General features: G+C 65.0%; 50 protein-coding genes, 1 tRNA gene and 3 pseudogenes (2 of these 54 only partly in view). 29 read left to right on the forward strand and 25 right to left on the reverse strand.

What is annotated here, in order from left to right:
* Positions 1–841: the 5' portion of a hypothetical protein gene (locus AC5Y5W_RS03740; RefSeq protein ID WP_500022147.1), read on the reverse strand. Its footprint begins 836 nt before the window's first position; 841 of the gene's 1,677 nt are visible here — the first part of the coding sequence; its start codon is at positions 839–841; its stop codon lies beyond the left edge, outside the window.
* A gap of 12 nt (positions 842–853) precedes the next feature.
* Positions 854–2,668, reverse strand: coding sequence for a putative bifunctional diguanylate cyclase/phosphodiesterase (locus tag AC5Y5W_RS03745; RefSeq protein ID WP_500022148.1), 1,815 nt, complete (start codon positions 2,666–2,668; stop codon positions 854–856).
* Positions 2,669–2,936: 268 nt separating this feature from the next.
* Here AC5Y5W_RS03745 and AC5Y5W_RS03750 point away from each other — a divergent pair, with 268 nt between their 5' ends.
* A complete protein-coding gene (locus tag AC5Y5W_RS03750) occupies positions 2,937–5,060 on the forward strand; it encodes an Rv1355c family protein (protein WP_500022149.1) in 2,124 nt (707 codons plus the stop codon).
* A gap of 22 nt (positions 5,061–5,082) precedes the next feature.
* Positions 5,083–6,918 carry a putative bifunctional diguanylate cyclase/phosphodiesterase gene (locus AC5Y5W_RS03755; RefSeq protein ID WP_500022095.1) on the forward strand — a complete coding sequence of 612 codons (1,836 nt, stop codon included), beginning with the start codon at positions 5,083–5,085 and terminating at the stop codon, positions 6,916–6,918.
* 45 nt (positions 6,919–6,963) lie between these two features.
* Here AC5Y5W_RS03755 and AC5Y5W_RS03760 read toward each other — a convergent pair whose 3' ends face one another.
* Positions 6,964–7,713: a hypothetical protein gene (locus AC5Y5W_RS03760; RefSeq protein WP_500022096.1), complete on the reverse strand. Its 750-nt coding sequence runs from the start codon at positions 7,711–7,713 to the stop codon at positions 6,964–6,966.
* 719 nt (positions 7,714–8,432) lie between these two features.
* On the opposite strand from AC5Y5W_RS03760, the gene AC5Y5W_RS03765 reads away from it, so the two are divergent.
* Genes AC5Y5W_RS03765 through AC5Y5W_RS03775 form a run of 3 tightly spaced genes read left to right on the forward strand, consistent with a single transcriptional unit; the run spans position 8,433 to position 11,757 of the window.
* Positions 8,433–9,587, forward strand: a complete 1,155-nt coding sequence (locus AC5Y5W_RS03765; protein ID WP_500022097.1) for an NAD(P)/FAD-dependent oxidoreductase — start codon at positions 8,433–8,435, stop codon at positions 9,585–9,587.
* Positions 9,581–10,489, forward strand: coding sequence for an RNA polymerase sigma-70 factor (locus tag AC5Y5W_RS03770; RefSeq protein WP_500022150.1), 909 nt, complete (start codon positions 9,581–9,583; stop codon positions 10,487–10,489). Before AC5Y5W_RS03765 ends, AC5Y5W_RS03770 begins: the two co-directional genes overlap by 7 nt.
* Before the next feature lie 20 nt (positions 10,490–10,509).
* Positions 10,510–11,757, forward strand: a complete 1,248-nt coding sequence (locus tag AC5Y5W_RS03775; RefSeq protein ID WP_500022098.1) for an aminodeoxychorismate synthase component I — start codon at positions 10,510–10,512, stop codon at positions 11,755–11,757.
* On the opposite strand, the gene rsmI is transcribed toward AC5Y5W_RS03775, so the two are convergent.
* A complete protein-coding gene (gene rsmI, locus AC5Y5W_RS03780; RefSeq protein ID WP_500022099.1) occupies positions 11,713–12,543 on the reverse strand; it encodes a 16S rRNA (cytidine(1402)-2'-O)-methyltransferase in 831 nt (276 codons plus the stop codon). The genes AC5Y5W_RS03775 and rsmI overlap by 45 nt on opposite strands.
* A gap of 96 nt (positions 12,544–12,639) precedes the next feature.
* On the opposite strand from rsmI, the gene AC5Y5W_RS03785 reads away from it, so the two are divergent.
* Positions 12,640–14,190 carry a dolichyl-phosphate-mannose--protein mannosyltransferase gene (locus AC5Y5W_RS03785; RefSeq protein WP_500022100.1) on the forward strand — a complete coding sequence of 517 codons (1,551 nt, stop codon included), beginning with the start codon at positions 12,640–12,642 and terminating at the stop codon, positions 14,188–14,190.
* A gap of 104 nt (positions 14,191–14,294) precedes the next feature.
* Positions 14,295–15,155 (forward strand): type IV toxin-antitoxin system AbiEi family antitoxin, encoded by an 861-nt coding sequence (locus AC5Y5W_RS03790; protein WP_500010150.1) that lies wholly within the window; start codon positions 14,295–14,297, stop codon positions 15,153–15,155.
* Between the two features lie 41 nt (positions 15,156–15,196).
* Here the strand turns inward: AC5Y5W_RS03790 and arcA are convergent, their stop codons facing one another.
* Complete coding sequence (arcA, locus tag AC5Y5W_RS03795) at positions 15,197–16,405, reverse strand: arginine deiminase (protein WP_500010149.1); 1,209 nt, start codon at positions 16,403–16,405, stop codon at positions 15,197–15,199.
* A gap of 47 nt (positions 16,406–16,452) precedes the next feature.
* Here arcA and soxR point away from each other — a divergent pair, with 47 nt between their 5' ends.
* Both soxR and AC5Y5W_RS03805 read left to right on the forward strand, forming a co-directional pair.
* On the forward strand, positions 16,453–16,887 hold the full coding sequence (soxR, locus tag AC5Y5W_RS03800; protein ID WP_500010148.1) for a redox-sensitive transcriptional activator SoxR: 435 nt from the start codon (positions 16,453–16,455) through the stop codon (positions 16,885–16,887).
* 32 nt (positions 16,888–16,919) lie between these two features.
* Complete coding sequence (locus AC5Y5W_RS03805) at positions 16,920–17,516, forward strand: alpha-ketoglutarate-dependent dioxygenase AlkB (protein WP_500010147.1); 597 nt, start codon at positions 16,920–16,922, stop codon at positions 17,514–17,516.
* Between the two features lies 1 nt (position 17,517).
* Here AC5Y5W_RS03805 and AC5Y5W_RS03810 read toward each other — a convergent pair whose 3' ends face one another.
* On the reverse strand, positions 17,518–18,168 hold the full coding sequence (locus tag AC5Y5W_RS03810; protein ID WP_500010171.1) for a DUF5642 family protein: 651 nt from the start codon (positions 18,166–18,168) through the stop codon (positions 17,518–17,520).
* A gap of 26 nt (positions 18,169–18,194) precedes the next feature.
* The gene (locus AC5Y5W_RS03815) at positions 18,195–18,851 is read right to left on the reverse strand and encodes a DUF5642 family protein (protein ID WP_500010146.1); all 657 of its coding nucleotides are present in this window, start codon (positions 18,849–18,851) and stop codon (positions 18,195–18,197) included.
* Between the two features lie 39 nt (positions 18,852–18,890).
* On the opposite strand from AC5Y5W_RS03815, the gene AC5Y5W_RS03820 reads away from it, so the two are divergent.
* Entirely contained in the window at positions 18,891–19,862 is a 972-nt protein-coding gene (locus AC5Y5W_RS03820) for a linear amide C-N hydrolase (RefSeq protein ID WP_500010145.1), read from the forward strand.
* A gap of 3 nt (positions 19,863–19,865) precedes the next feature.
* Here the strand turns inward: AC5Y5W_RS03820 and pat are convergent, their stop codons facing one another.
* Positions 19,866–20,864 carry an acetyltransferase Pat gene (gene pat / locus AC5Y5W_RS03825; protein ID WP_500010144.1) on the reverse strand — a complete coding sequence of 333 codons (999 nt, stop codon included), beginning with the start codon at positions 20,862–20,864 and terminating at the stop codon, positions 19,866–19,868.
* A gap of 114 nt (positions 20,865–20,978) precedes the next feature.
* Here pat and gdhA point away from each other — a divergent pair, with 114 nt between their 5' ends.
* Both gdhA and AC5Y5W_RS03835 read left to right on the forward strand, forming a co-directional pair.
* Entirely contained in the window at positions 20,979–22,322 is a 1,344-nt protein-coding gene (gdhA, locus tag AC5Y5W_RS03830) for an NADP-specific glutamate dehydrogenase (protein WP_500010143.1), read from the forward strand.
* Positions 22,322–23,068 (forward strand): class I SAM-dependent methyltransferase, encoded by a 747-nt coding sequence (locus AC5Y5W_RS03835; protein WP_500010142.1) that lies wholly within the window; start codon positions 22,322–22,324, stop codon positions 23,066–23,068. Before gdhA ends, AC5Y5W_RS03835 begins: the two co-directional genes overlap by 1 nt.
* A gap of 15 nt (positions 23,069–23,083) precedes the next feature.
* Here AC5Y5W_RS03835 and AC5Y5W_RS03840 read toward each other — a convergent pair whose 3' ends face one another.
* Positions 23,084–25,174, reverse strand: a complete 2,091-nt coding sequence (locus AC5Y5W_RS03840) for an alkyl/aryl-sulfatase (protein WP_500022101.1) — start codon at positions 25,172–25,174, stop codon at positions 23,084–23,086.
* 132 nt (positions 25,175–25,306) lie between these two features.
* Here AC5Y5W_RS03840 and AC5Y5W_RS03845 point away from each other — a divergent pair, with 132 nt between their 5' ends.
* The 3 genes from AC5Y5W_RS03845 (at position 25,307) to AC5Y5W_RS03855 (ending at position 27,423) form a co-directional block, all read left to right on the forward strand.
* Complete coding sequence (locus tag AC5Y5W_RS03845; RefSeq protein WP_500010140.1) at positions 25,307–25,771, forward strand: hypothetical protein; 465 nt, start codon at positions 25,307–25,309, stop codon at positions 25,769–25,771.
* Positions 25,772–25,975: 204 nt separating this feature from the next.
* Entirely contained in the window at positions 25,976–26,602 is a 627-nt protein-coding gene (locus AC5Y5W_RS03850; protein WP_500022102.1) for a TetR/AcrR family transcriptional regulator, read from the forward strand.
* Positions 26,599–27,423 carry a hypothetical protein gene (locus AC5Y5W_RS03855; RefSeq protein WP_500022103.1) on the forward strand — a complete coding sequence of 275 codons (825 nt, stop codon included), beginning with the start codon at positions 26,599–26,601 and terminating at the stop codon, positions 27,421–27,423. Before AC5Y5W_RS03850 ends, AC5Y5W_RS03855 begins: the two co-directional genes overlap by 4 nt.
* A gap of 15 nt (positions 27,424–27,438) precedes the next feature.
* On the opposite strand, the gene AC5Y5W_RS03860 is transcribed toward AC5Y5W_RS03855, so the two are convergent.
* Complete coding sequence (locus AC5Y5W_RS03860) at positions 27,439–28,659, reverse strand: cytochrome P450 (RefSeq protein ID WP_500010137.1); 1,221 nt, start codon at positions 28,657–28,659, stop codon at positions 27,439–27,441.
* A gap of 190 nt (positions 28,660–28,849) precedes the next feature.
* Between AC5Y5W_RS03860 and AC5Y5W_RS03865 the strand changes: the two genes are divergently transcribed.
* On the forward strand, positions 28,850–29,398 hold the full coding sequence (locus AC5Y5W_RS03865) for a TetR/AcrR family transcriptional regulator (RefSeq protein ID WP_500010136.1): 549 nt from the start codon (positions 28,850–28,852) through the stop codon (positions 29,396–29,398).
* Positions 29,399–30,141: 743 nt separating this feature from the next.
* A complete protein-coding gene (locus tag AC5Y5W_RS03870; RefSeq protein ID WP_500010135.1) occupies positions 30,142–30,429 on the forward strand; it encodes a hypothetical protein in 288 nt (95 codons plus the stop codon).
* A 122-nt stretch (positions 30,430–30,551) separates the two neighbouring features.
* Here AC5Y5W_RS03870 and AC5Y5W_RS03875 read toward each other — a convergent pair whose 3' ends face one another.
* The 6 genes from AC5Y5W_RS03875 to AC5Y5W_RS03900 all read right to left on the reverse strand — a co-directional run bounded on the left by AC5Y5W_RS03875 (position 30,552) and on the right by AC5Y5W_RS03900 (position 35,767).
* Positions 30,552–31,238, reverse strand: coding sequence for a hypothetical protein (locus AC5Y5W_RS03875; protein WP_500010134.1), 687 nt, complete (start codon positions 31,236–31,238; stop codon positions 30,552–30,554).
* Positions 31,239–31,636: 398 nt separating this feature from the next.
* A tRNA-Ala gene (locus AC5Y5W_RS03880) sits at positions 31,637–31,709 on the reverse strand.
* Between the two features lie 44 nt (positions 31,710–31,753).
* Positions 31,754–32,698, reverse strand: coding sequence for a divisome protein SepX/GlpR (sepX, locus tag AC5Y5W_RS03885; RefSeq protein ID WP_500010133.1), 945 nt, complete (start codon positions 32,696–32,698; stop codon positions 31,754–31,756).
* A 167-nt stretch (positions 32,699–32,865) separates the two neighbouring features.
* Positions 32,866–33,519: a GNAT family N-acetyltransferase gene (locus AC5Y5W_RS03890; RefSeq protein ID WP_499886823.1), complete on the reverse strand. Its 654-nt coding sequence runs from the start codon at positions 33,517–33,519 to the stop codon at positions 32,866–32,868.
* 19 nt (positions 33,520–33,538) lie between these two features.
* Positions 33,539–34,801 (reverse strand): molybdotransferase-like divisome protein Glp, encoded by a 1,263-nt coding sequence (gene glp / locus AC5Y5W_RS03895; protein WP_500022104.1) that lies wholly within the window; start codon positions 34,799–34,801, stop codon positions 33,539–33,541.
* Positions 34,802–34,858: 57 nt separating this feature from the next.
* Complete coding sequence (locus AC5Y5W_RS03900) at positions 34,859–35,767, reverse strand: UTP--glucose-1-phosphate uridylyltransferase (protein WP_500010131.1); 909 nt, start codon at positions 35,765–35,767, stop codon at positions 34,859–34,861.
* Positions 35,768–35,831: 64 nt separating this feature from the next.
* Here AC5Y5W_RS03900 and AC5Y5W_RS03905 point away from each other — a divergent pair, with 64 nt between their 5' ends.
* The 3 genes from AC5Y5W_RS03905 (at position 35,832) to AC5Y5W_RS03915 (ending at position 37,573) form a co-directional block, all read left to right on the forward strand.
* Entirely contained in the window at positions 35,832–36,467 is a 636-nt protein-coding gene (locus tag AC5Y5W_RS03905) for a 5-formyltetrahydrofolate cyclo-ligase (RefSeq protein ID WP_500022105.1), read from the forward strand.
* Between the two features lie 40 nt (positions 36,468–36,507).
* A complete protein-coding gene (locus AC5Y5W_RS03910) occupies positions 36,508–36,852 on the forward strand; it encodes an FmdB family zinc ribbon protein (RefSeq protein WP_500022106.1) in 345 nt (114 codons plus the stop codon).
* A gap of 64 nt (positions 36,853–36,916) precedes the next feature.
* A complete protein-coding gene (locus AC5Y5W_RS03915; protein ID WP_500010128.1) occupies positions 36,917–37,573 on the forward strand; it encodes an SAF domain-containing protein in 657 nt (218 codons plus the stop codon).
* Between the two features lie 14 nt (positions 37,574–37,587).
* Here the strand turns inward: AC5Y5W_RS03915 and AC5Y5W_RS03920 are convergent, their stop codons facing one another.
* From AC5Y5W_RS03920 to rpmF, 6 genes and pseudogenes are all read right to left on the reverse strand, one after another.
* Positions 37,588–38,013 (reverse strand): large conductance mechanosensitive channel protein MscL, encoded by a 426-nt coding sequence (locus tag AC5Y5W_RS03920; protein ID WP_065013357.1) that lies wholly within the window; start codon positions 38,011–38,013, stop codon positions 37,588–37,590.
* 234 nt (positions 38,014–38,247) lie between these two features.
* The gene (locus AC5Y5W_RS03925) at positions 38,248–38,793 is read right to left on the reverse strand and encodes a MogA/MoaB family molybdenum cofactor biosynthesis protein (RefSeq protein WP_499886837.1); all 546 of its coding nucleotides are present in this window, start codon (positions 38,791–38,793) and stop codon (positions 38,248–38,250) included.
* Positions 38,793–40,165: pseudogene (locus tag AC5Y5W_RS03930) on the reverse strand (S1C family serine protease); the annotation flags it as partial. The pseudogene AC5Y5W_RS03930 and the gene AC5Y5W_RS03925, both read right to left, overlap by 1 nt.
* A 30-nt stretch (positions 40,166–40,195) precedes the next feature.
* Positions 40,196–41,701 carry a HAMP domain-containing sensor histidine kinase gene (locus AC5Y5W_RS03935; protein WP_500010127.1) on the reverse strand — a complete coding sequence of 502 codons (1,506 nt, stop codon included), beginning with the start codon at positions 41,699–41,701 and terminating at the stop codon, positions 40,196–40,198.
* Positions 41,701–42,387 (reverse strand): response regulator transcription factor, encoded by a 687-nt coding sequence (locus AC5Y5W_RS03940; RefSeq protein ID WP_500010126.1) that lies wholly within the window; start codon positions 42,385–42,387, stop codon positions 41,701–41,703. Before AC5Y5W_RS03940 ends, AC5Y5W_RS03935 begins: the two co-directional genes overlap by 1 nt.
* Positions 42,388–42,480: 93 nt before the next feature.
* Positions 42,481–42,654: a 50S ribosomal protein L32 gene (gene rpmF, locus AC5Y5W_RS03945; RefSeq protein WP_500022107.1), complete on the reverse strand. Its 174-nt coding sequence runs from the start codon at positions 42,652–42,654 to the stop codon at positions 42,481–42,483.
* Between the two features lie 205 nt (positions 42,655–42,859).
* Here rpmF and AC5Y5W_RS03950 point away from each other — a divergent pair.
* From AC5Y5W_RS03950 to AC5Y5W_RS03985, 8 genes and pseudogenes are all read left to right on the forward strand, one after another.
* Positions 42,860–42,943, forward strand: a pseudogene (locus AC5Y5W_RS03950) (hypothetical protein); the annotation flags it as partial.
* Positions 42,940–44,634 carry an acyclic terpene utilization AtuA family protein gene (locus tag AC5Y5W_RS03955; RefSeq protein WP_500022108.1) on the forward strand — a complete coding sequence of 565 codons (1,695 nt, stop codon included), beginning with the start codon at positions 42,940–42,942 and terminating at the stop codon, positions 44,632–44,634. The pseudogene AC5Y5W_RS03950 and the gene AC5Y5W_RS03955, both read left to right, overlap by 4 nt.
* Positions 44,631–45,779: an acyl-CoA dehydrogenase family protein gene (locus tag AC5Y5W_RS03960; protein WP_500022109.1), complete on the forward strand. Its 1,149-nt coding sequence runs from the start codon at positions 44,631–44,633 to the stop codon at positions 45,777–45,779. Before AC5Y5W_RS03955 ends, AC5Y5W_RS03960 begins: the two co-directional genes overlap by 4 nt.
* Positions 45,780–45,867: 88 nt before the next feature.
* Positions 45,868–47,457 (forward strand): acyl-CoA carboxylase subunit beta, encoded by a 1,590-nt coding sequence (locus AC5Y5W_RS03965; protein WP_500010170.1) that lies wholly within the window; start codon positions 45,868–45,870, stop codon positions 47,455–47,457.
* 5 nt (positions 47,458–47,462) lie between these two features.
* Positions 47,463–49,445 carry an acetyl/propionyl/methylcrotonyl-CoA carboxylase subunit alpha gene (locus tag AC5Y5W_RS03970; RefSeq protein WP_500022110.1) on the forward strand — a complete coding sequence of 661 codons (1,983 nt, stop codon included), beginning with the start codon at positions 47,463–47,465 and terminating at the stop codon, positions 49,443–49,445.
* A complete protein-coding gene (locus AC5Y5W_RS03975; RefSeq protein ID WP_500022111.1) occupies positions 49,442–50,608 on the forward strand; it encodes an acyl-CoA dehydrogenase family protein in 1,167 nt (388 codons plus the stop codon). The genes AC5Y5W_RS03970 and AC5Y5W_RS03975 overlap by 4 nt, the downstream gene beginning before the upstream one ends.
* A pseudogene (locus AC5Y5W_RS03980) lies at positions 50,608–51,448 on the forward strand (enoyl-CoA hydratase family protein); the annotation flags it as partial. The gene AC5Y5W_RS03975 and the pseudogene AC5Y5W_RS03980, both read left to right, overlap by 1 nt.
* Before the next feature lie 75 nt (positions 51,449–51,523).
* A complete protein-coding gene (locus AC5Y5W_RS03985; protein WP_500010120.1) occupies positions 51,524–52,126 on the forward strand; it encodes a DUF1707 SHOCT-like domain-containing protein in 603 nt (200 codons plus the stop codon).
* Positions 52,127–52,138: 12 nt separating this feature from the next.
* Here AC5Y5W_RS03985 and AC5Y5W_RS03990 read toward each other — a convergent pair whose 3' ends face one another.
* A complete protein-coding gene (locus tag AC5Y5W_RS03990) occupies positions 52,139–54,166 on the reverse strand; it encodes a vWA domain-containing protein (RefSeq protein ID WP_500022112.1) in 2,028 nt (675 codons plus the stop codon).
* The gene (locus tag AC5Y5W_RS03995) at positions 54,159–55,544 is read right to left on the reverse strand and encodes a sigma 54-interacting transcriptional regulator (RefSeq protein WP_500022113.1); all 1,386 of its coding nucleotides are present in this window, start codon (positions 55,542–55,544) and stop codon (positions 54,159–54,161) included. The genes AC5Y5W_RS03990 and AC5Y5W_RS03995 overlap by 8 nt, the downstream gene beginning before the upstream one ends.
* 91 nt (positions 55,545–55,635) lie before the next feature.
* Between AC5Y5W_RS03995 and AC5Y5W_RS04000 the strand changes: the two genes are divergently transcribed.
* A complete protein-coding gene (locus tag AC5Y5W_RS04000; RefSeq protein WP_500010117.1) occupies positions 55,636–56,646 on the forward strand; it encodes an alpha/beta hydrolase in 1,011 nt (336 codons plus the stop codon).
* A gap of 73 nt (positions 56,647–56,719) precedes the next feature.
* Here AC5Y5W_RS04000 and purH read toward each other — a convergent pair whose 3' ends face one another.
* Positions 56,720–57,195, reverse strand: partial view of a bifunctional phosphoribosylaminoimidazolecarboxamide formyltransferase/IMP cyclohydrolase gene (gene purH, locus AC5Y5W_RS04005; protein ID WP_500022114.1) — the 3' portion only. 1,093 nt of this gene lie beyond the right edge of the window; only the last 476 of its 1,569 coding nucleotides appear in the window; the start codon falls outside the window, past its right edge; its stop codon occupies positions 56,720–56,722.

The raw sequence follows: 57,195 nt of genomic DNA on the forward strand, positions 1-57,195 counted from the left end.
CCAGTTGGGTATGCGGGAACGCGTCGACGTTGGCCGCAACCAGTCGCGCTATCGACGCCTTGGTGATGTTCTGATTTTCCCACTGGCTGAAATACCCGAGAACCGCTTCACTCTCTGCGGGCTCCGGACCCGGTGCGTCCAGCGTCGTACTCTGGTACGTGTTGTGGTTCTCGCTCCAGTCGCCGTACCCGGAGAACTCGAACATGCTGAGCCGCTCATCGCGGTCATAACGACGACCGAGCGCCGCGAGCAACTGCTCAAAAGCACCCAAGTATCCGTCGTCGTTCCAATTCGGTATCACCTGCGTCACACCGGAAGTAGACGACCCGACGGGCGGGCCCGGATAGTCGGTAGTGGCGCCGGGCATCGCACGCACCCAGTCGGGAATCTCTATGTTTGTGTCGTTGGGATAGAAGACGTTGCAGCAGGAACCGTAGGCGAGCACCCGAAGCGTCAGCCGCATATCGCGATCGGCAGCTTTTCCCAGCGCCTCATCGATCACACTGAAGTCGAACTTGTGCTCGTCAGAGACATCGGGTCCCAGCGTGCGCGGATCGCGAGGTTGCAACTGCCGCCAGGACACCCTCAAGGTGGCGTCGTATGTCCTCGGCCACGGCGAGTAACGCTGTTGCGCGGGATTGCTCTGCGGAAAGAGCGGTATCAACATGTCCTCGTACTGGCCGCGCAACGGGTTGGAAATCTCCTGCATCGGGGCCGCAATGGATGGAGAAGCAATGGCGCGCAGCGGTCCGCTTTGATGCGCTTCGCCACATCCGGCGATGGTGACCACGACGGCGCATGCGGTCAGTGCCCCGGTGATTTCACGGATCCGCGCAATCATCACTGGCCGGCGTTAGATCGCGCCCAGAGTCAACGCCTCACTGTCGGCGAGGAATGGCATCGGCATCCAGCCGGTGGACAGCAAAGACCTGGTGGCATCGGCGGGCAATGGGTGAGATAGCAAGAATCCTTGCGCCCGGTGACACCCGTGCTGCATCAAAGTCATAGCGGCAGCCGGGGTCTCGACGCCTTCGGCAACGACTTGGAGGTCGAACGCCTCGGCAAGTCCGATGATCGCGCGAACGATCGCCAGGTCGGTGGCACTCTCGCCTAGGTCACGCACGAACGCCCTATCAATTTTGAGAACATCGACTGGCAGGGACTTGAGGTGTGACAGGACGGCGTAGCCCGTGCCGAAGTCGTCGATCGCGATTTGAACTCCCACTTCCTTTAATTCTTGCAGGGTTCGTCGGGTGGTTTCAATGTCGCGCACCATGACTCGCTCGGTGATCTCGAGGCATACCGAACCTGTGTCGATGCCGAATTCTCCGATGATGTCCGCAACGCTGCGGACGAAGCCGCGGGTAACCAGTTGAGCGGGCGAGACATTGACCCGCAGTATGGCATTTTGGGCGAGACCACTTGACCGCCACCGGCTGAACTCGGCACAGGCCTTTCGCAACACCCAACGACCGAGTTCCTCGGTCAGGTTCATTGATTCGACCACGCCGATGAAAGAATCTGGCATCAGCAGACCGAATTCGGGGTTCCACCAGCGGACCAACGCCTCGACGGCTACTACGGCACCACTCCACAAATCGACCTCGGGCAAGTAGTGCAGTATGAGGGCTTCTCTGTCGATATCACCCTGGAGATGCCGACGGATATCGGTGCGGAGCGCCTCCTCAATCGACATGTGACTGCTCCTGGACACTACGACCTGATTGCCGCCGGCGCGTTTGGCGGCCATCACAGCTTCGTCAGCACGGCTGAGCAGACTGGCGCTGTCATCACGTCCAGCGATGCCGACTGCAACTCCGATACTGGCAGTGGAGGTGATGGTGTCGCCGCCGATCGTCAGGCGATCACACAGCATTGGCTGAAGCCGGAGTGCAAGTGCCTCCGCGGCATCGGTTGTCATCGTGCGGTCCGGAATGACGACGAATTCATCGCCACCGATACGGGCGATCACGCTATTACTGCCGACGCTTTCACGAAGCCTTTCAGCGAATACTTGGATGTACCAATCGCCGGCGGCATGTCCGAAGCTATCGTTGATGGACTTGAGCCGGTCGAGGTCAAGGTACATAATCCCGACAGGTCCGTCTCCTTCGTCGGCAAGCCTGCGGGAAAGGTGTGCCACCAGCGCGCGGCGGTTATGTAGGCCTGTCAGGTCGTCATGGTCGGCCAGATAGCGGACCTTTTCTTCGGCAGCGATGCGTGCGTGCAGGTGCGCAAACAAGGAAGCGACCGCTTCCAGAATGGCTATCTCTTCCGGCTTCCAGGTCTTGCGGCCGAATTTGACGAACCCGATCATCCCCGTGGACACCTGCCCGGAAATCAGCGACGTGCAGGCGGCCGTCGGAGCGCCGACGTGGCGGCTTGGCCTGATGTGATACGCCAAGGACCTATGGTCGAGCTCAGTTACGATCGGTTTGCTGCGATTTCTGCATATCGCGAAGAACGGGTCCTTACTGGTAAATGGAACGACGGCGAGCGGGTCAGCCGACTGCGGCACGTCCCGTGGCGGCCACTCGGCAAAGAGCACCGAGGCACGCCACTCGTCGTCGTTGTAGCGCACAAAGCTGGCATCCACGTCGAGTTGTCGAACGAGGTAAGCCAGCACGCGCTCGCCGACTTGTCCCGCGTTGGACGCAGTCGCCTTCATCAACCGGGCGGCGACTGTGGTGACCAAGGTGCGCTCCACCGGTGCCCTCCCTGAATGGCGCGCAGCCGTGGCCGTCGCTTTTGGCCGCCTGATGAAACATTCGACGCGTGTCTAATGAGGCATTCGGCATCCGTTGAGAACGCCCAAATACCAGTGCAGAAAAAAAGAAGTATATAAACATAACACCGGACCCACACAAGGGTTTCTGACGCCTGCACACGGGTAGACGCGGAGCGTGGAAGCCAGCCGTTCACGAAGGAGTTGGGCCATAGCTTTCTGCACTGCACACGTTCTGGACACCGCGGACCCTGCCGACAAAGCAGAATTGGAACGGCTACGCGCCGACCCCGCCATCGCGTTCATCGATCAGCGCAAAGCGCAAGTCGAGGAGTTGCGCAGCCTTCGACCGTCGCCTGATCCGGAGTTGGTCGCCGAACCCTGTCGGTGGGCCTACTATTCCTGGCGGTGCGCCGTCGTTGCGGTTCTGGGGCCCAGGGGGTTTCGTGCAGTGCGGTTGGATCGCAACCGCAACGCGATCACCGCCGAGGAACAAAGCCGGCTGGGTTCGCTGCGTATCGGCGTTGCCGGTCTGAGCGTGGGGCACATCATCGCGCACACGTTGGCGGCGGCAGGCATGTGCGGCGAGCTTCGGCTGGCGGATTTCGACCACCTCGAGCTGTCCAACCTCAACCGGGTGCCGGCGACCGTCCTCGATCTCGGGCTGAACAAGGCTCAGGTGGCCGCGCGCAGGATCGCCGAACTCGACCCGTATCTGCTCGTCCGAGTCGTTGATGCCGGGCTGACGCTCGACACCGTTGACGAGTTCCTGGACGGATTGGACATCGTTGTCGAGGAATGCGATTCACTACATATGAAGGCCGTCCTCCGCGAGCGCGCCCGCACCCGCCGGATTCCGGTGCTGATGGCGACCAGCGACCGAGGCCTCGTGGATGTGGAACGTTTCGATCTCGAGCCGCAGCGCCCGATTTTCCATGGCCTGCTGGGCGAGTTGGATGTCGAATTGCTTGCCGGAATGAGCGGCCAGGAAAACGTTCCACGCCTGCTCCGTCTCCTCGACGCCGAACAATTGTCGCCACGACTGCTGGCGTCGGTGGTCGAGATCGAACGCACTCTGGCGACATGGCCACAGGTGGCCGGCGAGGTCGTATTAGGCGCGACCACGCTGGCCGAAGCGGTGCGCAGAATCGGTCTGGGCGAAGAGCTGCAATCCGGCCGAACCCGCATTGACGTCAGCGATGCGCTCGATCGGCTTCATGAACCGGAGATGGCGATGGAACGCCCCGCGCTGCCAGCTGACTGTTCAGGCCCTGCGCTGCCCGGAGTGTGGGGCGCCGTTGCTGACGCCGCCATCCGCGCGCCCTCTGCCTCCAATGCGCAGCCCTGGCAGGTTGAGGCCGGACCGGAGGCGATCGCCATCCGGCTTGCGCCGGAACATAGCTCGACGCTGGACGTCGGGCTTCGGGGCAGTGCGGTGGCGCTCGGAGCGGCTCTGTTCAACGCACAAGTAGCCGCTGCCTTCCACGAGGTGCTGGGTCCGGTGAACTTACTCGAAGAGGTCGGCGGGGTACCGTTGCAAGCGACGCTGCAGCTGCGTGACGGCGCCGATTTCGATCTGGCCGAGCTGTACCAACCGATGCTGGCGCGGGAAACCAACCGCCGGATTGGAACGCCCGGACCGATAGCCGCAGATACGATCGAACTGCTACACACCGTCGCAGAACGACAGGGCGCGCGGCTGCATCTCTTGATTGAGCGAGACGATATCGCGAAGGCCGCAACGATTCTCGCCGCTGCTGACCGTATCCGCTACCTGACGCCGCGACTGCACGAGGAGATGATCTCCGAGTTGCGCTGGCCGGGTGATCCGTATCCCGACACGGGCATCGACGTGCGCAGCCTCGAGCTCGACCCCCCCAACCTAGCCGTGCTCGAGATATTGCGCCGCCCGGATGTGATGGCTCATCTGGCGCAGTGGAACCTTGGGACTGCCCTGGGCGAGGTCAGTGGCCGTCACGTGTCGGCAAGCTCTGCTCTGGCCGTCGTTTCGGTGCCCGGCGGCGCTCTGACCGACTATGCGCGCGGCGGTTCTGCGGCAGAGGCGGTATGGATCACCGCCCAGGTGCGCGGGTTGGCCGTCCAGCCCACCTCACCGGCCTTCTTGTACGTCCACGATGTCGACGAGCTCAACGCATTGTCGGCGTCGTTTGCCGACGAACTGAGTTGGCTGCAGCAGGAGTTCCGACAGCTTGTCCATCTGCCGGCGGACGCCGCGGCGGCTATTGTGCTGCGACTCGCCGACAGCAGCCGAGCATCAGTGCGGAGCCGGCGCAACTACGATCGTGTCGAATTTGTTAACACAGTCGTAACATAGGCAGCGCCTAATTATGAGTGCGATGGCCCGCAGTCTGGATGATTTGGTCACGGCGGCGGCCGCCGAGTTGATGGCGGCGACCGCAGTCAATCACGTTGCAATCAGCGAGCGAGTGCTCCGCGATCTGGTGAGCCACTTCGGCGTCGACTGGGGCTTTTTGCGCCACACCGACCACGCGATCCGCGCGACCGTACTCGTGGCATCGTGGCCGCCCCGCGAAAACGTTCCTGATCCTGACCCGCTCGGCATCGTGTATTTCGCCGATGCCGACCCGGTCTTCGCGATGATTGAACACCGCAACGTACCTCTGGTTTTGCGCCCCGAGCCGGCGAACGACGACTATCAGCGCAATATCGAGGAGGCTACCGGCGTTCCCGCCACCTCACTTGCAGCCGTGCCACTGATGTCTATGGACGTTGTCACAGGCACTCTGGGCTTCGTCAAATTCGGTGACCGTCAATGGGAGCCGGAGGAACTGAATGCATTGCAAGCGATCGCTACACTATTTGCCCAGGTTCAGGCCCGTATCGTCGCCGAGGAGCAGATCCGATATCTCGCTGAACACGACGACCTCACCGGCCTGCTGAACCGCAGAGCACTGATCGCCCAGCTAGATGACCGACTGACTGAAGGCCAACCCGGCCCGGTCGCATTGGTGGTCCTTAACCTGGACCGTTTCAAGGCGATCAACGACTACCTCGGTCATAAGGCCGGCGACCGGTTCATCGAAGCCTTCGCCCAGCTCTTGCGCGCCGCCGCTGATGGTTCGTCGGTGATCGCTCACTTCGGCGGCGACGAGTTTGTCATCGTGCCGGCCGTCCCCATGGATGCCGAAGTCGTCGAAACGTTGGCCCTGGGGTTCCAGGAGCGAGTTCACAAGCAGGTGGCTATTGACGGCGAGAAGATCACCCGCACCGTAAGTATCGGCGTCGCGGTGGGACTGCCTGGGCGCGACAACACATCGGATTTACTGCGCCGAGCCGATCAGGCTCTCATGTCGGCCAAGGGCATCGGCGGAAACGCGGTCGCAGCCTTCAAGCCAGAAATGTCGGAAAAGTACGCGATCCGCAACGACATCGAGTTGCACCTGGAAGGGATCATCGAAAGCGATACCGGCGCATTGGTCCTGCATTACCTCCCGGTGTTTGACTTGCGCACTGGCGAGGTCCTTGGAGCAGAGGCACTCATCCGTTGGCGCCACCCCACTCGAGGGCTGCTGATGCCTGATTCGTTTATGGGAGTGGTCGAATCCAACAATTTGGCTGGAAAACTCGGCCGCCTCGTAATGCGTTCAGCCTGCGCACAATTCAGTTACTGGCATAGATGTGGTCTCGTGCGCAATGTTGTGCTAGCCATCAATGTCTCTCCTGCGCAGCTCGTTACGGACGGTTTCGTCGCCATTGTCGCCGCAACGCTCGATGAGTTTCTTCTCGACGCCAGCCAAGTATGCTTGGAGATCACCGAAAACGTCGTACTCAAAGATATCGACACGACCCGTAAAACGCTGGCAGGGTTGAAGCAGGTCGGCGTGCGGATCGCGATAGACGATTTCGGCACCGGTTACAGTGCGTTGACATACCTGAAGTCGCTCCCAGTCGACACGCTCAAGATTGACAAAGAATTTGTCCGCGACCTCGGCGCTGACGCAGCAGACCTGGCGATCTTGCGACAGGTCACTGCCTTAGCCGACGCCTTCGAACTCCAACTCATCGCTGAAGGTGTCGAGACCGCAGCGGCAGCCAGGGCACTACTTGACTTGGGCTGCCCCCGGGCACAGGGTTTTCTGCTGTCCCGGCCGCTCGACAGCGCAGCGATGGAATCACTACTTGCCAGACACATTGTCCCGATGGACTTTTGAACTGCGCGATGCGCCGCCCGACCATTGACAAACGCTGATCCGCGATTACGACCCCCAGAGAAGGCGGGCGTCAGTTTCACCGCGTCGGTACATCTCTTGAGTCAGCAGCGTTGTCTCCGTGAGGATCTTGGCAATCTGCTCTGGCTCCGCGTGCTTGACGAAGTCGCGCCGGTGCCACCACATCATCTTGGTTTGGTATCGCTCGTCGGGGTACGGTGTCGCCGGAACGGTGGCCACTACTCCACCCGAGGTGCGCCACCGGTTCAGTACATACGCCGCCGCGGTGGCCATGCAAAAGTCACAGTCGATCAGCGCCATCATCTGGGAACCACTGCGCGCTAGCGCCGCAGTGAGGGAACGGTTACGGTCTTTATGATCGGTCACCCACGCCGACTTCATCTCCAGGACCCCGAACGGTACTCGGTCACTGATCATCTTCCGGACAGCATGTTCGCCGGGTTGTCCCGCCCACTCGACAACGGCATGCGAGTCGTCAGCCGATCGCAGCGGCCCCTTGGCACGCAGTCCGGCGACGATCCGTCCGGCGTCATCGATCGCCGTGAGGAACATGATGGTATCTGCTCCGGTGCGCAGCGCATCGAAGTCGAGGGCAGATTCGACACCGTGCTTACGGTAACTCCGCTGTGCGCCGGTCGCATACTCATCCCAGAGGTCGGGGTCAGTCGCCGGCTGTGAAATCACCAGCGTGCAGTCGGTGTCGGGATCATGCCAGCTCAAGCGTTGCCGGAGGTGAAACCCGTCCGCGATTAGGGGAGGCGCCCAAATGGCTGTCATTTATGTTTCCTGCCTGTCCGGAGCCGCCGGTCTTCGGTTTGTTCCGACGCGGCATTGATACTTATGGGATCGCGAGACGGGAATTTGAGAACTGCTTCCTTGTAAGCTCCCTTGCAAATATTCGATATGACCCTTTTGTCCAGGGGGATATTGAGGTATGCATTACCGGCGCGCAGCATGCGAAACAAGCATAGAGCAAACTTGCGGGGTTTGCCTGCCATTATTGTCTGTTCGCAGCTAGGCCGTGCGCTCCGATCAAATGTTGCCAATCGCCAAAGGGTTTGCCACTCGCAGGTAATAGCCAGATCGGACGAAAAGGATCAAGGCTGGGCTGTCCGGCCTGCTTGCGCGCAAAAGATATTGCCCCAGTTATTACAGCTTGCTGAAACAGGTTCCTTGGAACGACGGCTTTCTCACAGCATGTCGGCTGTCGATTCCGTCAACCCACTTCGACGCGAAGCCGGGGCAGGCAGTGGATTGAACATCATTTGCCGATTCAATACTTCTGCGAGAGTCTGCATCGAAATGCCTCCACCAAGTGAATGGCTCGCCTATGACGAGAATGTGGAGATTGCCCCTCGGAGGCACAGTCCACCGCCGACGCAAGGACGAGCGCAGCTCAGCCGGTAATCCCGTGCCGGAGTGATCTGAGTCACGCGATGTCACGTTCGCTGCCTCGGCGGTGTCTCAAGGGCACAACCCGCGAAAAGGAGACAGCTATGAGCCAGCAGCGCAGTCACGTCGTCGTCGTCGGTGGCGGATACGCCGGATCACTGGCGGCCAACCACCTGGGGATGCGAGCCGATGTCGACGTCACACTGGTCAATCCGCGCCCGATGTTCGTCGAGCGGATCAGACTGCACCAACTCGTCGCCGGCACGCATGCCGCCACCGTCGACTACAGCACCATGCTGGGCGAGAACATTCAACTGGTCGTTGACACCGCCGAGCGGATCGACACCGGCGATTCCACACTGGCGTTGGCCTCCGGCGCCACACTCGACTTCGATTACCTGATCTACGCCGTCGGCAGCACCGCCGCTGCTCCTGAATTCGCGTATGCGGTTGGTGAATTCGAGCATGCCGAGCGGTTACGCGGTGCCCTGGAAGTGCTGGGTCCGCAAGCCCCGGTCACCGTTGTCGGCGGTGGATTGACCGGCATCGAAACAGCTTCCGAGCTGACTGAACAGGGCCGGCGCGTGACGCTGGTCTGCGGCGGCGTATTGGGGCCGTCGTTGGCCCGCGTCGGCCGGCGCTCGGTAGCCAAGGCGCTGGCGCGATTCGGCGTCGACGTACTGGAGACGGCCGTCGTCGCCGAAGTACGGCCGAATGCGGTGGCGCTGACCGACGGTGCCGTTTTGCCCAGTGCAGTCACGGTATGGACAGCCGGCTTCGGAGTGCCAAACCTGGCCGCCCGCAGCGGACTTCGCACCGACGGATTGGGCCGCTTGCTCACCGACGAGACGCTGACCAGCATCGACGACATCCGCATCGTGGCGGCCGGGGACTCCGCGGCGCCGTCGGGTGCGCCGCTGCGGATGAGCTGCCAGGCCGCGATCCCGCTCGGCGCCCAAGCGGCCAACACCGTCCTGAGCCGCATCGCCGGCACCGAGCCCGCGCCCGTGAATCAGGCGTTCACCGGGCAATGCATCAGCCTCGGCCGGTCGTATGCCACTGTCCAACTGGCCCGCCGCGACGACACCACGATCAACGTCGCGATCGGCGGGCGGTTCGGCGCGCCGATCAAAGAAGCGGTCTGCAAGGGAACGGTCTGGGGCATCCGGCGCGAGGCCGCAAAGCCCGGCTGGTACCGCTGGCTCAAGGGCGGCAAGCGCCCGCAGCGGATCGCGGATGCGGCGGTCACGGTATCGTGACCGCCGCGCCCAGCGAACACGCCGAACGGTTCACCCTGCTGCGGCCGTTGCTGTTCACCATCGCCTACGAAATCCTCGGCAGTGCAACCGAATCCGACGATGTTCTACAGGACAGCTATTTGCGATGGGCCGATGTCGACTTGTCGACCGTGCGCGACACGAAGTCCTATCTGGCTCGGCTGGTCACCCGGCAGGCGCTCAATGCGCTGCGGGCCGGTGCCCGGCGCCGCGAGGATTACGTCGGCCCGTGGCTGCCCGAGCCGCTGTTGCTCGACGAACAGGATCCATCGGCCGACGTGGTGCTGGCCGAGTCGGTGTCGATGGCGATGCTGGTGCTGCTGGAGACACTGACACCCGACGAACGCGCGGTGTTCGTGCTGCGGGAGGTGTTCGGCTTCGACTACGCCGAAATCGCCGACGCGGTCGGTAAACCCACGCCGACCGTGCGACAGATCGCGCACCGGGCCCGCGAACACGTGCAGGCTCGGCGCCGGCGCTTCACTCCGGTCGATCCGGAGCAGAATGCACGCATCACCGCGGAGTTCATGGCGGCGGCTTCCACCGGTGATGTCACAGCCGTGATGTCGATGCTGGCGCCCGATGTGACCTGGACCGCTGACAGTGGAGGCAAAGCCAGCGCGGCGCGCCGCCCGGTGGTCGGCGCCGAGAAGGTGGCCAGGGCGGTCGTCGGGTTGGTGGGCCGGGGCATGCAGGTTCCCGATGTCCGGGTGGAAACGGTGGTGTGCAACGCCGCGCCTGCGGTGCTGCTCTACCGCGCGGGCCAGCTGGAGGGCGTGTTCACCGTCGAAATCATCGACGGCAAGATCACCAACTTCTACGCGATGCGCAACCCCGACAAGCTGACCAGGCTGACGACCCCACAGGAGATCAGCCGCGGCTGAGCGTCTGCAAAGCTGGGTTGGTGCGAATCGACCGGCTCGGCGATCTCGGCGGCGCCGCCGCTGTGCTGCGTGCCGTCGGTGCGGCCGCGCGGCGGCGCGGTCTTCCGCCGCCGGCCGCGCTGACCGGCGACTGGTTCGGCGCCCAGGCAGTCATCGCGCCCAGCGTGTCTGTCCAACTGGTCGACGCCGCCGACGCGTTCGCCGTCCGGCCGGGTTCCGGCACCGGCGCGGTGGGCGGGGGCTGGATCGGCTACCTGTCCTACCCCGATCCCGGCGCCGACGGGCGGCCGCCCCGAGTCCCCGAAGCGGCCGGCGGGTGGACCGACTGCGTGTTGCGCTACGACCGTGGCGGGCGGTGGTGGTACGAGAGCCTGTCGGGTGCGGCGATGCCGGGATGGTTGGCGGAGGCACTGGCCACGCCGGCGCCGGCACGGACTTGCCGGATCGATTGGGACGCCGGCGACCGGACCGCCCACCGCGCCGGAGTGCTGGCCTGCTTGGAGGCCATCCGCGCCGGGGAGGTTTACCAGGCGTGTGTGTGCACGCAGTTCACCGGCGCCGTCAGCGCGGAGCCGCTGGACTTTTTCGTCAACGCCGTCGAGCAGATGGACCCGGCCCGGGCAGCCTATCTCGCCGGGCCGTGGGGCGCCGTGGCGTCGCTGTCACCGGAGTTATTCCTATGCCGGCGCGGTGCCGTCGTGACCTCCAGTCCGATCAAGGGCACGTTGCCATTGGACGCGCGTCCGTCGGCGCTGCGGGCTTCGGTCAAGGACGTGGCCGAAAACATCATGATCGTCGATCTGGTTCGCAACGACCTGGGCCGGGTGGCGGTCACCGGAACGGTCACGGTGCCCGAGCTGCTGGTGGTGCGGCCCGCCCCGGGCGTCTGGCATCTGGTGTCCACGGTCTCGGCATTGGTGCCCGTCGACCTGCCGACATCGGCACTGCTGGACGCCGCCTTCCCGCCCGCCTCAGTCACCGGGACTCCGAAACTGCGGGCCCGTCAGCTGATTTCGCAGTGGGAATCATCGCGACGGGGAGTCTATTGCGGCACAGTCGGTTTGGCATCACCGGTCGCCGGTTGTGAGCTCAACGTAGCCATCCGGACCGTCGAGTTCGATGCCTTCGGCAACGCGGTGTTGGGGTCGGGCGGTGGCATCACCGCTGATTCCGACGCCGACGGGGAATGGGACGAGTGCCTGCACAAAGCGGCGCCGATCCTGTCAGCTTCTCGACCGCAGGACCGCGTCGTAGAGCTCACGCCGTGACACCGACGTATCGCCGATTACCTGCGCACACGCATCTTTGACGCGAATCCCTTGGCGCGTCAGGTTTTCCACCTCAGCCACTAGCGCTGTCATGTCTGCCCGTGGTTGTGCACCGGCCAGCACTACGGTGATCTCGCCCAGCACACCGTCGGCCGCCCAGGTCGCCAGCTCCGCCAGCGTCCCGCGCACTACTTCCTCGTGCACCTTGGTCAGCTCGCGGCACACCGCCGCGCGACGTGTCTCGCCGAGCTGTTCCACGGCGTCGTGCAGGCAGGCGGCCAGTCGGCGCGGCGACTCGAAGAACACGCAGGTGCGCCGCTCCTGCCCCAGCGACGCCAACCAGGATCGGCGCGCCGACTGCTTACGCGGAGCGAACCCTTCGAAGCAGAACTTGTCCGACGGCAGCCCCGACACCGCCAGCGCGGTGGTCACCGCCGACGGCCCGGGCAGACACGTCACCTCCAGGCGGGCGTGCACACACGCCGCCACCAACCGGTAGCCCGGGTCGCTGATCACCGGCATCCCCGCGTCGCTGACCACCAGCACCGTCGCGCCGGCGGTGATCTCGTCGACCAGCGCGGGCACCCGGGTGTCCTCGTTCTGGTCGTAGAGGCTGACCACCTTGCCGGCGATGCGGACCTCGAGCGCGCTGGCCAGCGTCCGCACCCGCCGGGTGTCCTCGGCGGCCACCACGTCGGCGGAACCCAGGGCGGCGATCAGCCGCGGTGAGGCATCCGACGGCTGGCCCAGCGGGGTGGCGCCCAGCAATAGTCGGCCAGTGGTCATGGGCCACAGCCTACGATCGGTGCTTGTGACGACCGCCCCGCCCGTCGACGTCGCCGCCGACGATGCAGAGCGAAGCGATGAGGAGGAGCGGCGCTCATGACGACCGCCCCGCCCGTCGACGTCGCCGCCGAGCGGACAGTTCCCGTCATCAGCCCCGGCCCGCTGATGCCGGTGGCCGATTTCGGGCCCGTCGACCGCCTGTACGGCTGGGCGGTGACGGGCGCGATCACCGCGCTGGCGGCGGTGACGCGTTTTGTGAACCTGGGCTCACCGACCGATGCCGGCACCCCGATCTTCGACGAGAAGCACTACGCGCCGCAGGCCTGGCAGATGCTGCACAACCACGGCGTCGAGGACAACCCTGGGTTTGGCTTGGTCGTTCATCCGCCGGTCGGCAAGCAACTGATTGCGCTCGGTGAGGCCGTCTTCGGCTACAACGGGGTGGGTTGGCGGTTCACCGGGGCCTTGCTCGGCGTGATTCTGGTGGCGTTGGTGGTGCGGATCGTGCGGCGGATCAGCCGTTCGACGTTGGTCGGCGGAATCGCCGGCATGCTGCTCATCGCCGATGGTGTCAGCTTCGTGGCGTCTCGGACCGCACTGCTGGACGGCTTTCTGGCGTTCTTCGTGGTCGCGGCCTTCGGCGCGTTGATCGTCGACCGTGACCAGGTCCGCGCACGCATGCACATCGTTTTACTCGAGGGCCGCAGCACCGAGACGATGTGGGGACCGCGGTTGGGCGTGCGGTGGTGGCGGTTCGGTGCCGGCGTGCTACTCGGATTGGCTTGTGCCACAAAATGGTCGGGCCTGTACTTTGTGATGTTCTTCGGGTTGATGTCGTTGGCGTTCGACGTCCCCGCACGCCGCGCCTATCGGGTGCCAAGGCCGTGGCTCGGGGTTTTGCGCCGCGACGTAGCTCCGACGGCGTATGCGCTGCTGGTCATTCCGTTCGCGGTGTACTTGGCTTCGTATGCGCCGTGGTTTGCCTCCGAGACCGCGATCAATCGCCACGAAGTCGGCCAGTCGATTGGCCCCGAGGCATCCTTCCCGATGCCGGATGCCATTCGTTCGCTGTGGCATTACACGTTCAAGGCCTACCAATTCCATTCCGGGCTGACGAATTCCGCTGGGAACTACCACCCGTGGGAATCCAAACCGTGGGCCTGGCCGATGTCGCTGCGACCGGTGCTCTACGCCATCGATCAACAGAACGTCCCCGGTTGCGGCACGCAGTCGTGTGTCAAGGCGGTGATGCTGGTCGGTACCCCCGCGATGTGGTGGCTTTCGGTGCCCGTGCTCTTTTATGCGGCGTGGCGAATGTTGGTGCGGCGAGACTGGCGCTATGCCGCGGTGCTGGTCGGCTACTGTGCGGGCTGGCTGCCGTGGTTCGCCGACATCGACCGGCAGATGTATTTCTTCTATGCGGCCACGATGGCGCCGTTTCTGGTCATGGCTATCGCGTTGGTGCTCGGCGACATCCTGTACAAACCTCGCCAAGGTGCCGAGCGACGGGTGCTCGGCCTGATCGTCGTATCGGCTTACGTGGCTTTGGTGCTCACCAACTTCGCGTGGCTATTTCCGGTGCTCACCGGTCAGCCGATTTCGCAGTCCACCTGGAACATGGAGATCTGGTTGCCCAGCTGGCGCTGATTCGTTCGCGTTGAGATTGCGCTCAGCGCTGTTGATCAGTGTTTATCCACAACACTGGATGCAATCTCAACGCACGAGACGGTCAAAGGTACCAGTATCGCGGGATGGCTGAAGTGTTCGTCGGCACCGAGATGCTCGCCCGCGGCGCGCTGACCAAAGGTCAGTTGCGCTGGAATTACAGCCCGATATTTCCCGACGTCTATGTACCGCGAGCGACAGCTCCTTCACTCCGATGCAATACCGTCGGCGCCTGGCTGTGGTCAGGCCGCAATGGGGTGATCGCAGGGCGCGCCGCGGCGGCGCTGCACGGCGCCTTGTGGGTTGGCGCCGCAACGCCAATCGAAATGATCTGGCGCAGTGGCCGTCCACCCTCAGGAATTGTGGTTCGCAATGAGCGGATCGAGGCGGACGAGATCGTCATCGTTGACCAGATGCCGGTGACCAGTCCCGCGAGGACAGCGCTGGATCTTGCCCGGCACCTGCCACGTAATGTCGCCGTGCGACACCTAGACGCGTTGGCCCGCGCGACGGACGTCGAGGCGTGCGATGCCCTGTCGTTAGCCGACCGCTATCGGCGAGCGCGCGGACGGCGTCGATCGGAGATCGCGCTCCAGCTGATGGACCCGGGCGCTCAATCACCCAAGGAGACATGGTTGCGGCTACTGCTGATCGACGCCGGACTCCCGCCGCCGAGAACGCAGATACGGGTAACCGACGGCTTCAATGAAGCATTCATTGACATGGGATACGACGAACCGATGGTCGGCCTCGATTATGACGGGTGGCACCACAACGCCGATCGCGGACGGTACGTGCATGACATCGGTCGCGCAGAGCTCATCGAGCGCGAAGGCTGGATCGACATTCATGTGGTGTCCGAACACAGCCGGCGATTCATTCTTCATCGAGTCGCGGATGCATTCGCTCGGCGCGGACATCCGTTCAGATTGCGCTCAGTGTCGTGATTTTCGGACAAAGCACAGCCCTGAGCGCAATCTCAACGACCTCAAAGCGGGTCGCGGGCGACGGGGCAGGACATACAGCGCGGCCCGCCGCGCCCGGTGCCCAACTCGGAGGCGGCGATAGTGAGCACCTCAATCCCCGCCTCCTCAAGGCGGTCATTGGTCCGCACGTTGCGTTCATAGGCGACGACGACACCGGGCGCGAGCGCCAACGTGTTGTTGCCGTCGTCCCATTGTTCGCGTTCGGCGATAACGGGGTCCAGGCCGGTGTCGATGACCCGCAGCTTGTCGATGCGCATCGCCGCAGCAGCAGCATCGACGAACGGGGCCTCGTCGGAGATCTTCACGCCGTCGGGTGTGCGGGCAATGGTGAAGGCCGACAACGTGTCGACGATGTTGGCATACATCACCATCGCATCGGTGTCGACCATGGTGCAGACCGTGTCGAGGTGCATCTGTGCACGCTTCTGCTCGATCGGTACCGCCAGCACGACCTCGGCGAGATCATCGTCGAACAGGCTGCGCGCCAACGCCTCCGCACCTGCCGGCGTGGTCCGCTCCCCTACTCCGACCGCGACGACACCCGGGGCCAACAGCAGTACGTCGCCGCCTTCGACGGGCGCGGTGTGCGATTCGTAGGCCCGCCGCACCCCGGTGAACCGCGGGTGGTGGGCATAGATCAGGTCCGTCAACGACGCCTCGCGGGCCCGCGCCGGTAGTGCCAACGACGGGATGACCACCCGCGGCCCGATGAAGATCGACGAATCGCGGGTGAACACCAGATTGGGCAACGGCTCGATGACGTAGTCGGCGCCGTGATGCATCAGGCGTACCAGCGACACATCCGACCGGGTGTCCGGCGGCAGCTCGGCAAAGGTCATACCGGCCATCAACACGTGGGCCAGCGCCGCCGGCGGCAGTCCGCGTAGATACGCCGAAAGCTCTTGCACCAGCGGCAATCCCAGCCGTCGAGCGTCAACGGCAGCGGCGATCCCCTGCATCCGGGCAGCACCACTTTGCAGAGCTTCGGTGAGCAGATCGGACAGCAGCACCACTTCGACGCCCCGCGACCGCAGCAGCTCGGCGAACGCGTCGTGCTCTTCTTGTGCACGTGCGACCCAGGGCAGCCCGTCGAACAGCAGCCTGTCGTTGTTGCCCGGTGTGAGCCGACGCAGTTCGGCGCCCGGCCGGTGCAGGATGACCGTCTGCAGCGTCCCTGTCTCCGAATTGCAGCCCAGCTGGCCGGCACTCACAGTTAGCACCGTAACGCCTGACCCCACCTCAAGTATTGTTTAGGTATATGGACGCCCACGAGCTGCTCCCCGGCGAACTGGCCGCCCGGGCCGGCGTCGCAATCTCGGCTCTGCACTTCTACGAGCGGCAGGGACTGATCACCAGCCGTCGCACCGCGGGCAATCAGCGCCGCTACAGCCGGGAGACCCTGCGGCGCGTCGCATTCATCCGGATGTCGCAACGACTGGGCATCCCGCTGGCCCGGGTGCGCGAGGCACTGGCCACGCTGCCCACCGATCGCGTGCCCACCAGCAAGGACTGGGCGCGACTGTCGGCCGGGTGGCGCGCCGACCTCGACGATCGGATCCTGCATCTGCAGCGGTTGCGCGACAATCTCGCCGACTGCATCGGATGCGGTTGCCTGAGCCTGCGCAGTTGTGCACTGTCCAACCCGGGCGACGTGCTCGCCGAACAAGGTCCGGGCCCGGTCCGCCTGCAGTAGGCTTCGAACGTGCGTGCGATAAACTGGTGGCCGTGGCGATACCGGTACAGGAGTCGCTGTTCGACTGCAACGAGCGCAGAGCGCTCGGTGATGGCGCCTGGATCGACATTCGGTCCGGCTGGCTAACCGATGCCGACGACCTGTTCGACGAGCTGATGCGCGCTGTGCCGTGGCGTGCCGAACGGCGCCGGATGTACGACCACGTGCTCGACGTGCCGCGACTGGTCAGCTTTCATGACCTGGCCGTCGAGGATCCGCCGCATCCGTCATTGGCGAGGCTGCGGCGCCGGCTCAACGACATCTACGCCGGCGAGTTGGGCGAGCCGTTCACCACGGTCGGACTATGTCTGTACCGCGACGGGTCCGACAGCGTTGCCTGGCACGGCGACACCATCGGGCGCAGCAGCGCAGAAGACACAATGGTAGCGATCGTCAGCCTCGGCGCGATCCGCACATTCGCGTTGCGGCCACGTGGCGGCGGGCCGTCACTGCGGTTTCCGCAGGGCCATGGCGATCTGCTGGTCATGGGCGGATCATGCCAACGGACCTGGGAGCACTCGGTGCCCAAGACGTCGGGGGGCGTGGGCCCGCGAATCAGTATCCAGTTTCGGCCCCGCGACGTGCGTTAGGTCAACTCCGGACGGCGGCAACCGCTTTGACCAGCAGGTCACGGGCTCGCGTGGTGTCGACGGGAGCGACCGGCTTGTCCGGCACCACCAACGGGTTGGCTGTCACGATGACCTGGTAGTCGCCGAAATGCGCCGAGTAGTTATACAGCTCGCCGGTGCGCGCCTGGCCGTCGGCCATGGTTTGGACCTTGCGGTGCACCCCCAGGGTGCGTGTCCCGTCGATCTGCGGCACGTCGACGACCTCGACGAAACCGTGCACCGGGCCTCCGAAGAATTCGACCTTCGTGCAGTTTCTTCCCGGGTCGTTGAACGGCAGAGCTTGAGATGTCTGTAAGGCGATAGTGATGAACCGGTTGCCGTTGCCCTCGGCCGACACCGCCGCCATGTTGCCCTGCACCCCCGACGGCATCTGTTGGCCTACCACAAATTTCGCGCAGTCCGCAGGTTTGAACTGCAGTCCCTCAGGCAGCTTGTGCGAGGACAGCATCTTGGGGTCGATCCCCGTCTTGGGAATATCTTTGACACGGAAATCAGGGCCGAAGCTCGACTTCACTTCGGATACCTTGGTGATGTCGGCGGCGGTGGTGGCAGGCTCGCCGAATCCACAGGCAGCCAGCCAGCACACGCATCCGATTGCAATCGCCCAGCGCATCACCGTGGCAATCTAACTCACCGCGATCAGCTGCGTAACGCGGACACCGTCTTCACCAGCAGCTCGGCAGCTGTCTGCGGTGTCAGCGATGGATGCGGCGAGCCCGGGTCGGTGACCACCGCGGCGAATGCGTAGTAGTCCCCGAGATACGCGGTGAAGGTCGTTGTCCCGGAGCTGATTTCATTGCCACCTTCGACCGATGTCGTGGTCTCGGTAGCCATGCCGAGGGTCGCGGCGCCGTCGATGTCAGGCGCCGCGATGAGGTGTACTCGCGCGGTGGCGCGCCGGTTAGCCATGGTCCATTGCGGGCAGTCGGCCATCAGCGCGCGATCCAGCTGCACCGGTGCGGCGGTGACCACCGCGTAGATGATCCCGCCGGCGCCGGAACCCGACACACCTTGCGAGGATTTGAAGTGACCGTCGACCGGGTCTGCCAGCGCGGCGCAGCCCGGCGGATCGGCAGTCGACTCGCCGGCCAGGCCCCAGATGGCCGGCGGTGCGGCGATATCCGAAACGCCACGCACTTCGTAGCCGGGCGGCAGCTCCCGGCCCACCCGTTTGACGTTGGCGGGATGGATCGGCCGGGTCGACGTGCTCGCCGGCGGTGCCGGCCCGGGTCCTGGCGAGTGGGCGCAGGCGGCGGTCAATGCGGCCGCCGCCGCAGCGATCCACACTCGCCGCATGCGACGTTGATACCAGAGCCGAAAAGATATGGTTCGGCCATGTGCACCCGTGTCTTATGGAACACCAACGACTTGGCCGTGTTGACCGGACGCAGTATGGATTGGCCGGAGTCAACCCAGCCGCTGATCGTGGCGTTCCCCCGCGGGCGGCAGCGAGACGGCGGCGCGCTGGCCGGCAGGACGATCGTCGACGAGAACGCGCTGCGCTGGACCAGCCGCTACGGCAGTGTGGTCAGCACGGTCTATGGCATCGGCAGTATCGACGGCGTCAACGAGCGTGGGCTCGGTGCTCATGGGCTGTATCTGAAGTCGACCAGCTTCGGCGGTCGGGATACGTCCCGACCGGGGTTGCAGACCGGCTTGTGGGTGCAGTATCTACTCGACCAGGCCGCCACCGTCGTCGAGGCGCTTAGCTTGATGGATGGTGTTCAACTGGTCATGGTCGGCGCCCACGGCCGCGACGCCACCATCCACCTCGCCATCGAGGACGCGTCGGGCGACTCGGCGATCATCGAGTTCGCCGACGGTAAGCAGGTCGTGCACCACGGCCGGCAGTACACGTTGATGACCAATGACCCAAGTTACGACGAGCAGCTGGAGCTCCTTGGCAAGCAGGACTTTTCCCATCCCAGTCGGGATATGCCGCTGCCCGGCAACGTCAACCCGGTCGACCGCTTTCAGCGTGCCGCCTATTACTCGGCGCTGTTACCCGCACCGGAAAGCCAACGCCAGGCAGTGGCGTCGGTGATGGCGATCATGCGTAACGTCTCCGTGCCCTTCGGCGCGCCCTATGGCGAGTTCGGCGTCTACAACACCGAATACCGCACGGTCACCGATCACACCCACAGAGTGTATGTCTTCGAACTGTCCACCAGCCCTAACACCATCTGGATCGAACTGGACGGGCTTGACTTGACCGCCGATGCCGAGCCGCAAGCGATTGATCCCTACGACCACTCGCTGATCGGCAACGTCACTGCGCAGTTCACCCCGCACCAGATACCGTTTTGATTGTCAGCCGACAGCCCGGATCACCTGTCGGGCAACGCGTTTGAGGTGACGGATCATGTCGCATTCAAGTGGCAGGTCGCTCGGGTCGGGTACATCGATGACGGTGGTGACGACGCCGACGTCGTCGCGTTCCCACAATGCGCCGTAGCGGTCGATGATGCTCCGCATCGGTAGGTTGTCGGAAAGCACTCGCGCGGTGAATTTCTCGATTCCAGCGAGGTGCGCGGCAACCGATAATGCCGCGATCAAAAATGTGCCGATGCCGCGCCCCTGGTAAGCGTCGGCCACGGTGAACGCGATCTCCGCGACGACGGAATCGTGGCTGTCACGGACGAAGCGGGCGTCGGCGACGGGATGGCCCTCGGCATCGGTGATCACCCACACAAAATGGTCGACGTAGTCGACCTCGGCCAGGTAGTCCATCAGCCCCGGGCTGGGAATCCGAGGCGACATGAACCTTCGGTACAGCGTCTCGCTGGAGAACCGCACGTGCCCCTGCATGGTTCTTTCACTGTCCCCGGGCAGCACGGGTCGAAGCAGAAGTTCCGTGCCGTCCGGGACCTGGATTCGCAGCGGCGTGATGAATGCGGCCAGCCGCTGGCGCACCGTGCGGACGAGCCGCTCCATGACGCCGGGAATGTGCACCATTCGGACAAACGCATCGTTGTCGCCGATCCAACCGGTCAGCGGTTCGGTTGCGGTCACGGTGGCCGTACGGGGGATGTCACGCAACAGGGCGATTTCGCCGACGATCATGCCGGCGGAGACCTTCTCGACGGTGGTGACACCGTCATCCCCGACATGCTTGACCTCAACGGCACCGGTGGAGATCAGCAGAAACGAGACCGCCTGCTCTCCTTGCTGCATGAGCACCTGGTTGGCGGCGGCGTGCAGGGGCTGCAGGCTGGCGGCCAACGGCATCAAGTCCTCGGCCGGGCAACCGGCGAAGACCTCCATGGCCGCGAGTTCGTCGGCGCGCAACGCCGTCACCTCGGTCGCCATGAACACTCGCCCCCTGTCCGGTGCACCAGGTTCGCACACCCCTGGTCGCGGCGCGATTGTTGCCCAGGTTATGGCGCGGGTTCGGGCCGCGGCAAGGACCGATAACCTTTAACGGTGCTGGACGAAAAGCTGCACGACGTCTACGACGAAGTGCTACGCCGTGACGCGGGCGAGACGGAATTTCACCAGGCTGTCTACGAGATCCTCAGCAGCCTGGGGCCGGTGGTGGCCAAGCACCCGCAGTACGCCGACGCTGCCGTCATCCGGCGGATGTGCGAGCCGGAACGGCAGATCATCTTCCGCGTTCCCTGGGCCGACGATGCCGGCGTCGTGCAGATCAACCGCGGCTTTCGGGTCGAGTTCAACTCCGCGCTCGGCCCCTACAAGGGCGGTTTGCGCTTCCATCCGTCGGTCTACCTGGGGATCATCAAATTCCTCGGTTTCGAGCAGACCTTCAAAAACGCACTGACCGGCATGCCGATCGGCGGCGGTAAGGGCGGGTCGGACTTCGACCCCAAGGGCCGCTCGGATGCGGAAATCATGCGCTTTTGCCAATCGTTCATGACCGAGCTCTACCGTCACATCGGCGAATACACCGACGTCCCGGCGGGTGACATCGGGGTCGGCGGCCGCGAACTCGGTTACTTGTTCGGCCAGTACAAGCGCATCACCAACCGCTACGAATCCGGCACCTTCACCGGTAAAGGGGTGACCTGGGGCGGTTCGCAGGTCCGCACCGAGGCCACCGGCTACGGCACCGCATTTTTCATCGACGAGGTGCTCAAAGCGGCCAATCAGTCCTTCGATGGCAAGCAGGTGGTGGTGTCGGGGTCGGGCAACGTCGCAATCTATGGGATCGAGAAGATCCATCAACTCGGCGGCAATGTGATCGCCTGCGGGGATTCCTCCGGGTACATCGTCGACCCCAAGGGCATCGACCTCGAGTTGCTCAAGGACGTCAAGGAAGTGCGCCGGGAGCGGATCAGTGCCTATGCCGAGTCCCGCGGCGGCGAGTCACGCTTCATCGGCGGCGGTTCGGTGTGGGAGGTGCCGTGCGACATCGCCGTGCCCAGCGCCACCCAGAACGAGCTCAACGGCTCGGATGCCGCCCGGCTGATCAAGGGCGGCTGCCGCATCGTCGCCGAAGGTGCCAACATGCCCTGCACTCCCGACGCGGCCAAACTCTTCGCCGAAGCCGGGGTGGTTTTCGCGCCCGGAAAGGCGGCCAATGCCGGCGGGGTGGCCACCAGCGCGCTGGAGATGCAGCAGAACGCGTCGCGCGACTCGTGGACGTTCGAAGACACCGAACAACGCCTGGCCGAGATCATGCGCCGCATCCACGACCGTTGCCTGGCTACCGCCGATGAATACGGCAAGCCCGGCGACTATGTGGCCGGAGCCAACATCGCCGGCTTCACCCAGGTTGCCGACGCCATGTTGGCGCTCGGCCTGATCTGATGGACGTCAGCGACGATCCGCTCGGGGCGACCCGCGATCTGCTGACTCTGCCCGCGTCGGAGCGCCATGGTTTCCTCGACGTGTTGGGGGAATCGACGGCCGCCCCGGTGCCCACGTTTGCCCAGCGGGCGATGAACAGCCCCTTCGTCGCGACGGTGTACGAACGACTGTGGCGGCCGGTGTCGTTCTATGTCGCCAGCGGGATCAGCACCGGCGCCGAGCAGTGCCGCGCGGCCGCGGCGTTGCAGTTGTCTTCGGCGCATAGGCTGCTCGACGTTGCCTGCGGCCCAGGCAATTTCACCGGTGACCTGGCGAGGCGACTGCCCGCCGGTGGCCTTGCCGTGGGTTTCGACATCTCCGAGCCGATGCTGAGCCGCGCGGTCCTCGACAACCACGGTCCGCACACCTGCTATGTCCGCGGCGATGCCCGCGCGTTGCCGTTCGCTGACGAAACATTCGACGCTGTCTGTTGTTTCGGTGCGCTGTACCTGATGCCCGAACCGTTTCGAGTCGCCGAGGAGATGCTGCGAGTGTTGCGGCCGGGCGGACGGGTCGCGATCCTCACCAGCTATGCCGGGCAAGCGGCACCGCTGCGGAATGCCTTGGGGGCCGGGGCCCGCGTGATCGGGGTGCGCATGTTCGACCGCGACGAGTTCGTCGACTTCTTCGCCGCGGCTGGGTTGGTCGACGTCGAGCAGCAGACTCAGCGGGCGCTGCAATTTGTGACCGCTAGCAAACCCGTGTGAAGGAAGCCTTTTTGGTTATGGCGTCACGATGTTGAACCAGAAGGGGAAGGTGTCGAGCAGACCGAGGAACTCGTTGAACGACGCTTCCTGGCCGTCGATGGCGAGTTTGTTTTGAACTCTGGCATCGTCGATTGTGATGTTGCCGAGCTGAATATCGTCGAGTGTCGCCTTGGTCAGGGTGAGCTTTGCGTTGGCGTTGGGTACCGGCTGCGGGGCATAGTGCAGCACTGCGTTTTCCACCGTCAACGCGTATTCCTTGTCGAGATCGGTGAATTCGATATTGAGGGTGATGTTTTTGCCGGCGGCCTTCGGCCCGTCCAGGCGCACGCCGAGGTAATCGAACAGCATCTCCGGCGGCATCGCCTTGATGGTGTCTGGGCTAGCGGTGTCGGTTCCGCCCGCCTTGGGCACGCCGTTGCGTAATTCGTAAGCTCCCTGCAGGTAGACCGAACGCCAGGGCCCGGATTCCGCCTGGTAGCCGAGTTGCTCATAGCTGTCGGCGAGAAGATTTTTGCCGTCGACGCTGTCCGGGTTGGCAAAGACCACCTGCTTGAGCACCATCGCGGTCCAGCGATAGTTCCCGTTGTCGAAATCGTCCTTCGCTTTTTTCAGGATCGCGTCCTCGCCTCCCATGTACTCGACGTACTTCTTGGCTGCCTCGGCCGGCGGCAGATCATCGAGATCTGACGGGTTGCCGTCATACCACCCCATGTAGCGCTGGTAGACCGCTCGGGAATTGTGCTTCAACGTGCCGTAGTAACCGCGGTCCGGCCAGAAGTTGTTCAGCTCTGGCGGAAGCTGGATTTCTTCGGCGATCTCCGAGCCGACCAGACCCTGATTCATCAGCCGCACCGACTGGTCATGCATGTACTTGTACATGTCACGTTGCTTTTTCCAGTAGTCGATGATCCTGGCGTTTCCCCACATCGGCCAGTGATGACTCTGGAACTTCACCTCGGTCTGCGGACCATAGACCTGAATGGTCTCGTCGAGAAATTGCGCCCACTTCAACGCATCACGCACCTGGGCACCGCGAAGAGTGAGCAGATTGTGCATGGTGTTGGTGGTGTTTTCCGCCATCCACATGGCCTTGAACTGCGGAAAATGGGTGTTCATTTCAGTGGGAGCTTCGGTGCCCGGCGTCATCTGGAACACCATGTCAACACCGTCGACGGTCATCTTGGTGCCCGTTGTTGTGATGATGTCGGTCGGAATGATCAACGTGGGCAGACCGGTCGACACCGTCATGCCCAGGCCGCCGTTGACGCCACCTTGCGGATTCCGTGGGAGAAGCGCGCCGTACATGTACACCGCGCGACGACCCATCGCATTCCCCGCGATGACGTTCTCGCTAACCGCGTCCTCGACGAACGCCTGCGGTGCGATGATCTTGACTTTCCCGGAGTCCACGTCCTGTTGCGACACAATGCCCCGCACACCGCCGTAATGGTCGACATGCGAATGGCTGTGCACCACAGCAACAATCGGCTTGTTTCCGAGGTTCTGCGTTACCAGATCGTAGGCAGCCTTCGCAGTCTCCGGTGAGATCAGCGTGTCCATGACGATCCATCCGGTATCGCCCTGCACGAAGGTGATGTTGGACAGGTCGTAGCCGCGCACTTGGTAGATGCGATCGGTCACCTTGTACAGGCCATACTGCATGCACAACTGCGCATTGCGCCACAGGCTGGGATTAACGCTATCCGGAGCCGGCTTGTCCGGGCCGATGTACGTCTTGTACTCCTCCAAGTCCCACACCACGGTGCCGTTGGCATCCTTGATCGTCAGCTTGTCCGGCCGGGCGATCAGATTCCGCGCAGCATCGTCGAAGTCATCATGGTTGTTAAACGGCAGTGAGTTGAGGACCTTTTGGTTGGCTGTCTTGGTTGCTTCTGTGGCTTGCTTTACCGAGTTGTCGGTTGTGACGGCACGGCCGGAAGATGATTTGCGTGAGTCACTTTCGCATCCCGGTATGACTGTCGAGGCAGCTATTGCGCCGACGCCGACGACGGCGAAACGACTCATCGCCGTCCGCCGGGTTATCCGGCCGCGGGCCTGTGCAGGTTGTCCAGTTTCAGATGGCTTTTTCGGTGGCGTCGGATGCATGCATTCGAATTATGCCGAATACAAGCAGTTCTCACCCTGCGAAACGAGAAGTGCCCAAATATGGCTCGACTACTGTCGGTGGTGGGCAGCGTAACAGCAAGTGCGATGACTCGGACCGAGTAAGGAGATCTCATGCCCGGAATCACCGCAATGGCTCTGGCCGGCGCTCCCGTGGTGGGGGGTGCGCTGCTCGGTCTGGTGGCCGGCAACCTGCGCCCACCCGATCTTCGGGCCAGCATTAAGAGCGATCTGGAATTGCTCAAACTCCTGCCGCCGGAGGAGGACGAGCGGCGTGCCGAGTTGCAACGCGTCATCAACATGCGCATTGACGATCTGGTCACCGGGGTCGACCGCAACCGCGAGCTCCGGGATCTGGCAACGTCGTACCAGGGCAATTGGCGCGACATCGTGGTCTTCATCTGCGCCGTGCTGTTCACGTTCGTGTGGTGGAACGTCAGCCACAGTCGCGACAACTGGCTGGTGACGTTTGTCGCGCTCATCGTGCTGTCCGTCTTGGCCGCGATATACGCTGCGCGCGGGATTGTCCGCGGTATCGCCACGTACCTGCACTCACGCAGAAGGCGTGAAAGCGCTTAACAAGGACTTAGACGCAGCGGTGCTGCTGAGGTTAACCAGTGCGTGCCGCACATGAGCCAAGTCCTCGAAGCCGCACGCACCGCTGACATCCGCGTCTTCTATGCGCTTCATCGTCGCACGCGTAGTCGCCGTGGCGCTTTTCTAGCCCTCAATTCATTGACGCCCGTCATTGACGCCCGTCAGCGACGGGTATACGGTGGCCAGATGCGGTCGCTGCACGCCAACCCGTCAGCAGGTTCGTCGGCTGGTGGCGTAAGAGAAGCCCGACGGCTCGAAACCCGGGCGCGTCTCTTCGATGCCGCGCTGGCCGAAATAGGACGCTCGGGCTTGGCGGGCGCCGACGTCACTGCCATCGCAAACGCTGTCGGAGTGGTGCGGGGAACGTTCTACTTCCACTTCCCGACCAAGGAACACGTCCTGGTCGAATTGGAACGAAACGAACAGGCCCAGATCGTCGCCGAACTGCGCGACGAGTTGACCGACGACGACTTGATGTCAGTACTTCTGCAGCTGGTGCGTCACGTCCTGGCAGCAGAACGCCGCTTGGGACCCGTCGTCTTCCGCGACATGTTGGGCTTGCACTTCTCGTCGACGCGGCCCGTGGAAGACGAAGTGGCAGAGCACCCGTTGGCGCAGTTCGTGATTGCGGCGATCACCGCAGCGCAACAAACGGGGCGGGTTGCTTCGGAGGCGCACGCCAATGAACTTGGAGTGTTCTTCCTGGCCGGACTATTCGCGCTACTTGCAACCGGCGTACAGGACTCTGCGACTGCGGATGCCGTGTTGAGCCGTTATGTGACAACGATCGTCAAAGGAATGGAGACACGATGACCACCACAGGTATCGAGGGCTACCGGGACTTCCTCCGCAGGCGCGACGGAGACGCTGACCTGCTCAATAGACGCTTGGAAAACCGCGAACAGTTCTTCAGGCACCTTGAAACCAATCCAGTCCGTTCAGGCCATCCCGCAGACCGCGCGACCTTCCTGCGCAATCTGCGCCGTCGCAAGCCCGAACCAGGCTTGGGCCGCACGATGCTGTTCCTGTTGGCTACTGCCAAACTGAACCAAGCTGAGCGGTTCGGCGTAGGGCTTGGCGAGACCTATGGAATGAACAGCGACGAGGACCTGCCGCCCGAGCGGGTGTATCTCGAACTCGAAGAGCATTATCACACCCGGCTTCTCGCATACGTGCTGGATGTTTTCGACCTGACGTTCCAAGTGGTGCCGCCGCCGTTCGTGATGCGCCAATTCGTCAAGACTGGCGTCTTTCTCCCTGAGCGACTTGGGATCTTGTTCGTCGGCGCGGCGGAGATGGCCGGCTGCGTGATGTTCGACGAACTGCGCCGCGCCGGGCTCGAACTGTTCGCCGACGAGCCGGAAGTCTGCGAACGCGTCGAGCGCCTCTACAGCGAAATCCTCATCGACGAAGTAGGTCACGTCGGCTACTGCGCCTCACGATGCACGGCGGCTGAACGAGCGATCATGCGCCGGGTCTATCCACTGCTCGGGCGCCTGGTTGCACGACAGACCGCTGAAATCAGTCTGCTCATCGATCCCGCGACGCTCCACGCTCGCCTCGACCGACCGTTCAATGTCGACGACCTCACCGCCGGACTGGACAACGAAACGTACCTCGTCACCCATCCCTGACCCGTCGCGGGTGGGTCAGTCATACGCAAGTTGTAGGCGTTCGAGACGTCGCACCAGAAGACTGGGGAGCCACGTCCCGATGTCGGCGGCCGCGATATTCGAGGTCTGTTCCAGGAGCCGCCCAAGCACGATTCTCGCCTCCAGTCTGGCGAGCGCCGCGCCGACGCAGAAGTGGATCCCCTTGCCGAAACTGATATGCCCCTTCCCCGCAGGCCGGTCAAGTCGAAACTGCTGCGGATCGTCGAAGTGCGACGGGTCGCGATTGGCCGCTCCCCACAGCAGGAGCAGTCGCGAGCCCGCGGGCAATTCGACGCCGCACAGTTCGGTGTCGTTGACCACATGCCGGTAGTGACCCCGAAAGGGTGGTTCATAGCGCAGCACTTCTTCGAGAAACGCCCCGAGCCGTTCGGGCTGATCGCGCACCTGCCACTGGATGTCTGGCTGCGTCGCGAGAACCCAAGCGGCAGAACCGATTAAAGAGGCCGTGGATTCGCCGCCTGCACTGAAGAGGATGATCATCATGGCCACAGCTGCCAAGTCGTCTAGTTCGCCAGCGGCGCAGGCGTTGGCGAGGTCGCCCAGCAGATTGTCGTGTGGATTGGCTGCCGCCTGCTGGAACTGTTCGGTGATGTAGCCGCTGAGTTCCATCACGGCGACGGCCGCGGTGTCCATCTGTTCTTGGGAGACCAGGCCTTCGACTACTTGGGTCGCGGAGTAACCCCATTGGATGAGCTTGTCGACGTCGGCGGCGGGGACCCCAATGATTCTGCCAACGATCATCATCGGTAGCCGGTTCGCCATCGCGCTCATCCATTCGATACATCCATGTTCCGCATGGGTATTCCAGATCTCAGCGGCGGTATCGGCGATGAATGGTTCGAAGGCCTGGATGCGCTTCGCCGCGAGTTGCGGCAGCAGTAACTTCCGATGCACCGAGTGGGCAGGTTCGTCAGCAGTGGCCAGCGCTTGGGTGGGTCCGGCGAGTTCCCCGACGTGGAAAGCGGTGACGGCGCTTCCGGGCTGATACATCATCGTCGCGGTCAGGTTTGAGGAGAAGTCGCCGCAGCGCGTAACCGCCTCGTTGACGGCGTCCCAACTACTCACGGCGTAGAAGCCAGACGCTCCGATCCGATGGACATGCCCGGCCTCATGCATCTGCTCGTAGAGCCGGTGCGGATGCTGGATGAATTGGTCGTCAAACAGCGCCAGGCCCAGGTCACCATCACGCGATGTCATTCCTCAACGCTGAGCGACCAAGGCGTGCTGCGTCAATCGGAGTCCACGAAGTTGCGAACCGCGCTGCAGACTTCGCGCTGGGGCTGTCTCATCAGAGTCCAACCACCAGTGGAAATGGGTGAGACATAGTGCCAAGCTCGTCTCAGGCTTGAGAACATATGTATTTGATGACGCACGGAGGTGGACGACCATGGTTCGCGATGACTGGGTGGTCGGCGGCGACCGCCGAGCGGCGGCGGCTGATCGCATCTATGCCGCTGCGACCGATCTCGTAATACGAGAAGGCCTGGATGCCTTCGACATCGACACCTTGGCGAAACGGGTCCACTGTTCACGAGCCACCATCTATCGCTACGCGGGAGGCAAAGCCCAAATCCGTGACGCTGTGCTGATCCGCCTTTCAGCGCGGATCATCGATACCGTTCGACGTGCCGTCGATGGGCTGAGTGGTCCGGAGCGGGTCATGACCGCTGTCACCGTGGCACTCCAGCAGATCAGGTCTGACCCGCTGCGGCGCCTGATGGCAGCTCCAGGCAGTCGCCCGGATCTAGACGAGTTGCATTCGTCGCCGGTGCTCAGTCATCTCGCCGCCGAACTCACCGGAATCACTGACGACGATCCCCAAGCCGCGCAGTGGATCGTACGGGTGGTGCTATCGCTGGCCTACTGGCCCATCGCAAGCCGTCGCGCGGAACAACAGGCGCTGCAGCGTTTCCTGGCTCCCGCCTTCACCCGATGAAGTCATCGCCACCGCAACGGCGCCTGCCGCACGTGATCAACATCGCGGGCAGCCAGCGCGACCGCAGCGCGCGTATATCATGCCGCTTGCCGGACGATTAACGATCAGAACCTAGGCGGAGGCGCGTGGACCGGGCCGTACGTGAAGGTGTGTCCCCTGCCACCCGGCGCCGAACGTCCTACAAGTCACTTCAACCGCCCCCGATGGTGGCGAGTATCGGTTCTGCTACCGCTACCACCGCTGTCGTTACTGCCGCCACCACGAGGAGTCGCCGCTGACGGACTAGTAACAACGAATCATCAGGGAGGCGCTAAGGGCCTGGCCGTTCATCGCGACAGGCGTCATCCCTTAGGTATGCCCATGCGCCGCGGTTGTTTAGTGGGGGACGGATGTCGGCTCATTATCGTGAGAGCATTCCTTCCGTATTCGCGTATTTCTTCGGGAATTAATTGCCACGACCGGTGGCTTGGATCTTTCAGCTCTGCGGCAAGTAGCTGTATTCGACCTCTGTCACTGCCACGTTCGAGCCGTTCAACCTCACGCGACGGATCTTCGACTGTGCATGACAACAATGCGGCATCGTCCAAGTGCCGATCACGGTCACGCGAGTCCTCCTTGTAGGCAGCACTTTTCAAGACCAATGCTCCAAGCGCATCAGGAATACTAAACGTTAGGTTGTTCTCGCCTTCGCGCTCAATCGTACAGTCCACAGTCTTTCGTAGTGCCGAGGTACCGGCCGGAACTTGGAATACCTGGTGCCCGAGCACTTTTGGTACATAATCTGGCGCGAGATGATCCGCAACCATCACGTCTACGCGATCAGCGTGCCCGCGCGCAAATCGATGTATTGGGTTCCCTTTCCCAAGCGGAAGTTGCATTTCGTAGCCGAGACCCTCAAGAGCCTTCCTCGCGTCGGGGAAGGTGATTGCACCGGTCTCGATATGCAGAATCATGTCAATGTCCGTCGTCGTTCTCTGAACGGCAAGGCCCGCATGGGCAACATGCAACTGAACCATGAGGCCGCCAATTAGCGTCCATCGATCGCCTGGAATGACCCCAACCAACTCGACTGCTTGCGGCCACGGAGGCCCCCAACCGCCCGCCGGCATCGGTATCGACCATTGCGGACGGTCAGGGGGAGTCGCCATGGGTGCTATGCCACCACAGCGGCAATCAGAGCGCCTGCTTCTTGCAATCCCGCGACGCTTTCTCGTGTATTAAGAGAGCCTGCCAGATCCAAAAAGACTGCCGCACGGGGAGTGACGCCGTCTTCAAACGCATCCTCGACGCTCACCCCCCGCAAGGTCACGTTTCCCGAAGGATCCTCGACCAGCCCGAATTTTTCCGTCAATGTTTCCAACTCCGACAGCGGTATATAACCGTCGAGATGTCGCGTCGCCCTAGTCAGCCCCAACAGCCCCAGCTGTGCGTCATTCAAAGCTGAGCTACCCGTGGGAATTACGTACGACCCAAGGTCATCCAGCATGGATTCCCGACCGCGAAAACGTTTTACCCAGGCGCGATGCGCCGCAAGGTGGTCAAGGTCTTCGACCGTGACCCTCCGAAGTCGATGCATTAATCGCGTTCGCTCCGGCGACGACAGCCAACCCGCCTCTTTCCCCGACAAAAGGTTGAGAGCTGCCCAAACGACCCTCTCTGACCAGGGCCTTCCCTGGCGCCTACGACGGCGCGCTAGCCGATGCACTTCCGCTGCATCGAGCACCAAAGTCCTGCCCATGTAACGCGAACCCTGAATCCTGCCTTCAGCAGCCAACCGACGCACTTCACGCGTCGACACACCCAGGATCCCGGATGCGACATGCGAGGTTATGTCAGTCATACACATATGCTCCTTTATCGGATGATATGTGTCAATAATACGATGTCAGACTACGTGAAATCGAGCGGACGGTCCCTGGGCCGGCATCCTAAACCGCTCGGGCGTGACGGCTGCGCCGTCTCGAGGCGCTCGGGCCGATGCACCCCCACCTACGATGAGGGCCTCCACCGTGTCCCTTTAAGACCAGTTGCGGCGTCGGACCGTTCCAACAAATCCGGACTGAATATCGCATTGCTCTCTGTGGGGGCCATTAGAGCGTGAGGCACGTTTTAGGAGGACGTGGCCCAAGCGTGCAACCCATTCGTTAAGGGCGCAACTCAATTCCACAGTCCATCACGCTCTGCGGACGATTGAAGTTCCCTAACGGCCCGTATGCGCCCTGAACTGCTGAAACTCGGTGGAGCTAAGGGGAATCGAACCCCTGACCTACTCGATGCGAACGAGTCGCGCTACCAACTGCGCCATAGCCCCTGATCGCTAGCAGGCTACCAGTCGCCAATCGACTGGCCGAATTGTTACTGGCCGACCGCTCGCGGCAGATCGCGGTGCCAGCCGTAATCACGCGCGTAAGGCGCATAGTCGAGATGCTCGAAGATCGGGTCCTCGTCGTCGATCTCCAGCACCACCGCACCCGGGCGTCGTAGCCGCGACGGCACTACGTCGAATTCCCGGTCGTAGGTGTTCTCGACGCCGAGCCGCGACCGCGCCATCCGCTGCGTCCGCCGGCGCTGCACCCGCGCCTCGATGCGGGTCTGGCGGCGCAGATACGCCAAATACAGCATCGTCACTGCGCCGGTCGATCCGCAGACCCACCACGCCGACGGCGTCAACATGAACGCCGCGGCAGCCGAGGCCGCCAGCATCAGCGCCATCGCCACCAGCATCCGCTTACGGAAGGCGTACTTGCGGGCGCTGACCGCAGCGGCCTTCCTCGCGTCGTAGCCGTGTCGCCGCGAGATCGCCGCGGTCGCTCTGGTTTCCGGTTCCTCGGCCACCGGTATTCCGGAGGTGTCGGCGACGTATTCGTACTCGTCGTCCTGGGCGTCCTCGTCTTCGTCGTATTCGGCGGTCGCGTCCGCGACGACGGGCTCGTCTTCCTCGTCGACGACAACGTCGTCCTCGGAGACCTCGGTCTCCACCAGTTCGGGTTCGGCTTCGACAACCACGGCGGCCGGCGCCGCGACAACAATTTCCGCCGTCGGTGACTCGTCCACGTCGTCATCGAGGTCGTCGAACGCGTCTTCCTCGGGCTGCCAATCGGGGTCACTGCGATGGCCCGCCGCCGGTCCGCCGCGCCTGAGCAGACGCGCGGCCGTGCCACTGTTGAGCACACGGGTCGCCAATGCCACATCGCTGGTCCGTCGCACGGCGTCGCGCTTGCTGACCAGCATCGGGACCAGCACGAACAACCAGAGCACTACTAGCGAAATCCACAGCAGAGATTGCGGGATGCTTGGCATGGTGACCTGTCCTTTCCACGCCAGAATGGGCCGGTAGCCGGCGCGGCCCGTAAAGCGCGCCGAGGACAATTACACACCTGTAATTTGGCTGTGACAAGCACCAAACGCCACAAATGTCACATCTGTAACACATTTGGTGGCAAAGTTTGGTGCGGGAACCGAGCGGACTAAGCCCAGCCGGCGTGCCCCCCGCGCACCAGGGTCGACGTCACTGATCCGTACACCTCTTCGGCGGTGAGCGCTACCAGCACATGGTCGCGCCAGGCACCGTCAACCTGGAGATACCGCCGCAGAAGGCCCTCCTCGCGGAAGCCGACCTTGGCCAGCACTGCCCGGCTCGCCACGTTCTCCGGGCGCACGGTGGCCTCCACGCGATGCAGTCCCACCGGGCCGAAGCAGTGATCAAGCCCCAGCGCCAGCGCGCCGGTGGCGACCCCGGCGCCGGTCGCCTTACTGGACACCCAGTAGCCGATCCACGCCGAGCGCAACGCGCCGTGCGTGACGTTGCCGATGGTCAGCTGTCCACAGAACTGCCCGTCCAGCTCGATCACATAGGGCAGCATGCGGCCTTTGCGAGCTTCCGAGCGCAGGCTCGAACACACCGCCGGCCACGACGAAACCCCATGCCGTACAGACCAATCCGCCTCGGTGCTGGGCTCCCAGGGTTCCAGGTGGGCACGGTCGGCCAATCGGATACGGCTCCATTGCGCGGCGTCCCGCATCCGCACCGGACGCAGCCGGATCACCCCGGCCGCCACTCGCAGCGGGCCAACCACCATCGGCCAGCCGGGATGCTGGGAGCCGGAACGCCACAGGTTCACGAGGGTCTGCCGCCGTGTCTCAGCCACGTTGAGCCAGGAACGCAACATCGACGATCTCGCCGGTTCGAATCTGCTCGGCCTCGCCGGGAACCACGACCAGGCAGTTGGCTTCCGCCAGCGTCGCCAACAGGTGCGACGAGGCGCCCGGTGCGCCACCCAGCGCCTGGACCAGGTATTCACCGGTGTCCTGGTCCCGCATCAACTGGCCACGCAGATAGCCTTTGCGCCCCGGCACCGAGGTGATCGGTGACAGCGTGCGGGCCTGTACGACCCGCCGCATCGGCTGCCGCTTGCCCAGCGACAACCGGATCAACGGGCGGACCATCACCTCGAAGACCACCAGCGCACTGACCGGATTGGCCGGCAACAGGAAAGTCGGTATTCCTTCGCGGCCCAACTGACCGAAACCTTGTACAGATCCGGGGTGCATCGCGACCCGGGTGACTTCCATCTCGCCGAGCCGGCACAGCACCGAGCGCACCGCCTCGGCGGCCGCGCCGCCCACCGCGCCGGCGATCACCAAAATCTCAGCGCGGTTGATCTGGCCTTCGACGACATCGCGCAGTTCGCCCGGATCGTTGTTGACGATCCCGACTCGGTTCACCTCCGCGCCCGCGTCGCGACCGGCCGCCGCCAGGGCGTAAGAGTTGACGTCGTAGACCTGCCCGTTGCCCGGAGTGCGCGTGATGTCGACCAGCTCACCGCCGACGGCCATCACCGACAACCGGGGCCGCGGATGCACCAGCACCCGCTCCCGCCCGACCGCGGCCAGCAGCCCGACCTGGGCGGCGCCGATGATCGTCCCGGCCCTGACCGCAACGTCACCTGGTTGCACATCGTCGCCGGTGCGCCGCACGTAGGCCCCCGAGCGCACGCCGCGCAGCACCCGCACCCGCGACTCCCCGCCGTCGGTCCAGCGCAACGGCAACACCGCGTCGGCCAACGTCGGCAACGGGGCACCGGTCTGAACCCGCGCGGCCTGCCGCGGCTGCAGCCGGCTGGGCGTGCGCGCGCCGGCCTCGATGGCGGCCATCACCGGCAGCGTCACGTCGCCGCCGGTGTCCTCGTCGTCACCGTTGTCGGTATCACCGACACCGAGCACGTCGACGCTGCGTACCGCATAACCGTCGATCGCGGCTTGGTCGAAGCCGGGCAGCGGGCGCTCGGTCACCACCTCTTCGGCGCACATCAGTCCCTGCGCCTCGGCGATCGCCACGCGCACCGGTCTGGGTGCCACTGCGGCGGCCGATACCCGGGCCTGCTGCTCTTCCACCGAACGCACAGCGCGCCTTTCTGCCGTCGAGCCTCTGCCAGTCAGGCCCGACCCGATTGCCCGGGGCTATCCCTCGGGCAGGCCCAATCGCGCCACCAACCACCGCCGCAAGTCCGGGCCATAGTCGGCGCGGTCCAACGCAAAGTCAACCGCAGCCTTGAGGTAGCCGCCGGGATTTCCCAGGTCGTGTCGGGAGCCGCGATGCACGACGACGTGGACCGGATGCCCTTCGGTGATCAGCAACGCGATCGCATCGGTGAGCTGCACCTCGCCGCCCGCGCCGCGGTCGATGCGACGCAACGCATCGAACACCGCGCGGTCGAGGACGTAGCGGCCGGCCGCCGCGAACATCGACGGAGCATTCTCGGGCTTGGGCTTTTCCACCATGCCGTTGACCTTGAGGACGTCTTTGTCGGCGCCGGGAACCGACTCGACCTCGAACACCCCATAGGCGCTGATCTCTTCACGGCTGACCTCGATGGCGCACAACACCGTGCCGCCTTGCTCGGCCCGCACCTTGGACATGGTTTCCAGCACGCCCGTCGGTAGCACCAGGTCGTCGGGGAGCAACACGGCCACCGCGTCCTCGTCGTCCGACAGCGTCGACTCCACGCAGGCGATCGCATGCCCCAGTCCCAGCGGCTCGGCCTGCACCACGGACTCGACCTTGATCAGCCCCGGCGCCCGCCGCACCTTGGCCAGCATCGCCTTCTTGCCGCGGGCCTCCAGGGTTCCTTCGAGCACCAGGTCTTCGACGAAATGCGCGACGACGCCGTCCTTGCCCTCCGACGTGATGATTACCAGCCGTTCCGCGCCGGCGTCAGCTGCCTCGGCGGCGACCAGCTCGATGCCCGGAGTATCGACCACGGGCAGCAGCTCCTTGGGCACCGTCTTGGTGGCAGGCAGGAAACGGGTGCCCAGGCCGGCAGCCGGAACAATTGCCGTGCGCGGAACGCGGATCTGTGCGCGTGACATCGTTCACACGATAACCATGTGAGGATGTGGCGCGCCGGAAGGTCGGGCTGTCATCGTTGATGCCATGGGCACCGTCGGCAAAGCCGCATTGCGACAACAGCTGTTGGCCGCCCGGCGCTCGGTTGCCGACGACGTCCGCGCCGACGAGGCGCGGGCGCTGAGCGAGCATTTGAGCGGGCTGAATTCGGACGTGAGCAGCGACAGCACGGTCTGCGCCTATGCCCCGGTCGGCGCTGAACCCGGGTCGATCGACATGCTGGAGGTGTTGCTGTGTCGAGCCGGACGAGTGCTGCTGCCCGTTGCCCGCACTGCCGGCGACGACACGCCGTTGGCATTGCAGTGGGGCGAGTACCAACCGGGGCGACTGGTGGCCGGACGGTTCGGACTGCTCGAACCCGCCGAACCGTGGCTGCCGCCCGCGGCGTTGGCGGAAGCCAGTCTGGTGCTGGTTCCGGCGCTAGCGGTCGATCGCGCGGGAGTGCGGCTGGGCCGTGGCGGCGGCTTCTACGACCGCTCGCTGCAACACCGCGACCCGCAGGCACGTATGGTCGCGGTGGTCCGCGACGACGAACTCCGCGATGAGCTGCCCTGCGAGCCGCACGACGTGCGGATGACCCATGCGCTCACGCCGCAGGGCGGGTTTCTCGCCCTGGACACCAGTCGGGAATCATGCCGCGCCGATGGCGGTTCTAGCACTTGACACGGTAGAGTGCTAACGAATCTGATACCCGGAGGTTTCTGTGCCGACTTACAGCTACGCGTGCACTGAGTGCGGCAACCGCTTCGACGTGGTTCAGGCCTTCACCGACGACGCCCTGACGACCTGCCAGGAGTGCTCCGGCCGGTTGCGCAAGGTGTTCAATTCCGTCGGCGTGGTGTTCAAAGGCAGCGGTTTCTACCGCACCGACAGCCGCGAGTCGACGAAGAGTTCGACCAATGGCTCCAGCAAGTCCGAGTCCTCGTCGAGTTCCAGCGACAAGTCGAGTTCCAGCGACAAGTCCTCCTCGAGCGGTAGCAAAGAGACGTCAACCAGCTCGTCGACCTCAAAGACATCGGACTCCGCGAAGTCTGCCGCGGCCAGCTGACAGTTATCCACAACCGACTTTTTCTCGACCACACTCAACGTCCCGGCCCGCTTAGCGTGGCGCCATGGGCGAATCGCTGAATCCGTCGCTGGCAGACCGCGTCTCGCAGTGGCTACGCCCGGACTGGACGCGAACGGTGGTGGCCCGGCGGATCGCAGCCGGCGGGCTCGTCGTGTTGGCCGGTGTCGCGGCGTTTCGGCCCGATCCCGACGGCGACCGCACCGAGGTGGTGGTGGCGGTGCGCGACCTCAGACCGGGTGCGGAGTTGACTGCCGAGGATGTTCAGCTCGAAAGACGTTTGGCGGCAACGATTCCCGATGGTTCACAAAAAGACCTGGGGGCAGTTGTCGGTGCGACGCTGGCAGGGCCGGCGCGTCGGGGAGAGGTGCTCACCGACGTGCGGGTGCTGAGCAGTTGGCTGGCCGAGTCTACCGCGGGGCCGCAGGCGCGGATGGTGCCGCTGCATCCGGCCGACACCGCGCTGATCGACCTGGTGCGTCCCGGAGACGTCGTCGACATCGTGGCGGCGCCTAACGGCGGCGTCACCGACTCGCACAGCAATCCCCGGCTCATCGCCAGCGACGCCATCGTCGTCCTGGTTTCCGCGAAGCAGAAAGCGCAGTCGGACGACCGGGTGGTGCTGGTGGCGCTACCGGCTGCTGCGGCCAACGCGGTGGCCGGCGCTGCGCTGGTTCAGACCGTGACACTCACCCTGCATTGAGCGCATCGGATGTGTCAGGCGGCCGCCGGCTGCTCGCTGGCGCAGTACTTGCACTTCTGCGCGGCCTCGGGGATGTCCGACATGCACTGCGGACAGGCCTTGGTGGCCGGCTCGTCTCCGAACACGGTGACTCCGCGACGTTTCTGAATGTGCTTGTAAGGCAACACAATCACGAAATACACCACCGCCATGAAAACGATGAAGTAGATGATCGCCGAAATGAAGGCACCGAAGTCGATAAACGTCGCCTTGTTTCCTGCGTCGCCGAGTTGCACACCCAACCCAAGCGTTGCATTGGGCTGCGCGGCAGCGACCAACGGATTGATCACGCTATCGGTGAAGGCCTTGACCAGATTCGAGAACGCCAGAGCCACCACCAAACCGACGGCCACGGTGATCACGTCACCGCGCATCACGAAATCTCTGAAACCTTTGAACACCAGAGCCAACCTCCCGTCACAGGAATCATCGGAGCGACGCGACGCCGCCCGAAAAAAACCGTATGACGCAGAAGGCCCAATTGTGGGCGTTGCGGGCAATTAGTCATCGAGGATTGACCGCGCCGTGACCCGGCACGGCTCAATCGTGGTGCGGCGGCACGTTCTCCCGAAGCCAACGCTCGTGCTCGTCAGCGTCCCGAACATCGTCCGGATCGCGCTCGTCTGACGGTTCGCTCATATCTCCAGGCTCGACAGCTGTCCGATGATCTGCGCCGCCAGCGGGTTCAGCGTCGCCATCCCGTCGCGCACTGCAGAGCGCGAACCGGCGAGGTTGACCACCAACGTGCTGCCCGAGATGCCGGCCAGACCGCGCGACAACCCGGCTTCGACGACGCCGGCCGACAATCCGGAGGCGCGAATCGCTTCGGCGATACCGAGGAGTTCGCGATCGAGGATCTCCCGAGTTGCCTCCGGAGCGACGTCACGGGGGGTCACGCCGGTACCGCCGACCGACACCACCAAATCCACCCCGCCGATCACGGCGGTGTTCAGCGCGTTGCGGATCTCCACTTCATCGGCGGCGACGGCCACCACACCGTCGACGACGAACCCGGCCTCCGTGAGCAGCTCGGTGACCAGCGGTCCGCTGTGGTCCTCTTCATCCCCGTGCGCCGTGCGGTCGTCGACCACGACGACAAGTGCTCGGCCTACCAAGTCCGCACGCTGTTCCATGGCTGCAACCGTATATCCGTGATCTGACCCGGGCGCGGCGACTCTCATCACCGATCCGCCTTGCCCAAAGTAACCTGCACCGTCCGGGTGTCACCCGACGGATCCAAATACGTCAGGGTCACCTTGTCCCCCGGCGCTCTGGACCGCACCGCGGCCACCAGACCGTCGGCACTGTTGATCGTGCGGTCGTTGACCTTGGTGACCACCACCCCGCTGGGCAGCCCCGCGGCTGCCGCCGCACCGCCCGGCACCACATCGACAACCTTGGCGCCAGGAGCGCCCTTGTCGTTCATGACCTGGACACCCAGCGAAGCGTGGGACGCCGTGCCGCTGCGGATCAGCTCGTCGGCTATCCGCTTGGCCTGGTCGATCGGAATCGCGAAGCCGAGACCGATCGAACCGCTCTGCGCATCGGCGGAGTCCCCGCCGAGGGTGGCGATCGCCGAGTTCACGCCGATCAGATCACCATTCATGTTGACCAGCGCGCCGCCCGAGTTACCGGGGTTGATCGCGGCGTCGGTCTGGATGGCGTCCAGCACCGTGTTCTGGTTGCCGGTGTCCCCGGTAGTCGACACCGGCCGGTTCAGCGCGCTGACGATCCCGGTGGTGACCGTGCCCTCCAGGCCCAGCGGTGACCCGACCGCGATCACCGGCTGACCGACGCGCAGGTCAGCCGACGAGCCGATGCTGATCGGGGCCAACCCGGAAACGTCTTGTACCCGAACCACTGCGATATCGGTGGTGGGATCCGCCCCGACCACGGTAAACGGAGCGGTGCGCCCGTCGGAAAAGGTCACTGTCGTTTTCGGCGCCTCGCCGGGGGGCGCCTCGCCACGGGCGCCCTTGCCGGCAGCGGCGACGACGTGATTATTGGTCAAGATCAGCCCGTCAGCCGACAGGATGATGCCCGACCCCTCTTCGGACTGGCGCCCGAGATCCGTCTCCAGCATCACCACGCTGGGCACAACCTTGGTGGCAACCTGCTCCACGCTGCCTGCCGGCAAGTTAGCGGCCGGCACGCTGGGCGCGGGCCCGCCCCGGATGGTCGTGGTGCTGTGCGCGCCGCCCTGTCCGCTGTGCTCGACCACCGACGCCGCGGCACCACCGATGCCCGCCGACACCACTGCAATAGCCAGCGCGCCGGCAGCTAATAGCCCTGCGCGCGAACGTTTTTGGGATGGAACGATCGGCGGCGGGGGGCTGGCCGGGCCGGGCTGGCCGGCACCGAACGGCGGGTAGGGCTGCCGGTAGCCCTGCTGCTGGGCGTAACGCCAGTCGTATTGCTGGGCATACGTTTGCTGCTGGCCCGGAACGGAATAGGCTGGCGCCGCATGCTGATCGGACACCGGGCGGTATCCGGGCTGCGGCGGTGGCGAATACCTCGGGTGATTCGTCATGCGCTAGGTCGCTCTTCCTCTAAAGATCAGTTCGGGCTCAACGGTAACGGCAACTACCTTGCCTGCGTGGACTGAGATTCCACTGAGACAACGTTCGCTGGGCCTTCAGAGTTTCCCCCATTTTGCCCCGCGCTAACATCCGGCTCCGGATAGGGCATAACCGGCAGCGGACGTCCGGGCAGCAACACGTATATCGAGGTCCCCGGCGGCTGGCCGCCGGGCACGGTGTCCTCCACGCGCAGCGCTCCACCGTGTTTGAGCACCACTTGCTTGACGATCGCCAGCCCCAGACCGGAACCGGGCATCGCCCGCGCGGCCGCGGAACGGAAGAACCGTTCGAACACCAATTGGCGTTCCTCCGGCGGAATGCCCGGGCCGTTGTCGGCGACCACCAGTTCGGCATGCGCGGGATCCAGTTGGGTCATCCGGACGCTGACCCGCCCGCCCGACGGACTCCACTTGGCCGCGTTGTCCATCAGATTCAGTACCGCGCGGGACAGGCCGGCGAGGTCACCGTAGACCTGCCATCCGATCACCTGTACCTCGAAGTCGATGTCGTTGCGCCGCCGCCGGACCCGCTCCAGGCTGCGGTCGATGACCTCACCCATGTCAACCGGCTCGTGCACGACCTCACCGGCGTCGTCTCTGGTCAAGTCCACCAAATCGCCTATCAGCGTGGACAATTCCTCGATCTGGGCGATCACGTCGGCACGCAGGTCGATCATTTCCTGCTCCGGTAGCCGCGGCGCGCCGGGCTGCATCGACGCCATCAGCAACTCGACGTTGGTCCGCAGCGACGTCAGCGGGGTCCGCAGTTCATGACCGGCATCGGTGACCAGCTGGGCCTGCCGCTCCCGCGACTCGGCCAGTGCCCGCAGCATCAGGTTGAATGCCTCGGTCAGCCTGGCCAACTCGTCACTGCCGAATACCGGGATGGGTCGTAGGTCGTCGGTGCGGGCCACGCGCTCGGCGGCCTCGGTGAGCCGGCCCACCGGGCGCAGCCCAGCGCGGGTGACCATGCCCCCGGCTACCGCGGCCACCACGACGCCCACGCCGCCGACAATCAGCAGCACCCAGCGCAGTTTCAGCATGACCGCATCGGTGGGCGCCAGGCTCTTGGAGATCAGGAGCGACGCGCCGTTTGGCAGGTGAATGGCCAGCACCCGCTGATCGGCCGCCGTGCGCCGGGACATGAACAAGTCACCGCGGATGACTGCTTTTTCCGGGTTGCCGACCGGCAGCGTCTGACCTTGCTGGTTAGCGGTGTAGATCGATCGGCCCGGGTTGACCAGCATCGCGTTGACATCCGAATATGCAGTGCCCTCAATGGCTTTGCCGGGGTCGGCGGATAGCGATCCGCTTGCGATCAGCAGTTGCGCCCTGCTCTGCAGTTGGTCGTCGATGTCCTTGTAGAGCGCCGCCGAGATCACCGCGTACACCGCGACGGCCATCAACACGACGACCATCGCCACCATCGACATCGCCAGGAGCATCACCCGCCATCGCAACGACAACGAGGGGGTCGCTCGCAGCGGAGCGCGCCGGCCGAACATGGACATCAGGGAGGCGTTTCACGGAGCACGTAACCCACTCCGCGAACGGTGTGGATCAACCGCGGCTCGCCGTCGGCTTCGGTCTTGCGGCGCAGATACCCGACGTAGACCTCCAGCGCGTTGCCCGAGGTGGGAAAGTCGAAGCCCCATACTTCCTCGAGAATGCGACTGCGGGTGAGCACTCGCCGCGGGTTGGCGATCAGCATCTCCAACAGCGCGAATTCGGTGCGCGTCAGGCTGATCTGGCGTTGCCCGCGAGTGACGTCACGGGTCATCGGGTCGAGCGTCAGATCCGAGAACGTCATAGCCACCGACTCGGCGGAATCCTCGGGCTGGGTGCGGCGCAACAGCGCCCGCATCCGGGCCAGCAGCTCTTCAAGTGCGAACGGCTTCGGTAGATAGTCGTCGGCGCCGGCATCCAGGCCGGCGACCCGTTCGGAGATCGCGTCGCGGGCGGTCAACACCAGGATGGGCAGATCATCGCCGGTGCTGCGCAACTGACGGCAAACTTCCAGACCATCCAGCCGCGGCATCATGACGTCCAGCACCACGGCGTCGGGCCGGTCGGTAGTGATCATGTCGAGGGCCTCGACACCGTCTTGAGCCAGCGTCACCGAGTAGCCGTTGAACGACAGCGAGCGCCGCAGCGACTCACGCACCGCACGATCGTCGTCGACAACAAGAATCCGCACGGCCACCAGTTTTAACCAATCGCCTGAGAGCGACCTAAGAGGTCCGCGGCCCTACTGCAGTGCGCGCAGTCGCGTCACACTCGACGGGCGAAGTCAGCGCCGGTCGAGGTCGATGAGACCGAGCCGGGCGGCTTTGAGCAGCCGACGCGGCACCTTATGCTGTTGACCGGCCACCGTCACACCGACGAGTTCGGGCTTGGCGGCCTTCCACTGGGCGCGCCGGCTTCGGGTGTTCGCACGCGACATCCTGCGCTTGGGCACAGCCATAATCGAGCCTTACTCCTGGTAGGGGGTCGCCGCGCAAACAGATCGACAGCGACGATTGCTCCCCAGAATAGTCGGTGACCTGTTGGGCACCCAAATCGGGTGATCGGCCGGGCATCCTTGACCTAACACCTGCCGCACCGGCTAACCTACCGGTTGGTTGGTACGTTGGCTGCTCAGTCGCCGGGGAGGGAGGACACCCATGAGCCGCGCCAGCGACGATGCAGCGGGGGCACCCCCAGCCGCGCAGCGGCGAGGGGGACGAAGCGATGAGGAGGAGCGGCGCCCATGAGCACTGCGGTCCGAATCGGGAACTGCTCGGGGTTCTACGGCGACCGGCTTTCGGCGATGCGCGAGATGCTCACCGGCGGCGACCTGGACTATCTGACCGGTGACTATCTGGCCGAGCTGACCATGCTGATCCTGGGTCGGGACCGGATGAAGCACCCCGAGCGCGGCTACGCCAAGACCTTCCTCACCCAACTCGAGGAGTGTCTGGGGCTGGCCCACGACCGCGGCGTACGGATCGTGGCCAACGCCGGCGGCCTCAACCCTGCCGGCCTGGCCGACGCGGTGCGAGAACTGGCCGGGCGGCTGGGCATCCCGACACGGGTGGCACACGTCGAGGGCGACGACCTGCAGCCGCGCGCCGACGAGCTCGGGCTGGGCACGCCGCTGACCGCCAACGCCTACCTGGGCGCCTGGGGCATCGTCGACTGCCTGCACAGCGGCGCCGACGTGGTCGTCACCGGGCGGGTCACCGACGCCTCGGTGATCGTGGGTCCAGCGGCTGCGCATTTCGGCTGGACGCGCAGCGACTACAACCAGTTGGCCGGAGCGGTGGTGGCCGGCCACGTCATCGAATGCGGCATCCAGGCCACCGGCGGCAACTATTCGTTCTTCACCGAGGTGCCCGACCTGACCTATGCCGGCTTCCCGCTGGCCGAGATTTTCCCCGACGGCTCCTCGGTGATCACCAAACATCCCGGCACCGGAGGTCTGGTCAGCGTCGACACGGTGACCGCCCAACTGCTCTACGAAGTCACCGGCGCCCGCTACGCCAACCCGGACGTCACCGCCCGGATGGACACCGTCGCGCTGTCCGACGACGGCCCGGACCGGGTGCGGATCAGCGATGTGGCCGGCGAGCCGCCACCGCCGACGCTGAAGGTGTCGCTGAACAGCATCGGCGGATTCCGCAACGCGATGACGTTCGTCCTGACCGGGCTGGACATCGAGGCCAAAGCCAAGCTGGTGCGACGGCAGCTGGACGCCGGGCTCCCGGTCAAGCCCGCGGAGCTGGAGTGGACGCTGGCCCGCACCGACCACGCCGATGCCGACACCGAGGAAGCGGCCAGCGCGCTACTGCGCTGCGTGGTCCGCGATCCCGACCCGGCGAACGTCGGACGCCAATTCTCCTCGGCCGCAGTTGAACTCGCGCTGGCCAGCTATCCCGGGTTCACGGTGACCGCCCCGCCCGGCGAAGGTCAGGTCTACGGCGTGTTCACCCCCGGCTACGTAGAAGCGGCCAAGGTGCCGCACGTCGCAGTGCACACCGATGGCAGCCGGATCGAGATTCCCTGCGCCACTGAAACTCTCGAGCTGGGCCCGGCCGATCCGCCTGAGTTGCCCGAGCCACTGCCGGCCGGACCGACCCGGCGGCTGCCGCTGGGAGTCGTGGCGGGCGCCCGCAGCGGCGACAAGGGCGGGTCGGCCAACGTCGGGGTGTGGGTGCGCACCGACGAGCAGTGGCGCTGGCTGGCCCACACGCTAACCGTCGAGAAGCTCGCGGACCTGCTGCCCGAAACCGCCGGCCTGCCGGTCACCCGCCATGTGCTGCCCAACCTGCGCGCGGTGAACTTCGTCATCGACGACATCCTCGGTCAGGGCGTCGCCTACCAGGCTCGCTTCGACCCGCAGGCCAAAGGGCTGGGCGAATGGTTGCGCAGCCGCCATGTCGAGATCCCGGAAAGGCTGCTGTGAACATCTGGACCACACCCGAGCGTGACCAGCTCCGCAAGACCGTCCGCTCGTTCGCCGAGCGGGAGATCCTGCCGCACGCCGACGAGTGGGAACGGATCGGCGAGCTGCCGCGCGACCTGCACCGCCGCGCCGGAGAAGCCGGGCTACTGGGAGCGGGGTTCCCCGAAGCGGTCGGCGGTGGCGGCGGCGACGGCGCCGACTCACTGATCATCTGCGAAGAACTGCACGAGGCCGGCGTGCCCGGCGGGGTGTTCGCGTCGCTGTTCACCTGTGGGATCGCGGTACCGCACATGATCGCGTCGGGCGATCAGCGGCTCATCGACACATTCGTGCGGCCCACGCTGCGCGGTGAGAAGATCGGCGCGCTGGCCATCACCGAGCCGGGCGGCGGTTCTGACGTCGGGCACCTACGGACCGCCGCGATCCGGGACGGCGATGACTACATCGCCAACGGCGCCAAGACCTACATCACCTCCGGGGTTCGGGCCGACTACGTGGTGTCCGCGGTGCGCACCGGCGGTCCGGGCGCCGCCGGAGTATCGCTGTTGGTGGTGGAAAAAGGCACGCCCGGCTTTGAGGTCACCCGCAAGCTGGAAAAAATGGGCTGGCGCTCCTCGGACACCGCGGAGCTGTCCTACGTCGACGCACGCGTGCCGGCAGCCAACCTGGTGGGCGCCGAGAACAGCGGCTTCGCCCAGATCGCCCTGGCATTCGTGTCCGAACGCGTTGGGCTTGCCGCGCAAGCCTATTCGAGTGCACAGCGCTGCCTAGAGCTGACGGTTCAATGGTGTCGCGACCGGGAAACCTTCGGCCGGCCGCTGATCTCGCGGCAGACCGTGCAGAACACGCTCGCCGAGATGGCCCGTCGCATCGACGTGGCCCGCGTCTATACCCGCAATGTGGTGGAACGTCAGCTCGCCGGAGAGACCAACCTGATCGCGCAGGTGTGCTTCGCCAAGAACACCGCGGTGGAAGCCGGCGAATGGGTTGTCCACCAAGCCGTCCAACTGTTCGGGGGGATGGGCTACATGGCCGAGTCCGAAATCGAACGCCAGTATCGCGACATGCGGATCATCGGCATCGGCGGCGGAACCACCGAAATCCTGACCGCATTGGCCGCCAAGACCCTTGGATACCAATCATGATCATTCCGCCTCCTCGCCCCCTCGCCGCTCCGCGGCTGGGGGTGCCTCCTCATCGCTACGCTCTGCATCGTCGGCGGTGGCTATGACGGTGTTGCAATCCACGCTCGATCCCTCCGCACCCACATACACCGAGGCGGCGGCGTCGTTGTCCACCAAGCTGGACGAGATCGACGCTGAACTCGCCAAAGCGCTGGGCGGCGGTGGGTCTAAATACGTCGAGCGCCACCATGCCCGGGGCAAGCTCACCGCCCGGGAACGCATCGAGCTGCTGGTCGACCCGGATTCGCCGTTTCTCGAGTTGAGCCCGCTGGCGGCGTGGGGCAGCAACTTCCAGATCGGCGCCAGCCTGGTAGTCGGCATCGGCGCGGTCTCCGGGGTGGAGTGCATGATCGTCGCCAACGACCCCACCGTCAAAGGTGGCACCAGCAACCCGTGGACACTGCGAAAGATACTCCGCGCCAACCAGATCGCGTTCCAGAACCGACTGCCGGTGATCTCGCTGGTGGAATCCGGCGGTGCGGACCTGCCCACCCAGAAGGAGATCTTCATCCCGGGCGGGCAGATGTTCCGCGACCTGACCCGCCTCTCGGCCGCCGGAATACCGACGATCGCCTTGGTTTTCGGCAACTCCACCGCGGGTGGGGCCTACATCCCCGGTATGTCCGATCACGTGGTGATGATCAAAGAGCGCTCGAAGGTCTTTCTGGCCGGCCCGCCGCTGGTCAAGATGGCCACCGGCGAGGAATCCGACGACGAGTCACTCGGTGGCGCCGAAATGCATGCCCGCATTTCGGGATTGGCAGACTACTTCGCCGTCGACGAGCTCGACGCGATCCGGCTCGGTCGCCGCATCGTGGCGCGGCTGAACTGGGTCAAGCAGGGTCCCGCGCCGAAACCGGTGACCGAGCCGTTGTTCGACCCCGACGAGCTGATCGGCATCGTCCCGTCGGACCTGCGCATCCCGTTCGATCCGCGGGAAGTGATCGCCCGCATTGTCGACGGCTCCGAATTCGACGAGTTCAAGCCGATGTACGGCTCGTCGCTGGTGACGGGCTGGGCGCAACTCCACGGGTATCCGCTGGGCATCCTGGCCAACGCCCGAGGCGTGTTGTTTTCCGAGGAGTCGCAGAAGGCCACCCAGTTCATCCAGCTGGCCAACCGCTCCGACACGCCATTGCTGTTCTTGCACAACACCACCGGCTACATGGTGGGCAAGGACTATGAAGAGGGCGGAATGATCAAACACGGCTCGATGATGATCAATGCCGTGTCGAACTCGACGGTGCCGCACATTTCGCTGCTGATCGGCGCGTCGTACGGCGCCGGGCACTACGGGATGTGTGGTCGGGCCTACGACCCGAGATTCCTGTTCGCTTGGCCCAGTGCTAAATCGGCGGTGATGGGCGGTGCCCAGCTGGCCGGGGTGCTGTCGATCGTGAGCCGGGCCGCCGCCGAAGCCCGCGGCCAGCAGGTCGACGAGCAGGCCGACGCCGCAATGCGGGCCGCCGTCGAGGGCCAGATCGAAGCCGAATCGCTGCCGATGGTGCTATCCGGGATGCTGTACGACGACGGGGTGATCGACCCACGCGACACCCGCACGGTGTTGGGAATATGTTTGTCCGCCATCGCCAATGGCCCGGTAAAGGGGACGTCGAACTTCGGCGTCTTCCGGATGTGATGCCCATGATTACCCGAGTATTGGTGGCCAACCGCGGCGAGATCGCGCGGCGGGTGTTCGCCACCTGCCGTCGACTGGGCCTGAGCACCGTCGCCGTCTACACCGACCCCGACGCCAACGCACCGCACGTCTGGCAGGCCGACGCAAAGGTGCGGCTGCCGAAAACCAACGACTACCTGTCCATCGATGCGCTGATCGCGGCGGCCCGCGCGGCCGGCGCCGATGCAGTCCATCCTGGCTACGGGTTCCTCTCGGAGAACGCGGATTTCGCGACGGCTGTGCAGAACGCCGGCCTGACGTGGATCGGGCCGCCGGTGGCCGCGGTGCAGGCGATGGGATCCAAAATCGAGGCCAAGAAGATGATGGCCGCCGCCGGAGTGCCGGTCCTCGACCAGCTCGATCCGGACACCGTGACGCCGCAGCAGCTGCCGGTGCTGGTCAAAGCATCGGCAGGTGGCGGCGGACGCGGTATGCGGGTGGTCAACGACCTGGCAGACCTCCGAGACCAGGTCGCAGCCGCCAGCCGGGAAGCGCAATCGGCGTTCGGCGACCCCACGGTGTTCTGCGAGCGCTACCTGCCCACCGGCCACCACGTCGAGGTCCAGGTGCTCGCCGACGCCCACGGCACCGTATGGGCAGTGGGTGAACGCGAATGCTCGATCCAGCGCCGGCATCAGAAGATCATCGAGGAGGCACCCTCACCGCTCGTCGAGCGCACGCCGGGTATGCGTGCCAAGCTCTTCGATGCCGCGCGGCTGGCTGCCGAGGCGATCGGCTACACCGGCGCCGGAACCGTCGAGTTCTTGGCTGACGACGACGGCGAGTTCTACTTCCTGGAAATGAACACCCGACTACAGGTCGAACACCCGGTCACCGAGGAGACGACCGGCCTCGACCTGGTCGGACTTCAGCTCGCCGTGGCCGACGGGGTCCGCCTGGACGCGGACCCCCCTGCCGCGCAAGGGCATTCGATTGAAGCGCGGCTCTACGCCGAAGACCCGGCCCGGGGCTGGCAGCCGCAGGCCGGTGAGGTGCAGCGCATCGACGTGGCCGGCACCCGGACCGAGTTCGAGACGCTCGGCTCGCGCACCGGGATCCGGCTGGATTCCGGGATTGTCGACGGGTCGGTGGTGTCCATCCACTACGACCCGATGCTGGCCAAGGTCATCTCCTACGCTCCGACCCGCCGCCAGGCCGCGTTGGTGCTCGCACACGCACTGGCCCGCGCCCACCTGCACGGGGTACGCACCAACCGCGATCTGCTGGTCAACGTGCTGCGCCACCCGGCGTTCCTCGATGGTGCCACCGACACAGCGTTTTTCGACACTCACGGCCTGGACGAGCTGTCGGCACCACTGGCCGATGCGACGGGCATCCGGCTGTCCGCCGTGGCGGCCGCTCTTGCCGACGCTGCGCACAACCGCTCGACGGCGGTCGTGCTCGGCTCGATTCCCAGCGGCTGGCGCAACCTGGCGTCGGGCCACCAGGCCAAGTCCTACCTCGATGACAGCGGCGAAGAACATCGAATTGAATACCGGTTCAGCAGAACCGGCTTGGAGCTCGCGGACGAGGTGCATCTGATCTCGTCCACCCCGCATGAGGTCGTGCTGGCTGACAGCGCAGGGGTGGCGCACAGCTTCGCTGTCGCCCGCTACGCCGATGACGTCTACGTCGACTCGCCCTACGGGCCGGTGCACCTGATCGCGCTGCCGCGCTTCCCGGAGCCGGGATCGGCCCTCGAACAGGGCTCGTTGGTTGCACCGATGCCCGGCAACGTCATTCGGGTCGGCGCTCAAGTCGGCGATACCGTGACCGAAGGACAGCCACTGATCTGGCTGGAAGCCATGAAGATGGAACACACCATCACCTCGCCCACCGACGGCGTGCTCGCCGAACTCGATGTCCAGCCCGGCCAGCAGGTCGAGGTGGGTGCCGTCTTGGCGCGCGTCGACGCAACCGAAAACCCAGAAGGAGACCCGCAATCGTGACCGACACCAGCTTCATCGAGAGCGAGGAACGCCAGGCCCTACGCAAGGCGGTGGCGGCGATGACCGCCAACTACGGCCAGGACTACTACCTGGAGAAGGCCCGCGCCCAGCAGCACACCGACGAATTGTGGAGCGAGGCAGGCAAACTCGGCTTTCTCGGGGTCAACCTGCCCGAGCAGTACGGCGGCGGCGGCGCCGGGATGTACGAGCTGTCCCTGGTGATGGAAGAGATGGCGACCCACGGCTGCGCGCTGCTGATGATGGTGGTGTCGCCGGCGATCAACGGCACCATCATCGCCAAGTTCGGTACCGACGAGCAGAAGCAGCGGTGGCTGCCGGGCATCGCCGACGGGTCGATCACGATGGCGTTCGCCATCACCGAGCCGGACGCCGGATCCAACTCGCACAAGATCACCACCACCGCGCGTCGTGACGGCGGCGACTGGATTCTTTCCGGGCAGAAGGTTTTCATCTCCGGCGTCGACCAGGCCCAGCTGGTGCTGGTCGTCGGGCGCACCGAGGAAACCAAAACCGGCAAGCTGCGTCCGGCACTGTTCGTGGTGCCCACCGACGCACCCGGCTTCAGCTACACCCCGATCGAGATGGAACTGATCAGCCCCGAACGCCAATTCCAGGTGTTCATCGACGAGGTGCGGTTGCCGTCCGATGCGTTGGTGGGATCCGAAGACGCCGCGATCGCCCAACTGTTCGCCGGCCTGAACCCGGAGCGGATCATGGGTGCGGCCAGCGCAGTGGGCATGGGCCGATTCGCGATCAACAAGGCCGCTGACTACGTCAAGACCCGTAAGGTGTGGGGCACCCCGATCGGGGCGCACCAAGGGCTCTCACATCCGTTGGCGCAGAACCATATTGAGATCGAGCTGGCCAAGCTGATGATGCAGAAGGCCGCGTCCCTCTACGACAGCGGCGACGACATCGGCGCCGCCGAGTCGGCCAACATGGCCAAATACGCCGCCGGCGAGGCGTCGACACGAGCAGTCGACCAGGCCGTCCAGTCGCTGGGCGGCAACGGGCTGACCAAGGAATACGGCATCGCCGCAGCGCTGACCGCATCGCGGTTATCGCGGATCGCGCCGGTGAGCCGGGAAATGGTGCTCAACTTCGTCGCGCAGACGTCGCTGGGCCTGCCGCGCTCCTACTGATGGACAGGCTGGTCGAGTATGTCGCCGACGGGCACGTCGCGCGGCTGACGCTGAACTCTCCACACAACCGCAACGCGTTGTCGACGGCACTGGTCAGCCAGTTGCACGAGGGCCTTCGCGAGGCCGACGCCGATCCCGCAATACGGGCGGTGGTGTTGGGCCACACCGGCGGGACGTTCTGCGCCGGCGCGGATCTGAGCCAAGCGTCCGGCGGCGATCCGCGTGGCGATCGCGAGCGCGGCGAAGCCGCGCGAAGCGGGTCGCCACCATCGGCATTCGACATGGCCGCCGATCGGGCCCGCGAGCTCACCGCGCTACTGCGCGCGATCGTGGAGTCACCGCTGCCGGTGATCGGGGCGATCGACGGCCACGTCCGGGCCGGCGGCTTCGGCTTGGTAGGCGCTTGCGACATCGCGGTGGCCGGGCCGCGCAGCACGTTCGCGCTGACCGAGGCCCGGATCGGGGTCGCGCCGGCGATCATCTCGCTGACGTTGCTGCCGAAAATGTCGCCGCGCGCCGCCGCGCGCTACTACCTGACCGGCGAGAAGTTCGACGCCGGCGAAGCTGCTGCGATCGGGTTGGTCACGATGGCCGTCGACGACGTCGAGGCCGCGGTGGCGTCGCTCGTCGCTAATGTGGCGCTGGGGTCTCCGCAGGGCCTGGCCGCATCAAAGGCGCTGACCACAGCTGGTGTTCTGGCGGGCTTCGACCGCGACGCCGAGCGGCTTACGACGGACTCCGCGCAACTGTTCGTCTCCGAGGAAGCCCGCGAAGGCATGCTCGCCTTCCTGCAGAAACGCCCGCCCCGGTGGGCGACCGACGACGATGCGGGCCGCTGAGCAGCCCGCGACCGCGCCAAGCCACTTCGGCGAAGTTGCCTTGCAGCAAAAATTCTTCGTCGTAGGCTCATAAGTGATGAGCAATTCAGCGCAGCCAGGCGCGCGCGGCGAGCGGAGCGGTCTGCCGCGCGCCGCCGAAACCGACCGCATCCAGGTGGCCCAGTTGCTCACCGAAGCCGCTGCTCAGGGTCGGCTGCAGATGAGCGACTACGAAGATCGGCTCACCAAGGCATACGCGGCCAAGACCTATGCAGAATTGGACCGCCTGCACTCCGACTTAGTCGGATCGTCGGTGAACCCCTGCCGGGGCGGCGACTGCCAACCCGCGCCGTCCACGCTGCTGCTGGCGATCATGAGCGCGTTCGAGCGACGCGGCCGCTGGAATGTGCCCAAGAAGCTGACGACGTTCGCGCTGTGGGGCGGTGGAGTGGTCGATCTCCGCTACGCCGACTTCACGTCCACCGAGGTGGAGATCCGCGCCTACTCGATCATGGGCGGGCAAACAATCCTGTTGCCGCCGGAAGTCAACGTCGATATCCACGGCCACGGCGTGATGGGCGGATTCGATCATAAGGTCAGCGGCGAAGGATCACCCGGTGCCCCGACGGTCAAAGTTCGCGGCTTCTCGCTGTGGGGCGGTGTGGGCATCAAGCGGAAGAATCGCAAAGGTCAGCGCTAGTGCTGGGCAAGGTTACCGCCGTCGCCTGGACCGGAGGTAATCACCCACCACCGCGGCGCCCAGCCCGTCGAGGTCGGGCACCACGACCCGGCCCTCCACCCGTCGCGCCACCTGGTCGATGAACCGGGCCAGGCCAGGATCGCTGCCCAGCCGGAAAATCGTCACCTGCGCGCCCAGCCTGGCCATGTCGTCGAATCCGCGCACGGTGTGGGCGATGGTCCGCGGGTGGGGCGGATAGTCGAAAAACACTGCCGCGCCGTCGCCGTCGGTTCCTTCCAGATGGGCGGTCGGCTCACCGTCGGTGACCACCAGGACGACCGGCTGCGCGTTGGGGTGGCGGCGTAGATGCTGACCGGCCAGCGCCAATGCGTGGTGCAGATTGGTGCCCTGCTCATAGACTCCCTCCAGGCCCATCAGCTCGGCTGGCGTCATCGTTCGCGCGTAGCGGCCAAATGCGATGATCTGCAGCGCATCCGAGCGGAACCGAGTGCTGACCAGATGGTTGAGCGCCAGCGCCGTTCGCTTCATCGGCAACCAGCGGTTCTCCATCACCATTGAAAACGAGGTGTCGACCAGCAGCGCGACCGCGGCCTGCGTGCGGGTTTCGGTCTCGGAGACCTCGACGTCGTCCACGGTGATCCGGATCGGCCCATCGACGGTTGGGGTGCCGGCCTGCCGTAGTACCGCGTTGGTCAGCGTGCGGGTGACATTCCACGGCTCGGTGTCACCGAACTGCCACGGCCGGGTCGCGCCGGTCAGCTCGCCGGCCGCGCCGGCACGCCGGTGATCACGCTCGCCGCGCCGGCTGGAAAGCTGTTCTGCCACATCGCGTAACGCCGTCTCACCCAGTCGCCGCATCGCCTTGGGTGAGAGCCGCCACTGGCCGTCCGAACCGCGGTCGAAGAAGCCCTGGTTGACCAGCGCGCGCTCCAGCTCGGCGAGCGTTTGCGCGTCGATGGCCGACTGGTCGCCGAGCTGGCGGGCCAGCGCATCGAGGTCGACGTCATCCATGGTCGCGCCCGGGTAGCTCTGCGACAGCTGCTCGGCCAGTTGTTCCAGCTCGGCAATGTCGGCCAACGCCTGCGCGCCCTCCCCCATGCCCAGTGGGTTGTCGCCGGAGAACTCCGACGACCCGGTCCAGTCCTCGCCCGGACGGGCTGCCTGCAGGTGCATGTCCAGCCGGTCCAGCGCCTGCATCAATGCCGGAGATCCGAATGCTTGCTGCGCCAACGCATCCAACTCGGCACGCTGCTCTGCGCTCAAACTGTTGCGGAACCGCTGCGCTGCGGCGGCCCGCTTGGCCAGCGAGTCGAGCAACTCGTCGACGTTGCGCGGGTTCTCCGGGAAGAACTCGCCGTGCTTATTCATGAAGTCTTGAAAATCCTGCTGCGTGTCCGCACCCCGGGAGTGCTTGTCCAGCAGGCTGTTCAGGTCGTCGAGCATCTCGGTGACGCGCTGACGGTCCTCGTCGGTAGCGCCCTCCAATGCCTGCTTCATCCCCGCGAAGCGTTGGTCGAGCATCTCGCGGCCCAGCAGATCCTTGATCTGCTCGTACTTTTCGCGGGCTTCACCGCTGCGCCAGTTGTACTCGGAGAGCTCTTGGACGGCTTTGGCCGGCGAGGCCGAAAGCGCCTCGAGCTGCAACTCGCCGAAGCGGGCATCGTCGTCGAGCGCGCGGGCCAATGCTTTGCGCTCGGCCAGCACCGCCTCGTCGAGAAGCTTCTTGATCTCCTGCAACGTGCCGTCTAAATTGTTCTGGCGCAACAAGTCCCGTCGACGTCGGTTGGCTTCGGCAGCCAGCCGGTCGGCACCAGGCAGATTCGTGGTGCCCCGCCGCAGCAGCTCGGACAACGCCCGGCGCGGCGAGGTGCCCGCCATCACGTCTTGCCCGATCTGCTCCAGCGCCTCGCGCAGGTCCACCGGCGGAGCCAGCGGGTCGGGTCCGCCGGTATACGCCGAGTACCGCGACGAGTGCCCTCGTGACGATCGCGAGCGCGGCGAAGCCGGGCCCTGCGGGTCGTCACCGTCGAACCTAGCCATAGACGGTTTCGCCCTCACCGGACATTTTGTCGACCCGCTTGGCCAAATACAGCGCCTCCAGCGCCAACTCCAGCGCGGCGGCGCGCTCGCCCTCGGATTCCGCACCCAGCCGCTTGGCGACCGCGTCGATCACCGGCAAATCGGGCAGCGCCGCCAACACGTTCTTGGCCGACACCCGCTCACCCGTCGTCACCGCCGAACCACCCTCGACCGCGGCCACCAACGGGCCGACATCGAGCCCGCCGAGCACCCGCGACGCGGTGTCGGCGGTGGCGCGGCGCAACAGGTGTTCCAGCACGGCCTGTTCGCGGCCTTCCTCGCCGGACTCGAACTCCAATTTGCCGCGCAGCACGTCGATGACGGTGCCGAGATCCACCACCCGGGCCACCGGGTCCGTCTCACCCAGCACCGCGCCGCGATGGCGCGCGGCGGCAGCCACCGTCTCAGCCGCCGCGATCGCGAACCGGGCCGAGACGCCGGAGCGCTGATCGACCGAGTGGGATTCACGCAGGTAGCGAGCAAACCGCGCGATCACCTGCGTCAGATGGTCGGGCACCTGGGCACTCAGGTGCGCCTCCTGCACGATGACGCCCACTTCGGCGTCGAGCTCCAGCGGGTAGTGCGTGCGGATCTCGGCGCCGAACCGGTCCTTGAGCGGGGTGATGATCCGACCGCGGTTGGTGTAGTCCTCCGGGTTGGCGCTGGCCACCACCAGCACATCCAGCGGCAGGCGCAGCGTGTAGCCGCGGACCTGGATGTCGCGCTCCTCCATCACGTTGAGCATCGACACCTGGATGCGCTCGGCCAGGTCGGGCAGCTCGTTGACCGCGACAATGCCCCGGTGCGCCCGGGGGATCAGGCCGTAGGCGATGGTCTCGGGGTCACCGAGGCTGCGTCCCTCGGCGACCTTGATCGGATCGATGTCGCCGACCAGGTCGGCCACGCTGGTGTCGGGTGTGGCCAGCTTCTCGGTGTAGCGCTCGCTGCGGTGTCGCCACTCCACCGGCAGGTCGTCGCCCAGGGTGGCGGCGCGCCGGATCGACTCCGGGGTGATCGGCGAGTACGGATGCTCACCGAGTTCGGCGCCCCCGATCACCGGTGTCCACTCGTCGAGCAATCCCACCAGCGCCCGCAGCAGTCGCGTCTTGCCCTGGCCACGTTCACCGAGCAGGACGAAGTCATGGCCGGCGATCAGCGCGCGTTCCAGCTGCGGCAACACGGTGTCGTCGAAGCCCAGGATCCCCGGCCAGATGTCGTCACCCTCGGCCAGCGCGGTGAGCAGGTTTTCCCGGATTTCCTGTTTGACTCCCCGCTCGCGGTGCCCGCCGGCGCGCAGTTCGCCGACGGTGCGGGGCAGATGGGTCGGTGCAGTCACCACTCCACGCTACGACGGCGCCGCGACGGGCGTCATGCCACGTCGAATCCCGCCATTTGTCGGGCCTCCCCAGCTACCCGATACCCTTGGTCCCGTGAACCTGGTGGATTGGCGCGATCGTCCCGCGACCGCGCACTTCGGGCCGGCCTGCTGGCAGCAGAGCCTGCTCGCGTTGTTGACGGCGATCTTCGTGCGGCCAGTGCTGGCGACGCTGACCGTCGTCGGCATGATCGTCAACCACTTCCGCCCGGATGCACTGCAGCGCGCCCGCCTCGACGTCATCGACAAGCCGCTGCGGGTGATTCCGCCGCTGCCCGACACCGAAATCACGACTGCGCGGCTGCCGCACTGCTCGGCCGAGTGGGTGGTCGCTGACTCGGCACGAGGCTCTGATCGGGTCATCGTCTACTTCCACGGCTCGGCGCTGGTCACCTTGGGCCTGAATTCACACCGCCGCTTCGTCAGCAAGCTGTCGGCTGTCACCGGCGCCCAGGTGTTCAATGTGGGCTATCGGCTGGCCCCGCAGGTTGGCATTGAAGACGCGGTGTCCGACGGGCTCGACGCCTACCGGTACGTGTTATCCCGCGGCTTTTCCCCGGAACACGTTGTGGTGGCCGGAGATTCGGCGGGCGGATTGATGGCCGCCCAGGCCGCGCTGGCCGCCAGGGACGCCGGGCTACCGGTGCCGGCCGGGCAGGCGCTGCTGTCGCCGCTGACGTCGTCGGACATGGAGTTGAAATACCGCGCCCTCAAGAACCACCGCGACGTGATGTTTCCGTTCATGACGGTCAAGTTCATCTACGACGTGTTCGCCACCGTCAACGGCACCCGCCCGCTGCCGGTGATGCCGCCCGAAGCAGACCTGCGCGGGCTCGGTCCGTTCCTGCTGCAAGTCGGCACCCACGAGATGCTGCTCAACGACGCCCGGACGCTGGCCGAGCGGTTGCGGGCAGCCGAGGTACCGGTATGGCTGCAAGAGTGGCACAAGTCCATGCACATGTTCCAGCTCAGCTTCGACGTCAACCCCGACGCCCGCCGCGCGGTCGAGGAGGTCGCCGGATTTATCCGCTACGTGACGACCGCCCCGGACGAAGCCAGCGCCTAAGCCTTTCGCGAAAGTGGGGTTAGCGACGCGTTTCTCGAGTAGACGCGTCGGTAGTTGCACTCTCGCGGAGAGCTTAGTGTGCGAAGTGCCGCGCGCCGGTCAGATACAACGTCACTCCGGCTTTGGCCGCGGCGGCGGTCACCTCGTCGTCGCGAACCGAGCCACCAGGATGGACGATCGCCCTGACCCCTGCGGCGGCCAGCGTCTCCAGCCCGTCCGGGAACGGGAAGAACGCGTCGGAAGCCGCGACCGCACCCTGCACCCGCTCCCCGCCACGCTCGACAGCCAACCGGGCCGCGTCGACGCGGTTGACCTGACCCATACCGACACCGATCGTGGCCCCGTCGGCGGCGACCACGATCGCATTGGACTTCACCGCGCGACAGGTACGCCACGCAAACACTAAGTCTTCCAACGTTGCTGGGCCGGCCGGCGAGCCGGCTGCCAGCGTCCAGTTGGCCGGGTTGTCCCCCGGCGCGTCGAGGCGGTCACGCTGCTGCATCAGCAGTCCGCCGCTGACCTGCCGCACCTCGGTGCCGCCGCCGAGCG

The sequence above is a fragment of the Mycobacterium sp. NGS51 genome, assembly GCF_059812525.1.

Coding starts and splice junctions, on each gene's coding strand:
- AC5Y5W_RS03850 (WP_500022102.1), top strand. CDS start 25,976: ATGCGGTCGCTGCACGCCAACCCGTCAGCAGGTTCGTCGGCTGGTGGC.
- AC5Y5W_RS03855 (WP_500022103.1), top strand. CDS start 26,599: ATGACCACCACAGGTATCGAGGGCTACCGGGACTTCCTCCGCAGGCGC.
- AC5Y5W_RS03925 (WP_499886837.1), bottom strand. CDS start 38,793: ATGAGAGTCGCCGCGCCCGGGTCAGATCACGGATATACGGTTGCAGCC.
- AC5Y5W_RS03985 (WP_500010120.1), top strand. CDS start 51,524: ATGAGCAATTCAGCGCAGCCAGGCGCGCGCGGCGAGCGGAGCGGTCTG.
- AC5Y5W_RS03810 (WP_500010171.1), bottom strand. CDS start 18,168: ATGCGCTGGGCGATTGCAATCGGATGCGTGTGCTGGCTGGCTGCCTGT.
- rpmF (WP_500022107.1), bottom strand. CDS start 42,654: ATGGCTGTGCCCAAGCGCAGGATGTCGCGTGCGAACACCCGAAGCCGG.
- AC5Y5W_RS03785 (WP_500022100.1), top strand. CDS start 12,640: ATGACGACCGCCCCGCCCGTCGACGTCGCCGCCGAGCGGACAGTTCCC.
- sepX (WP_500010133.1), bottom strand. CDS start 32,698: ATGCCAAGCATCCCGCAATCTCTGCTGTGGATTTCGCTAGTAGTGCTC.
- AC5Y5W_RS03840 (WP_500022101.1), bottom strand. CDS start 25,174: ATGCATCCGACGCCACCGAAAAAGCCATCTGAAACTGGACAACCTGCA.
- AC5Y5W_RS03875 (WP_500010134.1), bottom strand. CDS start 31,238: ATGACTGACATAACCTCGCATGTCGCATCCGGGATCCTGGGTGTGTCG.
- AC5Y5W_RS03905 (WP_500022105.1), top strand. CDS start 35,832: ATGGGCACCGTCGGCAAAGCCGCATTGCGACAACAGCTGTTGGCCGCC.
- AC5Y5W_RS03900 (WP_500010131.1), bottom strand. CDS start 35,767: ATGTCACGCGCACAGATCCGCGTTCCGCGCACGGCAATTGTTCCGGCT.
- AC5Y5W_RS03865 (WP_500010136.1), top strand. CDS start 28,850: ATGGTTCGCGATGACTGGGTGGTCGGCGGCGACCGCCGAGCGGCGGCG.
- AC5Y5W_RS03860 (WP_500010137.1), bottom strand. CDS start 28,659: ATGACATCGCGTGATGGTGACCTGGGCCTGGCGCTGTTTGACGACCAA.
- AC5Y5W_RS03820 (WP_500010145.1), top strand. CDS start 18,891: ATGTGCACCCGTGTCTTATGGAACACCAACGACTTGGCCGTGTTGACC.
- AC5Y5W_RS03845 (WP_500010140.1), top strand. CDS start 25,307: ATGCCCGGAATCACCGCAATGGCTCTGGCCGGCGCTCCCGTGGTGGGG.
- AC5Y5W_RS03790 (WP_500010150.1), top strand. CDS start 14,295: ATGGCTGAAGTGTTCGTCGGCACCGAGATGCTCGCCCGCGGCGCGCTG.
- AC5Y5W_RS03760 (WP_500022096.1), bottom strand. CDS start 7,713: ATGACAGCCATTTGGGCGCCTCCCCTAATCGCGGACGGGTTTCACCTC.
- AC5Y5W_RS03815 (WP_500010146.1), bottom strand. CDS start 18,851: ATGCGGCGAGTGTGGATCGCTGCGGCGGCGGCCGCATTGACCGCCGCC.
- AC5Y5W_RS03835 (WP_500010142.1), top strand. CDS start 22,322: ATGGACGTCAGCGACGATCCGCTCGGGGCGACCCGCGATCTGCTGACT.
- AC5Y5W_RS03970 (WP_500022110.1), top strand. CDS start 47,463: ATGATTACCCGAGTATTGGTGGCCAACCGCGGCGAGATCGCGCGGCGG.
- soxR (WP_500010148.1), top strand. CDS start 16,453: ATGGACGCCCACGAGCTGCTCCCCGGCGAACTGGCCGCCCGGGCCGGC.
- AC5Y5W_RS03755 (WP_500022095.1), top strand. CDS start 5,083: ATGGCCCGCAGTCTGGATGATTTGGTCACGGCGGCGGCCGCCGAGTTG.
- pat (WP_500010144.1), bottom strand. CDS start 20,864: ATGGCGACCGAGGTGACGGCGTTGCGCGCCGACGAACTCGCGGCCATG.
- AC5Y5W_RS03765 (WP_500022097.1), top strand. CDS start 8,433: ATGAGCCAGCAGCGCAGTCACGTCGTCGTCGTCGGTGGCGGATACGCC.
- AC5Y5W_RS03915 (WP_500010128.1), top strand. CDS start 36,917: ATGGGCGAATCGCTGAATCCGTCGCTGGCAGACCGCGTCTCGCAGTGG.
- AC5Y5W_RS03990 (WP_500022112.1), bottom strand. CDS start 54,166: ATGGCTAGGTTCGACGGTGACGACCCGCAGGGCCCGGCTTCGCCGCGC.
- AC5Y5W_RS03935 (WP_500010127.1), bottom strand. CDS start 41,701: ATGTCCATGTTCGGCCGGCGCGCTCCGCTGCGAGCGACCCCCTCGTTG.
- rsmI (WP_500022099.1), bottom strand. CDS start 12,543: ATGACCACTGGCCGACTATTGCTGGGCGCCACCCCGCTGGGCCAGCCG.
- AC5Y5W_RS03745 (WP_500022148.1), bottom strand. CDS start 2,668: ATGAAGGCGACTGCGTCCAACGCGGGACAAGTCGGCGAGCGCGTGCTG.
- AC5Y5W_RS03955 (WP_500022108.1), top strand. CDS start 42,940: ATGAGCACTGCGGTCCGAATCGGGAACTGCTCGGGGTTCTACGGCGAC.